The sequence below is a fragment of the Nocardioides sp. GY 10113 genome (genome assembly GCF_004919105.1).
In the GTDB taxonomy this organism is placed as follows: Bacteria; Actinomycetota; Actinomycetes; order Propionibacteriales; family Nocardioidaceae; genus Nocardioides.
The window spans coordinates 1-56,940 of sequence record NZ_STGK01000018.1; the positions used below are offsets into that span (position 1 = coordinate 1).

Sequence of the window (56,940 nt, forward strand, 5' to 3'; positions counted from 1 at the left end):
GAGCCTCGAAACCCCGGACCGGGGCGAGGTGAGGGCGTCGAGGTAGGTCGCCAACCTGGTCGCCGTCGCGTCCGGCAGGGTCATCGTGATCCGGGTGGCGCCGTCGCCCAGCGGCTTCATCCGCAGTGAGAGCGCTGTCTGGGCGTGGGTCTCCTCCTCGTGCAGTCGGCGGGCCTCCTCGTCCTCGGCCACCGCGGGGGCGACCACGTCCAGCACCCGCCGGCCGAGGACGCGGAGGTGTTGGGGCAGCATCCCCAACCCGCCACATTCGGGTGCCTCGCCGGTGCCGAGCGCGACCAGGCGAGCCTCGGCGTCGGACCGGACGTCGGCGCCGACCCGGTCGGGGAGCGCGTCCAGGGCGTGCACGATCACCTTGGCCTGGTCCAGCGACAACCGCCCGCGGGGCCATCGCCTCACCAACCTTCGGCCAGCGTTGGTCGATCGCCTCGGCCAACCGACCTTCCGACCGGAGCCGGGCGACCTCGACGTTGGTGCGGTGGGCCAGCCAGCCGGCCACGTCCCGCGCCCCGTGCGCATCGGCCACGTCCCCGGCGGCGGCCATGGTCCGCAGCCGGAGCTCGGCGACCTGGGCCTCCAACGCGACCAGCTCCGCCAGCAGGTCCTCCTTCTCGCCCGTGGCCAGGTAGGCCGCCTGCGCGTCGGTGACCTCGCCCAGCGCCGACCGCGCCAGGGCCACCGCGCGGGTGATCCGGTGCGGGACGGGACCGGGGAGCAGGGTCATCGCGTGCCTTCGGGGGAGCCTGGGGAGCGGTTCGGCTTACGCCGATTCTACGCGGGAATCGAACTGGAGTCCGATAGCCAGAATCGGTGAAACCGCAGTTCATAGACCCGCGACGACCCGGTCAGCTGGCGCGGCGGCGCATCCCGAAGACGTCGAACTCCCGGACGGTGCCGGTCTCCGCGCCGCTCATCAGGCCGGCGTCGACCTCGTCCAGGGTGGCGTCGATCAGCAGCTGGAACTCCGGTGAGGGGCTGGTCACCCGCATCGGCGTGGTCTCGATCCGCCAGCCGGCGCGGCCCAGGTCGTTCAGCACCGCCATCAGGGTGGTGTTCTTCTCCGCGACCACGCCCTCGAAGCCGTCATCGGCCTCGATCAGGTAGACGGGGCGGGTCACGGCGAGCGTCGAGGGGTGGAAGAGCGGCACCCACAGACGGGCGTACTCGTAGCTCCGGCTCGTGCTCATCCCGCCATCCTAGGTCGATCGGACCCGCCGCGGGAACGACGTTTGCGGCGCCGCAGCCGGCCGGCGGCCCCGGACCTGCCCCGGAGCGTGCGGCCGTTCAGGCCGTCCGCAGCGGCCGGACCGCCGTCGGGTCGACCACGTTGGCCAGGTCGCGCGCCGCGCCGAGCGGCACACCGGTGCCGACCACGGCCGGCGCGTCGACCACGTCCGCCACCACCACGGTCACGTTGTCGCGCGACCCGGCGTCGAGCGCGGCCCGGGTCAGGTGCGCGGCCGCGGTGGCCCGGTGCTCGATGCCCAGGAGCGTGGCGAGGGTGGCGTCGGGGAGGACGTCGGTGAGGCCGTCGCTGCACAGCAGGAGCCGGTCGCCGGCCTCCAGGTCGAGCAGCACCACCTCGGGGGAGGGCTCGTGGTCGGCGCCCACGGCCTGCATCACCACGTGGCGGTACGGCGAGGTCGCGGCCTCGGCCGGCGTGATCCGGCCGGCGTCGACCATCTCCTGGACCAGCGTCTGGTCGTGGGTCAGCCGGGTCAGCCGACCGTCGCGGAGGAGGTAGGCGCGGGAGTCGCCGACCTGGGCGAGCGCGACCTCGCGACCGTTGGTCAGCACGGCCGTGAGGGTGGTCGCCATCCCGACCCGGCGGGGGTCGGCCCGCACGCCCGCCGCCAGCTGCTCGTGGGCCTCCTGGGCGGCGTGGGTCAGCAGGCGGCGCGGGTCGAGGCCCGGGTGCGCCAGCGCTCGGGCGCTGAGCACGTAGGCGGTCGTCGCCGACGCCACCTCGCCGGCCGCCGCGCCGCCGACCCCGTCCGCCACGCACAGCAGGTACGGCGAGGCGAAGCCGCCGTCCTCGTTGTTCTCCCGGACCCGGCCGGTGTCACTGACGGCTTCGTAGCGGAACTGGAGCATCGTCGGCTCCTCTCACGTGCGGCTGTCCCTCCCAGTCTCGCAAGAGAACCTGGGAGTCGGCTGTGAGGAGGCTGACCGCGAGCCGGCAGAGTGCCTCTGCCGACCCGCGGGCGGTCCTGGGCGAGCGCCCGGGGTCAGGAGCGGAAGCCGACCTGACCACTGACGCTGCGACCGATCTCGACGTACGCGAGCTTGGCCACCGGCACCAGGGTCACCTTGCCCTTGGCGTCGGTCAGCGAGAACACGCCGGAGTCCGCGGCGAGCGCCTCGCTGAGGGCCGCGGACACGGCCTCGCTGCTCTCCTCGGTCTCGACGTGGAGCTCGCGGGCGGCGTTCTGGACGCCGATCTTGACCTCAACGGTCATCTGTTCTCTCCTCGGTTCAACGCTGATCCGCCGCAGCGGCGGACCAAGCCCAACGGTAATGGCTCAGTGGTCGTCGGTGAGCGGGTAGCCGCGGATGCCGCGCCAGGCCAGCGCCGAGACCAGCGCGACGGCCTGGTCCCGGTCGATCCGCCCCTGGTCGGTGAGCCAGAACCGCGCGCTCACCTGGGCCATGCCGACCATCGCCACCGCGAGCAGCCGCGCCTGGTCGACCGGCAGGCCGGTGTCGTCGTGGATCACCTCGCCGATCATGTCGGCGCACTCCACGGTGACCCGCTCGATGTGCTCGCGCACCGACGGCTCGTTGTTCAGGTCGGACTCGAAGACCAGGCGGAACGCCCCGGCGTCGTGGTCGACGTAGACGAAGAAGGCGTCGATCGCCGCCTGGACCCGCTGCTTGTTGTCCGGCGTGGAGTCGAGTGCGGCCCGGCAGTTGGCGATCATCCGGTCGCAGGAGGCGTCCAGCAGGGCCAGGTAGAGCTCGAACTTGCCCGGGAAGTGCTGGTAGAGCACGGGCTTGGAGACACCGGCCCGCTCGGCGATGTCGTCCATCGCGGCGGCGTGGTAGCCATTGGCCACGAAGACCTCGAGGGCAGCGTCGAGCAGCTGGGCGCGGCGCTCGGAGCGCGGCAGACGCAATCCCCTCGGACGTGCGCCTTCGACGTCGTACGACTCGCGAACCACGCTCGCCTCCCTCGTGTCGTTCCTCGGTGTCGGTGTCCCTGCCGGCCGGGTCCGCTCCCGGGGCGCGGAGGTGACCGGCCAGTAGCCGAGCAGCCTACTCCCGGGTCCGGATGACGGGACGTGTCCGTCTCGTCGGCGTGGCGGCGGGACCATGGAGCCCGGGCCGGAGCGTGGGCCGGTGGGTCGGTGACCGGACCCCGGCAGCGCCCGGCGACCAAGGTGGAGACGAAGGTGGGGCCGGACACATGCCGTCCCGATCGGGAACACCCGGCCCCGCGCCGACGTTCCACCCAGACCGCACGCACATCATCGAGCAGGAGAACCCCGTGAGCTTTCCCGCGCTGGTCGAGCCCGCCGACGCACTGACCGTCGACGAGGTCCGCCGCTACAGCCGCCACCTGATCATCCCCGACGTGGGGATGACCGGGCAGAAGCGGCTGAAGAACGCGAAGGTGCTGGTGATCGGCGCCGGTGGCCTCGGCAGCCCCGCCCTGATGTACCTGGCCGCGGCCGGCGTCGGCACGCTGGGCATCGTCGAGTTCGACGAGGTCGACGAGTCGAACCTGCAGCGCCAGATCATCCACGGCCAGTCCGACGTGGGCCGCCCCAAGGCGGTCTCGGCCCAGGAGTCGGTGGCCGAGGTCAACCCGCTGGTCAACGTGGTGGTCCACGCCGAGCGGCTGGACAACGACAACGTCTACGAGATCTTCGAGGGCTACGACCTCATCGTCGACGGCACCGACAACTTCGCGACCCGCTACCTGGTCAACGACGCGGCGTACTTCCTGGGCATCCCGTACGTGTGGGGCTCGATCTACCGCTTCGACGGCCAGGCCTCGCTGTTCGCGCCCAAGCAGGTCGAGGGTGCTCCCTGCTACCGCTGCCTCTACCCCGAGCCGCCGCCGCCGGGCATGGTCCCCTCCTGCGCCGAGGGCGGCGTGCTGGGCGTGCTCTGCGCCAGCATCGGCTCGATCCAGGTCAACGAGGCGATCAAGGCCCTCACCGGCATCGGCGACCCGCTGGTCGGCAAGCTGATGATCTACGACGCCCTGGAGATGGAGTACCGCAAGCTCAAGGTCCGCAAGGACCCCAACTGCGCGCTGTGCGGTGAGAACCCGACCGTCACCGAGCTGATCGACTACGAGTACTTCTGCGGCGCGGTCTCCGACGAGGCCGCCGACGCCGCCGCGGACGCCACCATCTCGGTCGCCACCCTCGAGGGCATGCTCAAGGAGCGCGAGGAGGGCACCCGCGACTTCGTCCTGATCGACGTGCGCGAGCCCAACGAGTACGAGATCAACCAGATCCCCGGCTCGGTGCTGATCCCCAAGGGCGAGTTCCTCAACGGCAACGCCCTCGCCCAGCTCCCCTCGGTCGACTCGGGCACCCAGGTGGTCCTGCACTGCAAGTCCGGCGTGCGGTCGGCCGAGTGCCTCGCGGTGATCAAGGGCGCCGGGTACGACGACGCGATCCACGTGGGCGGCGGCGTCGTCGCCTGGGTCAACCAGATCGACCCCTCGCAGCCGGCGTACTGAGCCGACGTGCCGGGCAGACCCGCTCGGCCGCGGTGTGACAGCCGGCACATGTCTATGACAGAGTGTCGCGCGATGTTGTGACGGTCGTCGACCGGCAGCGTCCCGCGAACGTTGTGGCGCAGAGGGAGCACCCGAGAGCCCCGCCCGGAACCCGGGCGGGGCTCTCGGCGTCTCCGGGATCGGGCAGGATCGAGCCCATGGTGGCGGCGGGGTGAGGGCAGGGTGAGCGTTCGGGACCCCGAGTACGTCGAGCGCGTGCTGTCGCTGGTCGAGACGGTCCCGCCCGGCCGGGTCACCACCTACGGCGCGATCGCCGCGGTGGTCGGCGGCGGGCCGCGCCAGGTCGGATCGGTGATGGCACAGCACGGCGGTGGGGTGCCCTGGTGGCGCGTGATCCGCGCCGACGGCTCGCTGCCGCCGAGCCATCTCGACGCCGCCGGTGCCCACTACGACGACGAGCGCACGCCGACCCTCCCCTCGGGGAAGGTCGACATGCGCTCGGCGTACTGGGAGCCGGTCGGCTGACTCAGGACAGGGCGGCGACCGCGGCGTCGTAGTCGGGCTCGGTGCCGATCTCCGGCACCAGCTGGGTGTAGGAGACGGTGCCGTCGGCGTCGACGACGACCACGGAGCGGGCGAACAGGCCCTCGAACTTGCCGTCCACCAGGCGCACGCCGTAGTCGTCGCCGAAGGAGGAGCGGAAGCCGGAGGCGCTGACCACGTTCTCGATGCCCTCGGCGCCGCAGAACCGGGCCTGCGCGAACGGGAGGTCCGCGGAGACGTTGATGATGGTGGTGTTCTCCAGGCCGGCGGCCAGCTCGTTGAACTTGCGCACGCTCGCGGCGCAGACGCCGGTGTCGACGCTCGGGAAGATGTTGAGGACGGTCCGGGTGCCCGTGGGCAGGGTGACCGTGCTGAAGTCGGACCCGACCAGCTCGAACGCCGGGGCCGCGGAGCCGACGGCGGGGAGCTCGCCGATCGTGGTGACGGGGTTGCCGCCGAGTGCAGTGGTAGCCATGGCCCCTTTACTAGCAGGTCGACCCACGCGCCCGCCGACCAGTCTCAGGTCCGGGGCCGGCCGATCCGCGCTCTCGGCCCGGATCGCGGTCAGCGCAGCCGTCCCAGGACGCCGAACGCCGCGCGCGCCTGCGCGAGCCGCCGCTCCCAGGTGATGCCGACCAAGGTCAGCGTGAGACCGGCCAGACCGATCCACGCCCACTGCGGCACCGTCACCGCGTAGGGGACCGCCTCCCGCAGCACCAGGGCCGCGCCGACGGCGCCGCCGACCACCAGCGGGGCCGCCCAGCGCAGCGCGGCGCCCGCGGCCACCAGCAGCAGGCAGCCGACCCCGAGCAGCACGGCACGCGCCGAGACCGGGTCGGCCAGGGTCGCGAGCAGCGAGGGCACCGTCGCGAGCAGCAGGCCGGGCGCCAGGTCGGGCCCGGTGCCCGCCTCCGGCACCCGACGCAGCCGGACGAGGCCGATCGCCAGCAGCAGGCACGCGGCCGGCAGGGTGTAGGCCTCCGGGGTCTCGACGCCCGCCTCGACCAGCCAGACCCAGGAGGCGAGCAGCCACAGCGGCGGGGTGGCCGCCGCGACGAGGCGGCGCCGGTGGACGGCACCGGAGACCGCGGTGACCGCTCCCGCGACCACCAGCCACAGGGTCAGCAGGTCCGCCTGCTGCGCCGTGGCGCCGAGGGAGCCGACGAGTGTGGCCAGCGCGGTCAGCGCGGCCGGCACCTCCACCTCGATCCGCGGGAGCAGCACGGCGGCGGCGCCGACGGTGACCAGCACCGGTACCGCGACCCAGGCGGGCCCGCCGTCGAGCACGGAGACGCCCGCGGTCACCGAGGCGGCGAGCGCCGGGGCGAGCGCGACGCCGCCGCCGACGCGTGCCGGTGCGGTGCGGCCGAGCGCCGCCGCCGCGGCGGCCAGGAGGGTGGCGACCGCGGCCGCGCAGAGCGTCAACAGGTCGCTGGGGAGTGCCGCGACGACCGCGGCCCCGGCGACCGCCAGCGCGGCGACGGTCGACCACGGCTCCCCGGGGCCGGGGCGGAGGTGGCCGAGCGCGGTCGTCGCGGCGGCGGTGGCCGCGAGGGCCGCGACCACGGCGGCCAGCGGCACGTCGTACGAGGCGAGCGCCGCGGTCCCGGCCAGGGCGGTCGCCAGCAGCAGGCTCGGCAGCCACGCGGCCAGCCAGGCGCCGAACCGACCCGGGTCGCGATCGGTCAGCAGCAGGCCGAGGAGCGCCAGCAGCACCAGTGCCGCCGGCAGCACCACCATCGGCTCCACCACCGGTGGCGGGCCCGCCAGCGAGACGGTGGCCGGTTGGTCGAACGAGGTGCCGGTGATCCGGCCCCAGCGGCCGAGGTCGCCGGCGACCGCCGCCGCCACCTGTGCGAGCACGACCAGCCCACCGGCCGCCGCCGGTGCCAGCGCGACGGCCGCCCCGCCCGCGGGGGCCAGGCCGAGGACCAGGGTCCAGGCCACGGTCGCGGCGAGTGAGACCGCCGCGACCGACACGGGTCCCTGGTCCAGCGCCGGCAGCACCGCGACGACCGTGGCGATCAGCGCGGCGCCGCTGGCGCCGGCGAGCAGGACCCCGCGGCGGGACAGGAGGGCGCCGGGAAGCAACAGCGCGGCGGCGGAGACCAGCAGTGACCATCCGGCGGCTCCTCCCCACATGTCGGCGAGCGTCGGCTGGTCCGCTGCGTCCCCGAGGCCGACCAGCAGCGTCACGCTCCAGGTCACGGCGCCGGCGGTGGCGGCGCTCCAGGCCAGGGGGGAGAGCCGGACCCGCAGCGCCAGGTACGCGACAGCCGCGGCGAGCAGCACGGTCAGGTGGCCGACCAGCAGCGGACGGCCGGTGGCCGCGGCGCCGCCGCCCAGTGCCAGCAGCAGGGCGAAGCCGACGGCGATCTGCGGGGCGACCAGATGCGGGCGGCCCGGGAACCGCACCGCGGCGAGGCCGATCGCGCCGGCGCCGACCAGCAGCCCGGTGACCAGCACCGAGCCACCGCCGTTGCCGGTGGCCCCGAGCCAGCCGGCGTGCGCGGCGCCGGCCACGTCGAGGGCGAGCATCCCGAGCGCCACCGGTGCGAGGGCCTCGCCCGCGATCCGCAGCCCGGCCCGGTGCAGCAGCAGCGAGGCGGCTGCGGCGGCCAGGGTGATCCCGACGAGCACGGCGGTGCGGCCGTCGACGCCGAGGTAGGACCAGGAGACGGCCAGGAAGATCAGCGCCGCGGCCAGGAGGCAGAGTGCGCCGAGTCCGAGCAGGACGGCCGGCACCGAGGCCGCGGGGAGGCCCCGGCGTGCCGGCGGCGCCGGGAGCGGGGGGTACGCCGCACCGGGGTGCGGCGGCAGCGCTGTGCCAGCGGTGGCCGCACCCGTTGCCGGAGCCGTTGCCGGAGCCGTTGCCGGAGCCGCTGAGGTCGTCGCGTCGGTCGACGGGGTCCGCGAGGCCGCGCGCAGCTCGCCCAGCAGGGCGTCCGCCCGGCCGAGCGTGGTCAGCAGCTCGACCGCGCTCGGGTGCTGCAGCAGCAGCCCGCAGTGCGGGCAGCGGGTCGGGGAGGTCGTCAGCGCTGCCGCGCAATCGGGGCAGCGGGTGGGGTCGGCGTAGCGCATGGTCCTCGATTCGGTCGGTCGCGTCCTGCTCGGGCGCTCGACGGATCGAGGCCGGATCGACGCCAGTGTGAGGCCAAGGTCGCAGGAAGTCCGGGATTTTCGGCCCGGTTATCCACAGGCGTACTCACAGTTTGTGGATGCGGTGGGGGGTTGCCTGTGGATGAGTGGCCCGCCGGTGTGGAATGACGGGTGGACGGAGGGATCTGCGTCCCGACCGCGGGGGCCGCCCAAAACTGGTGGCGATCGTCGGACCAGAGATGGCGGGAGCGACGGAAGGCGCTAGGTTCGGGCACCGTGATGTATCGGGCACTGCACGCCGTCGTACCGCCGTTGGCCAAGGCCATCTGGCGACCGCAGGTGCGCGGGCTGCACCACGTCCCGGACTCCGGCCCGGTGATCCTGGCCAGCAACCACCTCAGCTTCGCCGACTCGATGGTGATCCCGATCGTCGTGCCCCGGAAGGTGGTCTTCCTGGCGAAGTCGGACTACTTCACCGGCAGCGGCGTCAAGGGCCGGCTCTCCAAGGCCTGGTTCGAGGGCCTGGGCATGCTGCCCGTCGACCGGGACGACCACGCGGCCGCGCTGGACTCGCTGCAGACCGCGCTCGGCGTCCTCGGTCGCGGCGAGGCGTTCGGCATCTACCCCGAGGGCACGCGCTCGCGGGACGGGCGCCTCTACCGGGGCCGCACCGGCGTCGCGCACCTGGCGCTCACCTCCGGGGCGCCTGTGGTCCCGGTCGGGCTGGTCGGCACGGAGAAGGTGCAGCCGATCGGCGCGCGGTTCCCGCGGGTGGTCAAGGTGTCGGTCTCGTTCGGCGAGCCGATCCGCGTCGCCGGCGAGTACGACGGCGTGCCGAGCGGTCGGGCGCGGCGGGACCTCACCGACCGGATCATGACCGCGATCGCCGAGCTCAGCGGGCAGGAGCAGGCGGGGGTCTACAACGACCGGGCGCCCGACGCCTGAGCCCTCGCAGGGCCAATCCCTGGTCGATCCCTGGTCGATCCCTGGTCGATCCCCGGCCGCCGTCGGTTGCGTCGGGCCCGGGTGGTTGGCTGGCGCCGTGAGCTTCCGGATCGTGCCGCCCGCGGGCGAGGCCCACGTGCCCGCCCTCGACGAGTTCCAGCGGCAGGTCGTCGAGCACGGCACCGGACCGCTGCTCGTGCTGGCCGGCCCCGGCACGGGCAAGACCACGACGCTGGTCGAGGCGATCGTGGACCGGATCGAGCGCCGCGGCGCCAGCCCCGACCAGGTGCTCGCGCTGACCTTCTCCCGCAAGGCCGCCGAGCAGCTGCGGGACCGGGTCACCGCCCGGCTGGGGCGGACCATGGCGACCCAGCTGAGCTCCACGTTCCACTCGTTCGCCTACTCCCTGGTCCGGGAGTTCGGTGACGCCGACGGCCTGTTCCCCGACCCGACCCGCCCGCCGCTGCGGCTGCTCTCCGCACCCGAGCAGGAGGTCGTCCTCGCCGAGCTGCTGCGCGACCGCCGGCATGCCGTCGACTGGCCGCCGGAGCTGGCGCAGGCCCGGCGCACGCGTGGCTTCGCCCGCGAGCTCGGCGGCCTGCTCGGCCGGGTCACCGAGCGCGGCATCGGCTCGCGCCGCCTACGTCAGATCGGCGCCGCCGCGGGACGGGCCGACCTGGTCGCGGCGGCCGACTTCCTCGACCAGTACGACGACGTCCTCGGCGGCCAGAACGCGCTGGACTACTCGGCCCTGATCGCGACCGCGGTGGCGCTCCTGCAGGACCCCGTCTCGGGGGTGCGCGAGCAGCTGCGCCGCCGCTTCCGGCACGTCTTCGTCGACGAGTACCAGGACACCGACCCCAGTCAGGTGGCCCTGCTGCGCGAGCTCGTCGCTCCGGGTGCGGAGCTGGTCGCCGTGGGCGACCCGCACCAGTCGATCTACGGGTTCCGCGGCGCCGACGTGCGCGGCATCCTGCAGTTCCCGGCCGCCTTCACCCGGACCGACGGCGCGCCCGCCGACGTGGTCGTCCTGCGCACCACCCGCCGGTTCGGTCCGGCGCTGCTGGAGGCGGCCGGCAACGTGGCGGCCCGGCTGCCGCTGCCCGGCGCGATCCCGGGGGCGCAGGCCGACGCGTTCCGCTCGCCGCTGAGCGTCCCGGGCGCCGCGCCGGGGGTGGTCGAGGCGCGGACCTTCGACACCGACCGCGCCGAGGCCGAGCACATCGCCGACCTGCTCCGCCGCGCGCACCTCACCGACGGCGTGCCCTGGTCGGAGATGGCGGTCCTGGTCCGGTCCGGGCGCTCCACGCTGCCGCCGCTGCGCCGGGCGCTGATCGCGGCGGGGGTCCCGGTCGAGGTCACCGCCGACGAGCTCCCGCTGCACCGCGAGGGCGCGGTGCAGCCGCTGCTCGACGCGCTCCAGGCGGTCGCCGACCCCGCGTGGCTCGACCCCGAGCGTGCCCGTGCGCTCCTGCTCTCGCCGCTGGGCGGCCTGGACCCGACCGACCTACGGGCGGTCTCGCGGGCGCTGCGGCAGCGGGTCCGCGACGCCGGCGGTCACCCGGCCGCCTCGCCCGAGCTGCTCCGCGAGGCGCTCTCCGACCCGGTCGCGCTGCAGGGCCTCCAGGCGCCGGGCGTCGAGCGGGTCCGCGCGCTGACCGGCCTGCTCGCCGTCGCCCGGGAGCGGCTCGAGTCCGGCGGCAGCGTCGAGGAGGTGCTCTGGGAGCTGTGGGACGGCACCGGCTGGCCGCAGCGCCTGCGCGCCTCCGCCGAGGGCGGGTCACGCCTGGCGCACCGCGACCTCGACGCCGTCTGCGCGCTCTTCGAGTACGCGGCCAGGGTCGAGGAGCGGGTCGGCCACACCGGCGTCATCGACTTCCTCGAGTCGCTGCGGGCCCAGGAGATCCCCGGCGACTCGCTCGCCGAGCGGGGCGTGCGCGGCGAGGCGGTCCGCCTGATGACCGCGCACCGGTCCAAGGGGCTGGAGTGGCGCGTGGTGGTGATCGCGCACGTGCAGGAGGGGACCTGGCCCGACGTGCGGCTGCGCTCGGGCCTGCTCGGCGCCGACGAGCTCGCCCGCGACGGCCTGGTCCCGCGGGCGAGCACCCGCGAGCTGCTGGCCGAGGAACGGCGACTGTTCTACGTCGCCTGCACGCGCGCCCGCGAGCGGCTCGTGGTCACCGCCGTCGCCAGCGCCGCGGAGGACGGGGAGGAACCCAGCCGGTTCCTGGGCGAGCTCGGGCTGGACGTCGAGCCGGAGCGGATCCACACCGTCGGCCGGCCCCAGCGGCCCCTGTCGTGGGCCGGGATCGTCGCCGAGCTGCGGCGTACCGCGGTCGACGACGACCTCCCGCTCGCGGTCCGGGAGGCGGCCGCCCGCCGGCTGCGCCGGTTGCCCGTTCCCGCGGCGGACCCCGGCAGCTGGTGGGGCACCCGTGCGCTCTCGCGCGCCGACGCGCCGGTGCGGCCGACCGGGGAGCCGCTGCGGATGAGCGCCAGCCTGCTCACCGCGTTGGAGCGGTGCCCCACGGCGTGGTTCCTCGAGCGGGAGGCGGGCGGTGGCCAGCCCTCCTCGCAGGCGCAGGGGTTCGGCAACGTGCTGCACGCCCTGGCCGAGCGGGTGGGCACCGGCGAGCTGGTCGCCGAGGACCGCGACGCCCTGGTCGGTGTCCTGATGGACCGGCTGGACGAGGTCTGGGACCGGATCCCGTTCCGCACGCCGTGGTCGGCGGCCAAGGAGCGCGACGAGGCCCGTGCCGCGCTGGAGCGGTTCGTCGACTGGCACCGCGCGGCGGTACGCACGCCGGTCGCGTTCGAGCAGCCGTTCTCGGCCGGCCTGACGCTGGCCGACGGCACCGAGGTGACGCTGGTCGGCTACGCGGACCGGCTCGAGCTCGACGAGGCGGGCCGCATCGTGGTCGTGGACCTCAAGACCTCCAAGACGCCGCCGTCGGACAAGGAGCTGCACGCGGACCCGCAGCTCTCGCTCTACCAGCTGGCCGCCGAGCGGGGCGCCTTCGCCGACCTGGTGCCCGAGGACGGAACCGGCGGGCCGGGCGGTGCCGAGCTGTGGCAGCTGCGCCGCGGGGTGAGGGGCAAGCTGAAGGTGCAGCGCCAGGAGCCGCTGGAGCCCGCGGCCGACGGCGAGGAGCGACCGATCGAGGCCCGGCTGCGCGCGGCCGCCGAGATCATCCGCGCCGAGGAGTTCCCGGCGCACTACGACAAGAGCACCTGCCAGCGGTGCGCGTTCCGGGTGCAGTGCCCCGCCTGGAACTCCGACCCGGTGATCTGAGGAGGCGCCACAGATGCGGATCGACACCCCCGAGGACCTGCGCACGGCGATGGGCACGCCGTACGTCGTCAGCGACGCCCAGTGGGCGGCGATCTCGGCGCCGCTCGAACCGGCCGTCGTGATCGCCGGCGCCGGGTCGGGCAAGACCGAGCTCATGGCCGCCCGGGTGGTCTTCCTCGTCCAGAACGGCCTGGTCCGGCCCGACGAGGTGCTCGGGCTGACCTTCACCACCAAGGCCACCTCGGAGCTGCGCGAGCGGATCCGCCGCTACGTGCCGCCGGGTCCGGACGCGCTCGAGCCGACGATCGCCACCTACAACGCCTACGCCGCCAACCTGCTCACCGAGCAGGGCCTGCGGATCGGCCACGAGCCCGACGTCCGGGTGATGGCCGACGCGTCGCGCTACCAGCTGGCGGCCCGCGCCATCGCGCGGCACCGCGGCCGCGTGCAGACGCTCAGCGACCACCCGCCGACGGTGATCGACAACCTGCTCGCGCTGGAGGGCGCGATCAGCGAGCATCTGCAGACCACCGACGCGGTGCGCGAGCACGACGCCGCGCTGCGCCCGCGGGTCGACGAGGCGTTGGCCGAGGGCCCCAAGGGCGACCTGGGCAAGGTGGTCGCCGCGCTGGACAAGCGCGCGGAGCTGCTCGGGCTGGTCGACGACTACCGCCGGCTCAAGGACGAGCTCGGGCTGATGGACTTCTCCGACCAGGTCGCGCTGACCGCCCGGCTCGTGGCCGAGCACCCGGCCGTGGGGCGCGGGGAGCGGGAGCGGTTCCGGATCGTCCTGCTCGACGAGTACCAGGACACCTCCGTCGCGCAGGCCCAGCTGCTCGCCGGCCTGTTCTCCGGCCCGGCCGGGGACGGGCGTGGCCACGCGGTGACCGCGGTCGGCGACCCGAACCAGGCCATCTACGGCTGGCGCGGGGCCTCGGTCTCCAACATCCTGCGGTTCCCCGAGCAGTTCCGCACCCGCCGCGACACCGAGGCGCGGGTCTTCCCGCTGGTGGTCAACCGCCGCTCGGACCGGCGGATCCTGGAGGTGGCCAACCACGTCGCCGCGCCGCTCTACGCCCGATTCCCCCAGGTGGCGCCCCTGGAGCCGAAGCCCGACGCGGAGCCGGGGACCGTGAACGCGATCGTCCACGAGACCTACGCCGAGGAGCTCGAGTGGCTCACCGCGCAGGTGCTCGCGGCCCACGACGCGGGCACGGCGTGGGGCGAGATCGGCGTGCTGACCCGCGACAACGCCAACGCCGCCGACGTCTTCGACGTGCTCTCCCGGGCCGAGGTCCCGGTCGAGATCGTCGGCCTCAACGGGCTCCTCCGGCTGCCCGAGGTCGCCGAGGTGGTGGCCACGCTGACCGTGCTCGCCGACCCGACCGCCAACGCCGCGCTGCTCCAGGTCCTGGCCGGGCCGCGCTGGGCGATCGGCCCGCGCGACCTCGCGCTGCTCGGCCGCCGCGCGCGGGACCTGGTCGGCGCGGCCGGGCCCCGCGAAGCGGAGCTGAGCCTGAGCGAGACCCTCGAGAAGGCCGTCGAGGGCGCCGACCCGGTCGACCTGGCGGCGCTCGCCGACGCGCTGGCCGACCCGGGCGAGCCCGACGAGTACGCCTACTCCGCCTCGGCGCGGGAGCGGTTCGCGCTCCTCGACGGGGAGCTGCGCCGCCTGCGCCTGCACGTCGGCGAGCCGCTGCTGGACCTGGTCCGGCGGATCATCGACGTGACCGGGATCGACGTCGAGCTGGCCTCCTCGGTCAGCCCGGCAGCCGCGGCGCGTCGGGAGAACCTCGACCACTTCGTCCGCGCGGTCGCCGACTTCACCTCCGTCGACGGCGCCCAGAGCCTGCCCGCGCTGCTGGCCTGGCTGGAGGCCGAGGACGAGATGGGGGAGGGCCTGGACGTGGCCACCCCCTCGGAGAGCGACTCGGTCAAGCTGCTCACGGTGCACCGCGCCAAGGGCCTGGAGTACGACGTGGTCTTCCTGCCCGGCTGGTGCGAGGAGAAGTTCCCCCACAAGACGCTGCGGACCCAGTGGACCACGGGTCACGCCGTGCTGCCGATCGCGCTGCGCGGCGACTGGGCCGACCTGCCCTCCTGGCGCGACCTGACCGCCGCCGGGCTCAAGGCCTTCACCGAGGAGGCGCGCAGGCACCAGCACGAGGAGGAGCTGCGCCTGGCCTACGTGGCCCTCACCCGGGCTCGCCACGTCCTCCACGTCTCGTCGTACCTGTGGATCGAGAGCCGCAAGACCGCCGTCGGGCCCTCGCCCTTCCAGGGGGAGGTGCGCGACGCGATGGCCGCCTGGGGCGGCGAGCCGGAGGTGTGGCTCGAGAAGCCGCCGAAGGACGCGGTCAATCCGACCGTCGGCACCCGGGAGACCGTGGTCTGGCCGGTCACCGAGCGCTCCGCCGAGGCGCAGCGACGGCTGCGCGCCGCGGAGCTGGTGACCGCGGTCGACCCGGCGGCGCCGGACGGCGACCTGGGGGAGCACGCGGCGCTGGTCGCCGGGTGGGACGAGGAGATCGACCGGCTGATGGCCGAGCACGCCGCGCGCGACGCCGCCGCCGAGGTCGTGGTGCCGCTGCCGCCGGCGCTGTCGGCGACGGCGTTGTCGCGGCTGCGCGCCGACCCCGACGGCTTCGCCCGCGAGCTGGTCCGGCCGATGCCACGCCGCCCCTCGCCCGCGGCCCGCTTCGGCAGCAGGTTCCACGCCTGGGTGGAGGCCCGGTTCGGGCAGCAGAGCCTGCTGGAGGTCGACCGGCTGTCCGGGCGCGGGGACGCCGACGTCTCCCGCGAGGACGAGGCGGACCTGGAGGAGCTGATCGCGCGGTTCACCGAGGGGCCGTTCGGCGACCGGGCTCCGGCGGCGGTCGAGGCGCCGTTCGCGCTGGTGCTGGCCGGCCAGGTGGTCCGCGGCCGGATCGACGCGGTCTACGCCGAGCACCGGCCGGGGGCCGAACCCGGCTTCCTGGTGGTCGACTGGAAGACCAACGCCCGGGCCAACGCCGACCCGCTGCAGCTGGCCGTCTACCGGGTCGCGTGGGCCGACCTGCACGGCATCCCGGTGGAGCGGGTGCGGGCGGGCTTCTACTACGTGCGCACCGGCGAGCTGGTGGAGCCGCCGGACCTGCCGGGGCGGGCCGCGCTCGAGCGGCTGCTGGTGGGCGCTCCGGTCAGCGCCGGGGGCCGCTGAGGATCCGCTGCCGAGCCGCTGTGGGGCGTTGGTGGTGCGTGCCGTTCCTGGGAGGCGGCTCGTGTGCCTGGGGCCCCGCTATGCCGCTGTGTGGGGCACGCGAGCCGATGGCGCTGCGGAGCCGGGCAGCGTCGTGTGCCCAGGGCCCCGCTATTCCGATGCCTCAGGCACACGACCCGAGTCCGATGCCTCAGGCACACGACCGGCTCGACGACGCGACCACCGCCCGGGCGCACCGCCCGCCCGGGACCGCCAGCCGCGCTACGTCCCGAAGATCTCTAGGGCCGGTGCGGGCGGCGCAGCAGCGGGGGCAGGTACGCCGCCCCGGGGGCGTCGTCGGAGAGGGCGGCGACGTCGCCCGGGTTGGAGAACGCGCACCGCTGGAGCGAGAGGCACCCGCAGCCGATGCAGCTGTCCAGCCCGTCGCGCAGGCGCCGCAACGCCTCGAGTTGCTCGTCGAGCCGGGTCCGCCAGTGCCGCGAGATGGCGGCCCAGTCCGCCTTCGTCGGCGTGCGGCCCTCCGGCAGCCGGTCGAGCTCGTCGCGGATCTCCTCCAGGGTGAGGCCGACGTTGGCGGCGGCGCGGATGAAGGCCAGCCGCCGCAGGGTGGACCGCTCGAAGCAGCGCCGGCCGCCGGCGGTGCGCTGGGCGCTGATCAGACCCTGTGCCTCGTAGTAGCGCAGGGCGGAGGAGGCGAAGCCGCTGCGCGCCGAGACCTCGCCGATCGTCAGCAGGTCCTCGCTCCGCATCCTCGTGCCCATCCGGCTCCCCGTCCGCGTCGGTTGCTCGTCGCCCCTTGAACTCAAGTTCACTTTAACTTGAAGGATGGTGAGCACAACCCCGCTCCCCATCCAGGAGGACCCCATGCCCGTCGCACTCGTCACCGGAGGATCGGCCGGACTCGGCCGCGAGCTGGTCGCCGACCTGGCCGCCGACGGCTGGACGGTGGTCACGGACGGCCGCCGCCCAGACCGGCTCGCCGACCTCACCGCATCACTGCCCACCCCCGCCACCCCCGGCCCCGGCCGCGTGGTGGCGCTGCCCGGCGACGTCACCGACGCCGACCACCGGACGGCGCTGCGCGACGCCCTCGCCGAGGCGGGCGCGCTCGACCTGCTGGTGCACAACGCCAGCACGCTGGGGCCGACGCCGCTGCCGCCGCTCGCCGAGGTCCGGATCGATGACCTCCAGCGGGTCTGGCGCACCAATGTCGGCGCACCGCTGGTGCTCACCGCCGAGCTGCTGCCGCTCCTGGTGGCCTCCCGCGGGGTGCTGCTCTCGATCTCGTCCGACGCCGCCGTCGAGCACTACCCGGGATGGGGGCTCTACGGCGCCTCCAAGGCGGGGCTGGACCACGTCACGCTGACCTTCGCGGCCGAGAACCCGGCGATCACGGCGTACGCCGTCGATCCGGGGGACATGCGGACGGCGATGCAGCAGGCCGCCTTCCCCGGGGAGGACATCGGCGACCGGCCGCTGCCCGCGACCGTGGTGCCCCGCCTGCGCGCGCTGCTCGCCCAGCGACCGCCCTCGGGGCGCTACCGCGCGGTCGACATCCCCGCCGGCGCGGCGCCGGGGGAGGTCGCGTGAGCATCCTGGACGAGCAGCCCGGCACCACGTTCCCCGCGCCGGCCGGGTCGTTCGCCCCCGCCCCACCCGAACGCCGGGGAGTCGCCCGGGACGGGGTCCGGCTGTTGGTCGCCACCGGCGACGGCATCCGCCACGACCGGTTCCGGGGCCTGCCGGACCACCTGCGTGCGGGCGACGTGGTGGTCGTCAACGACTCGGCGACGCAGCCCCGGCAGCTCGACGCCGAGCTCGTCGGCCGCGGCCCGGTCGTCCTGCACCTCGCCACACCTCTGGACGACGGCTCGTGGGTCGTCGAGCTGCGCACCGCGCCGTACGCCGAACGGGCCGTGCTCGACGCCGCTCCGGACGACCTGGTCCGGACCGGGGGCGCCGCGCTGCGCCTGGTCGAGCCCTACCCGAGCCGGTCCTCGCCGACGGGCCGCGGCAACCGGCTGTGGCGGGCGGCCGTGGACGGCCCGCTGGCCCGCGAGGCGGCGCGGTCCGGCCGGCCGATCGCCTACGGCTACCTGGACCGGCGCTACCCGCTGTCGGCGTACCAGACCGTCTTCGCGCGGCGCCCGGGGAGCGCCGAGATGCCGTCCGCGGGCCGCCCGTTCAGCCACCGGGTGGTCACGGAGCTGGTGGCCCGCGGGCTGGCGATCGCGCCGATCACGCTGCACACCGGCGTCTCCTCGCAGGAGGCGGGCGAGGGACCGCAGCCCGAGCGGTTCGAGGTGCCCGCGGCCACCGCGCGGCTGGTCGCCGCGGCCCGGGCCGGCGGCGGCAGGGTGGTCGCGGTCGGCACCACGGTGACCCGCGCGCTCGAGTCGGCGGTCGACCACCGCGGTCGCCTCGCCCCGGCCCGGGGCTGGACCGAGCGGGTGATCACCCCGGCGGACCCGCCGCGGGTGGTGGACGGGCTGATCTCGGGCTGGCACGACCCGCACGCCTCCCACCTGCTGCTGGTGGAGGCGGTCGCCGGGGCGGAGCTGACCCAGGCCGCGTACGACGCCGCGGTCGGCCACGGCTACCTGTGGCACGAGTTCGGCGACGCCGGGCTGTTGCTGCCCTGAGCCACCGGTGGGCGGTCCCGTGGCTAGGCTCGCCGGCGTGAGCCTCCCGCACCTGGACCTGAGCCGCGCCCCGCACGAGCGTCACGGGCTGCGCCGCACGGACGAGGGGTGGCTGGCCGACCGCTGGGCGGCCCCGGACAGCCGGGTGCTGGTGGTCGCCGGCACCCGGATCCGCCCGGGCGCCACCGGACCGGAGTGGGCGCCGACGTCCCTGGCGCCCGAGGGCACCCGGGTCTTCCTCGGCGAGCGGGCGGGCGTCGCCCACTGGGCGGTGATCGTGCCGGGCGAGGTGGCCAAGGAGGAGCCCGGCGCCTGGGTTCCGCTCCGCGGGCTGTTGCCCTACCTGGCGGCGACCGAGGGCGGGGTGGCGCCGCTGCTCTTCCACGCGATCGGCATCGCCGAGTGGCTGTGGGCGACGCGCTTCTGCCCGCGCTGCGGCGGCCCGCTGGAGGTCCGCGCCGCCGGTCACGAGCTGCACTGCACGGTGTGCGGCAAGCCGCAGTTCCCGCGCTCGGACCCGGCGGTGATCATGCTGGTCACCGACGGTGAGCCCGGCGCTGACGACGAACGCTGCCTGCTCGGGCGCAACCCGGCCTGGCCCGCCGGGCGCTACTCCACCCTGGCGGGCTTCTGCGAGCCCGGTGAGACGCTGGAGGACGCGGTGCGGCGCGAGGTCCAGGAGGAGACCGGCGTGCTGGTCGGCGAGGTGGCCTACTTCGGCAACCAGCCGTGGCCGCTGCCGGCGAGCCTGATGCTCGGCTTCTTCGGCCGCGCCACCGACGCCACGATCACCCTGGAGGACGCCGACGTCGAGGACGCTCGCTGGCTGACCCGCGAGGAGATGCGGGCCGAGGCCGAGGACGGCGGCCTGGTGCTGCCCGGCGGGGTCTCGATCAGCCGGTCGCTGATCGAGCAGTGGTACGGCGGCGCGCTGCCCGGCAGCTGGTAGCGCCACCGCGGGCGGCACCGCGGACGGAGATTCTCCCGGCGCCCGCGCAACCTCCGGCAGGCCCAGGCGTCTGTACGGGTGAAGCCGCAGACGGGAGACGACGATGGGGGAACCGACACGTGGGGCGCCGCCCCTCGACGTCGCCACGCTGTACGCCGACCACCGGGTCGCCCTGACCCGGCTGGCGATCCTGCTGGTCGATGACGAGGCCAGCGCCGAGGACGTGGTCCAGGACGCGTTCGCGGCCCTGGTCCGGCGTGGGGCCGCCTTGCGCGATCCCGGTGCCGCGATGGCGTACCTGCGGACGTCGGTGGTGAACGGCGCCCGCTCCGCGCTGCGTCGCCGGCGCACCTCCCGTGCGTACGCGCCGCCGGTGGAGGTCGGGCCGGCCCGACCCGAGGAGGTGGCCGTGCTCGCCGAGGAGCACCGCGAGGTGCTGGCGGCGCTGGCCCGGCTCGGGCAGCGCCAGCGCGAGGTGCTCGTGCTCCGCTACTGGTCGGGGCTGAGCGAGGCGGAGATCGCCGAGGCGACCGGGATCTCCCGCGGGGCGGTCAAGTCGACCGCCAGCCGCGGGCTGGACGCGCTCGAGCGGGCGCTGGTCGGACAGGAGGCGGCGCGATGAACCCCACCGAGGAGCGGTTGCGCGCGGCGCTGGCCGCGCGGGCCGAGCTCTACGACGGCGGCGCGAGCGCACCGCCGGTGCCGGCCGCCGCCACGGAGGGGTGGTGGGACCGGTGGCGGGCGCCGTTGGCGGTCGCCGCCGCGGTCACCGTGGTGACCGCCGGCGTGGGACTGGGCGTCGCGCTCGGCGGCCCCGACGACGTCGAGCCGGCGCCGGCCCCGACGACGCCGCCGGACGCTCCCTCCGCCACCGCCGCCACGTCCGCGACCGCGTCCAGCTACGAGGTGAGGCTCAGCGGCGACGTCGACGGCGACGGGAGGAGCGACGAGGTCGTCGTCGAGCGCGGCAGGATCCGCGCCGAGCTCACCCGCGGCGGCGAGGCGACCGTCGCGATCCGCCGCGGCGACCCGGAGCCGGTCGGGCTCGCCGACGTGGGCGACGACCGCCTGGTCGTGGTGGCCGGCGGGTCGGCGTACCGGGTCGACGGTGGCGGCAGCTTCGGGACCGTCGCGCTCGGCTGGTTCCCGACGGCCCTGCTGTGGGTCGACGACGCGGGCCGGCTGCTCAGCGGCACCCCGCACCGGGTGGGGGACACGACCTACGTGACCACCTACGCGTGGACCGGGCGCGGCACCGAGCTGACGCCGACCGCGGACCGGATGCACTGCCTCGGCAGCGGCGGCGGCAGCGCCGTCCCGGAGCCCTGCGGCACCGCCGCGACGTTCGTCGGCGAGGTCGGGGACCTCCCCGAGCTGCAGCCGGCCCCGGTGGACACGGTCGGCGTCGGCGACGGTGAGGTGGTCGCCCAGGGCTCGGGCATCGACGGCCTGACCGCGCGGCTCGAGGGCAGCACGGAGCCCGAGGTCGGCGATGGTGCGGTGGAGCTGGTGGTGGGCGCGGCCCGGCTCGGGCTTCCCGGCGGCCCGGCGCCCCGGCTGCTCTTCGCCAGCTTCCCGGCGGGCGATGGGGTGGCCTTCGCCGTGCAACGGTCCGTGGGCGACTCGAGCGAGTACGAGCTCTACCGCTCCGACGGCGTCCTGATCGCGCCGGTGGAGGTCGAGCCGACCGCCGGGCTGACCCTGCAGGGCGGCGGGCCGGCGGCGGGGGGACCGTTCACCGACGTCTTCCTGTCCGGGTCGGGTGGCTTCGTCAGCCTCCGCTCGGAGGCCGGCATCGACCTCTACCAGGACGCGGTGCAGTGGCGCCTCGAGGGCGGCCGCATGGTCGGCACCGATCTCGGCACGGTCTGCCTCGACTCGCTGGTCGACGCGCTCGACGTGCCGGGCGCCTACGGGCGGTGCGACCTGCCCTGAGGGTGGCGGCGGGGCGCCGCTGCGGCGCCCCGCGGTCGCTCAGCCGACCGGGTCGGCGAGGCTCTCGAGCTTCGCCTTGACCTGCGCGATCGAGGGGTTGGTCTGCGCGGTGCCGTCGACGTAGACCAGCGTCGGGACGGTCTGGTTGCCGTTGTTGGCGGACTCCACGATGGAGGCGGCCGCGGGGTCCTGCTCGATGTCCACGACGTCGTACGTGATGCCCTCGCGGTCCAGCTGGGACTTCAGGCGGTGGCAGTAGCCGCACCAGGGGGTGGTGTACATCGTGAAGCTCATCGGCAGTGTCCTCTCGTGGCCGGACCGGGTCCGGTCGTGTCGGTCGTGTCGCCTACGGTGGTCATCGTCCCATCGACGTACGCCGATCCCGGCATCGAGGAGCTTCCGCGCGCCATGTCAACCCCTCCGCTCGGTCGTCGTCCCGAGGAGCTGCTGGACGCCCTGGACCCCGAGCAGCGACAGGTGGCCGAGGCACTGCGCGGCCCGGTGCGCGTGCTCGCGGGTGCCGGCACCGGCAAGACCCGGGCGATCACCCACCGGATCGCGCACGGCGTCGGGACGGGCGTCTACGCGCCCACGGAGGTGCTGGCGCTCACCTTCACCACGCGTGCCGCCGGCGAGCTGCGCCAGCGCCTGCGCCAGCTCGGCGCGCCGGGCGTGCAGGCCCGCACGTTCCACAGCGCCGCGCTGCGCCAGCTGCGTTACTTCTGGCCCCAGGTGCACGGCACCGAGCTGCCCGCGCTGACCGAGTCCAAGCTCGGCCTGCTCGCGGCCGCCTGCCGCAACCTGCGGGTCCAGGCCGACCAGGCGCTGCTGCGCGACGTCGCCTCGGAGATCGAGTGGGCCAAGGTCAGCAACGTCGGGTACGACGACTACCCGGCGCTGGCCGCGAAGGCCGGCCGCTCCGTGGCCGGCCAGACCCCGGAGGTGGTCGCGAAGCTGTTCGCGACCTACGAGGAGGTCAAGCGCGGTCAGGGCCGGATGGACATGGAGGACGTGCTCCTGTTCACCGCCGGCGTGCTGCAGACCGACGAGCGCGTCGCCGCCCAGGTGCGCCGGCAGTACAAGTGGTTCGTCGTCGACGAGTTCCAGGACGTCTCGCCGCTCCAGTTCGCGCTGCTCGGGCTCTGGCTCGGCGGGCGCGACGAGCTCTGCGTGGTCGGCGACCCGGCGCAGACCATCTACTCCTTCGCGGGCGCGGACGCCTCCTACCTGCGTGGCTTCGCCGGCCGCTTCCCGGGGGCGGTCTCGGTGGAGCTGGTCCGCAACTACCGCTCGTCGCCGCAGATCGTCACCGCGGCCAACGGGTTGCTCGCCGGCACGCCCAGCGCGGGGGTGCAGCTGCGCTCGCAGCGGGAGGCCGGACCGGCGGTCCGCTACGCCGGGCACTCCGACGAGGTGGCCGAGGCAGCGGCCGTGGCCGACCAGATCGTCAAGCTCCACCGCGGCGGGACGTCGTACGGCGAGATGGCCGTGCTGTTCCGGATCAACGCCCAGTCCGAGACGTTCGAGGACGCGCTCGCCGACCGCGGCATCCCGTACGTGGTGCGCGGCGCCGCGCGGTTCTTCGACCGCCCCGAGGTGCGCGAGGCCGTGACGCGCCTGCGTGGCGCGGCGCGGTCGGGGGCGGCCGAGTCCACCGACGAACCCTGGGTCGAGGTGGTTCGCGCGGTGCTGGCCGGGATGGGCTGGGCGGCCGAGCCGCCGACCACCCGCGGCCAGGTGCGCGACCGATGGGAGTCCTTCCAGGCGCTCGTCGACCAGGCCGACGAGTTCGCCGCCCAGCACGGCGCCGACCACGGCTCGGCGCAGGGCGGCGGGCAGGTCGGTGGCTCGCTCAACGGTTTCGTCGACGACCTGGACCGGCGCGCCGCCGAGCAGCACGCGCCGTCGGCCGACGGCGTCACGCTGGCCACCTTCCACGCCGCGAAGGGCCTGGAGTGGGATGCGGTCTTCTGCTGCGGCGTCCAGGACGGCACGGTCCCGATCACCTACGCCGAGCAGGCGGCGGAGGCGGGGCGCCCGGAGGCCGTCGAGGAGGAGCGGCGCCTGCTCTACGTCGGCATGAGCCGGGCCCGGGTCCACCTCTGGGTCTCCTGGGCCGCGGCTCGCAACCCCGGGCAGGCGGCCCGCCGGCGGCCCTCGCGGTTCCTGCTGCCGCTGCTGCCGGCCGGTCAGCAGCCCCAGGCGACGCGGGCGAAGACGGTGGCCCGCTGTCGCGAGTGCCACCAGCCGCTCGGCTCGGCGGGGGAGCGCAAGCGCGGTCGCTGCGCCCACCACCCGGTCCACTACGACGAGGCGCTGCTGGAGCGCCTCAAGGAGTGGCGCAAGACGGAGGCCGCGGACCAGGGCAAGCCCGCGTTCGTGATCTTCACCGACGCCACGCTGGAGTTGATCGCCGAGGTCCGCCCGACCGACCTGGGCGGCCTGGGCCGGATCAGCGGCGTGGGGCCCAGCAAGCTCGAGCACTACGGCGACGCGGTGCTGGAGCTGGTCGCCGACGGCGATGGCAGAAAATAGTTCCCGAAAAGGCCGATAAATAGTTTGCGCTCCCCAAATGGGGGGCCGTAGCGTTCCGTCCCAACAGCCCACAGCGCACCACGGTCCTGGCACGACCGGCGCACGATCACCGCAGAGGAGGTGGCCAGCATGGAGAACTTCACGATGACCCCGGCGATGGACCGGCACTTCGTCGTGCCCGCCGTCGGCTGCGCCACCGCTGCCTCCGCCCTCCGGACCGATGTCCAGGGCGTCGTCGCGCGTGACGCGTTCCGTGCCGCCGAGCAGCGCGCCCTCGTGGCCGCCTCGGCGATCAAGCGGGACCGCGCTGCCAGCACTGGCAACGGCTGGACCGGCATCGCCGGTTTCGCCTCGGGTTCTCCCACCTGGAGTCCACCCCTCTGAGCTCACACTCAGTCGGCTGAACCTCCAGGCCGCGGAACCCGAAACCCGGGATCCGCGGCCTTTGTCGTATCTCAGGGCCCCTACCCGAATCCCCCGATGAGATGACCAACGCGATCAGGTCGAACGAGAAGGAGGTGACACAGATGACCATCAGTGTTCTCGAGCCGACGCTGGACGAGCTGCTGCCCTGCCGCATCAACGATGCAGAGCTGTGGTTCGCGGAGTCCCCGTCCGACGTGGAGTCCGCCAAGTCGCTCTGCGGCGACTGCCCGATGCAGGCCCTCTGCCTCGCCGGAGCTCTCGAACGGCGTGAGCCCTGGGGTGTCTGGGGCGGTCAGCTGTTCCTGCAGGGAGCAGTGATCCCCCGCAAGCGGCCCCGCGGCCGTCCCCGCAAGGACGCCAGCGCCGCGTAGCAGGAGGGCTGGCCCTCGCGGCCGGTCCCCTCGCTGCCACCTACCAGCCGACCGATCACCACCACGAAGACCTCACACAAGACCGGAGAAGACGATGAGCAACAACAACGAGTACCTGGTGCGCGCCGAGCGATCCGCGCGCCTGGAAGACGCGCGACAGTGGCGCGAGGCCCGCGCCCACCGCCTCAGCCGCAAGGCCGAGCGGGCCGCGCAGCGGGCACGCGTCGCCCTCGCTCGCTCCCTGTGACCCATCGGGGGGTCAGCGGGCAGCACGCGGGGCGTGCCGGTGAGCACCTGATCGCGGGTGCAGGGAAAGGGGTCGGATCCGCCACGGATCCGGCCCCTTTCGCGCGCGTCGACCTGGCGTCGCCCGGGCGGCTCCTAGGCTGGAGTCGTGACCGTCACCTGTGACTTCTGCGGTACGACGGCGCCCGGCGAGGCGGCGCCGTTGACCTGGACGTTCGCCGTGGAGCAGGGACGCCGGCGCTGGTTCTGCGAGTCCTGCTCGCGCTCCCACCTGCGGTCGATGGAGGCCAAGCTCGACAGCGAGTGGTGGTGACCTGCCGGTCGTCACCGGGCGCGGGCGCCCGGATCGGCTACGCGCCGAACACGGACTGGTCCCACGCGCAGCCGCAGTAGGGATGGCGCAGCCAGCGCCGCCGGCGCGGCGCGACGCTCGGGGCGTCGGGGCCCGGCACGTCGATCGTGGCCGACCAGGTGGCGGGCTCGCGTCCGTCCGCGAACGTGGCCAGGTCGCGGACCGCGAGCAGCAGCGTCAGCTGGTCCAGCAGGGGATCGACCGGCTCGGGGAAGCGTGCGGCCGCCACGGCGGCCTGCTCCACCAGGAGCGGCCGGCGCGGATCGTGCACGGACTCGTGGGCGTCCACGCAGCGCAGGCACGCGGTGCGGCCGGGGACGACGAACGGCCCGACCCGCCGGGTCTCCTCGAGGCCGCTGACCACCAGGTGCGGGGCGCCCGCTCGGACCAGGTCGTCGACCGTCTCCCGACGGGGTGGTCCGGCGGCCAGCACCAGCCAGGCGATCGCCGACCGCTCGCCCAGGGCCAGGCCGGCCTGGGCGAGCAGCGGAGCGATCCGGTCCCGTGAGGCGGGGGTGGCGTCGACCAGGCCGACGACGGCCGGGCGGTCGCGGGGTGCCGCGCCCGAGGTGGTGAGGTGGCCGTGGGCGCTCAGGCGGGACAGAGCGTCCCGCACCGCGGGGTCCGCGGGGTCCGCAAGCTCCGCGGGATCCACGACGCCGGCGCCGGGCACCGGCACGTGCCGGGGGTCGAGGGCGGCGAGCAGCGCGCGGATCGCGGGCGTGTCGGCGAGTCGGACGGCGTACCGGTCGAGGCCGATCTGGAGCGTCGCGGCATCGCGGCGCAGCACCGCTCGTCCCGGCCGCAGTCGGGGGAGGTCACCGTGCGCCCGGCCGGGAGCCCGGTGCGGTGACGTCGGCTCCGCGGTCATGGCGGCAAGGGTGGCACCGTCGGACGAGCGTCGCCCGCGCCTCTCCACAGGTCGGAGAAAGCCCGAGGGCGGTCCACCGTTGCCGGTGGACCGCCCTCGGGTGTGGATCGGTGGTGCTCAGGCCTTGCCGAGGATCCGGTTGAGGTTGGTGCCACACTCGGGGCAGACGGCCTTGGCCATCCGGGTGCCCTTCTCGTTGACCTTGACCTCGCCATCGGCCTGACGCTTGGCCTTGCACTTGACGCAGTAGAACTCGCCGCTCCAGGTCTCCGCCATGACGGCCTCCTTGCTTATGTTCGTTCGTTCGGTCGTCGCGACGGGGGACATGGGGGAAGCCCGCCGGGGTTCAGCACAGTCCTGAACCTCCACGACCCTACGGCACAGTTGTTCAGAGTCGCAGTAGCGTGCCCCGTATGTCGCAAGACTCGTCTTTCGTGTCGTCCTCACCAGCAGTCACGGCCGCCCCGCCTGTCGAGCCCGCTCTGGAGCACCTGCGGCTCGAGCGGCCGGCCCCCGGCGTCGCGCTGCTGGTGCTGGACCTGCCCGACCTGCGCAACGCGATGAGCCAGGAGATGACCGCCTCCTGGGTGCGCGCGATCGACCACCTCGCGGCCGACCCGGACCTGCGGGTCGTCGTCGTCACCGGCGAGGGACGGGCCTTCACCTCCGGCGGCAACACCGCGTGGCTGGCCGAGGGCGCCGAGGGCGGTGTGGACGGCCTGCGAAAGCGGATGCTGCCCTTCTACCGAGCCTGGCTCTCGGTGCGCCGCCTCGAGGTGCCGACGATCGCGGCGATCAACGGCCCGGCGATCGGCGCCGGACTCTGCCTGGCGCTGGCCTGCGACATCCGGTACGCCGCCCGCGGCGCGCGGATGGGCGTGCCGTTCGTGAAGCTCGGGCTCCATCCCGGGATGGCCGGCACCTACTTGCTGCCGGACGTGGTCGGACCGTCGGCTGCCCGTGACCTGATGCTCACCGGCCGGCTGGTCGACGCCGACGAGGCGCTCGGGCTGGGGCTGGTCTCGCGGGTGATCGAGCCGGAGGCCTTCCTGTCGACCGTGCTGGAGACCGCCGCGGAGATCGCTGCCACGGCGCCGATCGCGAGCCGGCTGACCAAGGGCGCGCTGCAGCGGGGCCACGCCGACCTCGAGGCCTGCTTGGCCTGGGAGTCACTGGCGCAGCCGGTCACGCTCGCCACCGAGGATCTCCAGGAGGGGATCCGGGCGGTGCAGGAGAAGCGCGCCCCGGTCTTCCACGGCCGCTGAGCAGCGCGAGTCGGCCGGAGCTGTCGGCGACTCGCGCCCGGAACGAGGAAGAGGCCCCCGGTCTGCCGCCGACGTTTGCCTTCCCCTTGCGAACGTCTGCGGGCCAACCGGGGGCCTCGTCTGTGCAGAACCGTAGGAACACGGCGACGCCGCGTCAATGCCCAACATTTCCCAGCTGTGGACAGACCTGTGGATTTCGCTGTGGACGGTGCGGAAACTCCGTGGATAGGCAGCCGGTGGCCTGGGGGAAGCCGGTGGAGAACCAGTGCCTGTTTCGGCGTACGAGCAGGTGGGGGCCGGGCTGGGCCGGCCCCGTAGGCTTGTATGACCTGCACCGATGCGTCCGGAGCGGGTCGAGGGTGGCGCGGGAGAGTCATCCACCGCCTGTGGATAAGAAAGTGTTCGGGGGTGGTCGGCGTGTCGGGACAGCGGCCGGCCGAGCCCTACGACGGAACCCCCGTCGCCGCGCTGCGCCGGATCGCCTTCCTACTGGAGCGGGGCCGCGCCGACAGCTACAAGGTCAAGGCCTTCCGGCGGGCGGCGTCGGCGATCCTGCCGCTGCCGCCCGAGGAGGTCGCGGCGGCGGCCGCCGCCGGCACGCTGACGGACCTGCCCGGGATCGGCGCCAGCACCGCGAAGGTGATCGCGGCCGCCGTGGCGGGGGAGATGCCCGAGCGGCTGGCCGCCGCCGAGGCGGAGTACGGAGCGCCGCTGACCGCCGGCGGTGCTCACCTGCGCTCGTTGCTCCGCGGCGACCTGCACTCCCACTCCGACTGGTCCGACGGCGGCTCGCCGATCGAGGAGATGGCGATGACCGCGCTGGAGCTCGGCCACGAGTACCTGGTGCTGACCGATCACTCGCCGCGGCTCAAGGTCGCCCGGGGACTCAGCGCGGAACGGCTGGCGCGCCAGCTCGACGTCGTCGACGCCGTCAACGACCACCTGGCCGGGTCGGGCTTCACGCTGCTGAAGGGGATCGAGGTCGACATCCTCGAGGACGGCGGCCTGGATCAGTCCCCGGCGATGCTGGAGCGGCTGGAGGTCCGGGTCGCCAGCGTCCACTCGAAGCTGGCGATGGATCCCGCGGCGATGACCCGACGGATGGTGGCGGCGGTCCGGAACCCCTTCACCAACGTGCTCGGTCACTGCACCGGTCGACTGGTCACCGGCAACCGCGGCACGCGGGCCGAGTCGCGGTTCGATGCGCGAGCCGTCTTCGAGGCGTGCGCGGAGGAGGGGGTGGCGGTCGAGATCAACTCCCGGCCCGAGCGGCGCGACCCGCCGACGAGGCTGCTCGAGCTCGCGCGGGACGTCGGCTGCCTGTTCTCCATCGACAGCGACGCCCACGCACCGGGACAGCTGGACTTCCCGGTGCTGGGCTGCGAGCGCGCCGAGGCCGCCGGCATCGAATCCGAACGAATTGTCAACACCTGGCGAAAGAGCCGCTTGTTGGACTGGGCCAGGCCCTAGGGTCGAACGCATGACCGAAACCCGTCGTCCAGCGCGTCGCGGCCAGCAGGCCGAGGCGGACGAACTGCTGATGCGGCGGGCCGTGGAGCTCAGCGACCTCTACCTGGGCGGTCTGGCTCAGCCGGAGTCGGTGCGCTGGGTCTCCAACCAGCGGACGCGGTGGGGCTCCTGCACGCCGGGGGACCGCAGCATCCGACTCTCCGAGCGCCTCACGCGGATGCCCGACTGGGTGGTGGACTACGTCCTGGTCCACGAGCTGGCCCACCTGCTGGAGCCGCAGCACGACGACAAGTTCTGGGCCTGGGTCAGCCACTACCCGCTGGCGGAGAAGGCGAAGGGCTACCTGATCGGCTGGTCCGACGCCAGCCGCGTCCCGCACCCGCCGGCCGACCACTCCGGCTGAGCCGGCGACCGCGCCGGGGCGGCTGGGCTGAGGTTGGTCGGCCGGGCGCTCAGGTGCCGACCAGCGCGGCGCGCGCCCACCCGATCAGCCGCAGCATGCTCGGCTCCAGGTCGGGCAGGTCGTCGACCGGCCACCAGCGCAGCGCCAGCGACTCCTCGCTGACCGCCTCCTGGGCGCCCGCCGGCGCCAGGGCGGCATAGCGCACGTCGAGGTGGCTGACGCCGCCGCGCGGGTCGCAGAACGGCACCACGTGCACGTCCAGCTGCAGCGGCACCGGGTGCAGGTCCAGGTCGCCGATGCCCGACTCCTCCCGGGCCTCGCGCAGCGCCACCGAGGCCAGCGTCGGATCGCCGACCTCCGCGTGCCCGCCGAAGTGGAACCAGCGGCCGGCCTTGCGGTGCAGGTTGAGCAGCACCCGCTCGCCGGCCTCGTCCAGGACCAGCGTGCCGGCGGTCAGGTGGTCGGGGTACGCCGAGCGCCACATCCCGTCCGGCTCCGCGGCGAGCAGCGCGACGAACCGCTCCCGCAGCGCGTGCTGCTCCTCGGTCGGCGGGGTCCAGGCGCGCAGGGTCGCGAGCGCGTCGGCGTGCAGGTCCGCCCGGTGGTCGGTCACCGGAGGCGGGCTCAGGCGGTCGGCTCGTCGCCGGCGGGGGAGTCGTCCCCGTCGGTCGGGCCGGCCGGGCCGTCGAGGAGCTTGCGCAGCTCGGCGTCGAAGTCCTCGGCCGAGAGCTCCTCGGGTGCGGTGGCCTCGGCGCGGAAGGAGAGCGGGTCGTCGAGGTCCGCGGCGGTCGGCAGCAGGTCGGGGTGCATCCACACGCCGTCGCGGGCCTCCTCGCCGGACCGGGCGCGCAGCCCGCCCCACAGCGTCGAGGCGTCGCGGAGCCGGCGCGGGCGCAGCTCCAGGCCGACCAGCGCGGCGAAGGTCTGCTCGGCCGGACCGCCGGCGGCGCGGCGGCGGCGGACCGCCTCGCGCAGCTGGGCGGCCGTGGGCATCCGCTGGGCGGTGGCCTGGCCGACGACCTCGTCGACCCAGCCCTCGACCAGGGCGAGCGCGATCTCCAGGCGCGACAGCGCGGCCTCCTGGGCCGGGGTCTTCGGCGGGTCGAAGAGCCCGCCCTCGAGCAGCGACTGCATCGACTCGAGGTTGCTCGGGTCGATGCCGCGCAGCTGCTCCTGCATCCGCTCCTGGATCTGCGAGGCGTTCAGCTCCAGGCCGCGGGCGTAGTCGGTGACCGCACCGATCAGGTAGTCGCGCAGCCAGGAGACGTTGGCGAAGAGACGCTGGTGGGCGGCCTCGCGCAGGGCGAGGTAGAGGACCACGTCCTCCTCGCTCACGCCGAGGCCCTCGGCGAACGCGCGCACGTTGGTCAGCACCAGGGCGGCCTTGCCGGGCGCGCCGAGGGGCAGGCCCACGTCGGAGGCGGTGAGCACCTCGCCGGCGAGGGCGCCCAGGCCCTGTCCGACCTGGCTGGCCATCATCGCCCCGACCGCCTGGCCGAGGATGCCGAGGATCGGGCCGGCGGTGGCGCGCATCTCCTCGGGCAGCGCGTTGCCGACGCCGGCCACGGAGGTCGCCGCGATCGGCTCGACCAGCACCTTCCAGACGGGCTGCGTCTCCACCAGCCACTCCGCGCGGCTCCAGGCGGCGGTGGTGGTCACCCCGGACGGGAACGCGGTGGCGGTGTCGAGCCAGTGGTCGGCGAGCTGGACCGCGTCGGCGACCCGGTCGGACTCGCGGCTGGTCGGGAACGGGTCGGGCTCCTGGGCGACCGCCTGGCGCGCGATGTCGCCCGCGGCCTGCCAGTTCAGGGGGCCGTCGTGGGGCTGCATCAGCGACTGCAGTTGCTGGAAGAAGGCCTGGCCGCCTCCCGGGCCGCCGAACGCTCCGCCGAGCGCGCCGAAGAGCTGCTCGAACGGGGTGCCCTTGAACGGGTTCGGCTGGTCGGAATCGCCGGTGCTCATGGCTCGAATCTACGCGGAGTCGCCAACCGGGCGCGAGGCGAGGCGGGGGTCCTCGGGCGTGTCCCCCAGGACCGCGCCTGCTGCGCGACGATGCCGACATGGGAGACACGCCCTAGGCTGCCTCCATGCCGCACCCCGCCGTACGCCTGGCCGCGATCAGTGAGGAGCCGCTGTCGGTGCCCGACGTGCTCGACCACCTGGAGGACCCCACGGCGGGTGGCCTGGTGCTGTTCGTGGGCCGGGTCCGCGACCACGACAACGGCGCGGGCGTGAAGGCCCTCGCCTACTCCGCGCACCCCAGTGCGCTGGAGCGCCTGCGCGACGTCTGCGACCGGGTCGCCGAGGAGTACGACGTGACCGGGCTGGCCGCCGTGCACCGCGTCGGCGACCTCGCCGTGGGCGACCTCGCGGTGGTGGTGGCGGCCGTGGCCGCCCACCGCGGGTCCTCGTTCGACGCCAGCCGGGCGCTGATCGACACCCTCAAGGCCGAGGTCCCGATCTGGAAGCACCAGTCGTTCACCGACGGCACCGAGGAGTGGGTCGGCGCACCCTGACGCGCACCCGGCGCGCCGCGCCTCCAACCTCCCGGCCCGGGCCTACTGTCGTGGCGTGGAGATCCTGCTCTGGCTGGCCCCGGCCGTCGTCGTCACTGCCGTGACGGCGCTGTGGGTGGCATGGTGGGGGCGTCAGGACCGGGTCCATCGGCCCGTCGACGCCGAGACCGCGGCGCGACGCCTCGGCGAGGCGCTGGAGCGCGAGCAGCGGCGCCGGCCGGGGTATGCGGCCGAGCGCCGCTCGCCGGATCGCGTCAGCGGGGTGGCGCTGCGTCCCTCGCGCTCGCGACCGGTGCTGCTCGACGCGGCCGAGCCGCCCCAGCTGCAGGCCCAGCAGCAGGCCCAGCCGGGAGCGGACACCCCGCAGCACCGCTCCGCCGGCGGTCACGGCCGCCGGGCGTCCTGACCGCGCCCCCCGGCTGAGCAGCAAGGATGGGTCTCCGCCCCCTCCCGCGCCGTCTTGGCGCCGGATGAGAGGGTAGGCGCCATGAACCAGCGCACCCTCGCCGCGTTGATCGCCGGGCCGCTGGTGGTCGTTCTCGGCGCGGTCGCGCTCGCGGTGCCGCTGCCGTACGCCAGCTACAGCCCGGGCCCGACGTTCGACATCCTGGGTGAGGACTCCGACCAGGCCGAGATCATCCAGGTCGAGGGCCACAGGTCCTACTACGACGACGGCCAGATCCGGTTCACCACCGTGCTCTCCTCGGCCCGCGGCCGCAAGCTGTCGCTGGGCGAGGCACTGGCCCGGTGGGCCAACCCCGACCAGGCCGTCATCCCCTACGACGTCGTGCACCCGCCGGACCAGACGGCCGAGCAGGAGAAGGTCGAGGGGGAGGTCCAGATGACCACCTCCCAGGACGTGGCGAAGGCGGTCGCCCTCGGCGAGCTCGGCCAGGAGGTCGAGCCCCGGCTCCAGGTCGCCCACGTCGACAAGGAGGGCCCGGCGCACGGCGAGCTCCAGGTCCGCGACGTCTTCGTGAAGGTCGACGGCAAGCCGGTGACCAGCAGCGACCAGGTGGTCGAGCAGGTGCGCAGCCACGACGACGGCAGCCCGGTGACGCTGCAGATGCGTCGCGACGGCAAGGACACGACCGTGCGGATCGTGCCCGAGGTGGTCGACGGCACGGCGCGGATCGGCGTCACCCTCGGCGTGGGCTACGAGTTCCCGTTCGAGATCGACCTCCAGGTGGACCCCGCGGTGGGAGGTCCCAGTGCCGGGCTGATGTTCTCGCTGGCCATCTACGACACGCTGACCCCCGGCTCGCTGACCGGCGGCAGGACCATCGCCGGCACCGGCGAGATCTCGCCCGACGGCAAGGTCGGGGCGATCGGCGGCATCGCCCAGAAGATCGCCGGCGCCGAGGATGCGGGCGCCGACCTGTTCTTCGTGCCCGCCGGCAACTGCAGCGACGTGACCGGACTCGACCCCGACCTCCGTCTGGTCAAGGCGACCACGATGCACCGGGCCCGGCTCTCGTTGGAGACGTGGGTCGAGGATCCGGATGCGGACCTGCCGACCTGCTGAGACGATGCCTGCCGAGACCTGGCCGACACCGGGCCGAGATGCCACCGTGACCCGCGGCACTTTTGGCCACACCCGATCCGTTGACCCCCGTGTGACCCCGTTGAACCTGGAGATGTGCTGATGGACTACGAGCTCGACGTCGACCCGGCCCTGGCCACTGCCGTGCTCGAGATCGAGCAGCACCACGCGGGTGCCGGATGGGACCAGCCCGCGCGGCTGTACGCGCTCGTCGACACCGCGCAGCTGGCCGCGCAGGAGCCGATGCTCGCCGCCCAGCTCGGGCTGGACGCCCCCGCGGAGCGCGGGTCGCTGACGCCGATCGAGCAGGACCAGCTGCCGGCCGAGCAGAGCCTGGAGGAGGTGCTCAGCCAGATCGGCTGGCCGGACGGGGTCACCGGGTGCGCCGCCGTGGTCGAGCGGCTGGTGCTGCCGCCGTCCGCCGACGGGCACATCCCCGAGGACCCGACCGCGGCGGAGGAGTTCGCCCGCGAGCACCCGGACCGCGAGGAGGTCCGCATCGTGGCCGGCGTGACGCGGCACGGGGCGTCGTACTGCGCCCTGCGCCTGCGCAGCCACGACGAGGACATGGCGGTGATGGGCGGGGTCGACCTGGTGCCGAACCTGCTGTCCCTGCTGCGCGGCACGCTCGAGGAGGGCGAGGGCGATGAGTGAGCTCTTCGACGAGGAGCCGACGCAGCCGGCGCCGACCCGCTCCGGCCGTCGCGGCCGGGCGCTGGTCATCACGATCGTCGTCCTGGTCGTCGGCTTCTTCCTGCTGACCGCCTTCGCGTCGCTCTACACCGACCGGCTCTGGTACGCCGACCTCGGCTACGGCAAGGTCTTCACGACGCTGCTGTGGACGCGGATCGCCCTGTTCGCCGTGTTCGGCCTGCTGATGGGCGCGGTGGTGGCGCTCAACATGCACCTGGCCTACCGGTTCCGGCCGCTGTTCCGGATGGCCGGTGGGGACGCCAGCGTGGAGCGCTACCGCGACGCGGTCACCCCGATCCGCGGCTGGCTGCTGACCGGCGTGGCGGTCGTGGTCGGCCTGTTCGCCGGCACCTCGGCGCTCGGCCAGTGGCGCACCTACCTGATGTGGCGCAACGCCCAGCCCTTCGGCAAGGACGACCCCTACTTCAACCGCGACATCGGCTTCTACGTCTTCGAGCTGCCGTGGTGGCACTACGTGGTCGACTTCGTGATGGCCGCCGCGGTGGTCGCGCTGCTGGTGACGGTCCTCGTGCACTACCTGTACGGCGGGATCCGGCTGCAGGTGCGCCACGACCGGGTCTCGTCGGCCGCGCAGCTGCAGATCTCCGTGCTGCTCGGCGTCTTCGTGCTGGCCAAGGCCGCGGACTACTACCTGGACCGCTTCGACCTGGTCACCGACGACCACAGCCTGTTCACCGGCATGAACTACACGGCCCAGAACGCGGTGCTGCCGGCGCGCAACATCCTGCTCGGGGTGGCGCTGATCTGTGCGGTGCTCTTCTTCCTCAACATCTGGCGCCGCACCTGGCAGCTGCCCTCGGTGGGCCTCGCGCTGCTCGCCCTCTCCGCGGTCCTGCTCGGGATGATCTGGCCGGCGATCGTGCAGAGCTTCCAGGTCAGGCCGTCCGAGGCCGACAAGGAGGCGCCGTACATCCAGGCGAACATCGACGCCACCCGTGACGCCTACGGCGTCAGCGACGTGGAGACCGAGTCCTACTCGGGTACGCCGCCCACCGCCGGCGTCTCCGCCGGGGACGTGCTCCCGCAGCTGCAGGAGGTCCCGGTGGTGGACCCCAAGCAGGTGCGCGACACCTTCGAGCAGCTGCAGCAGCCGCGGGTCTACTACTCGGTGGCGCCGGTGCTGGACGTCGACCGCTACACCATCGGCGGGCAGGACCAGCCGCTGGTGCTGGGCGTGCGCGAGATGGACCAGTCCGGCATCAACGCCACCGACCAGAACTGGAACAACCTGCACACGGTCTACACGCACGGCGAGGGGATCATCGCGGCGTACGCCAACAAGGTCTCGCCGTCGGACGCCGACGGCCGGATGGTCTGGGCGGAGGGCATCGCCTCAGAGGAGTCCGGCTCGGAGATCCGCAGCGAGAACGCGTTGGGCGAGTTCGAGGAGCGGATCTACTTCGGTGAGAACTCGCCGTCGTACTCGATCGTCGGCAAGGCCAGCGCGGACGCCCCGGACGTCGAGCTCGGCCTGGCCGACACCGACACCGACGAGGGCGACACCCGCACCACCTACGACGGCCCCGCCGGCGTCTCGGTCGGGTCGACGTTCAACCAGCTGATGTACGCGATCAAGTTCGGCGAGCCGAACTTCCTGCTCTCGGGCCGGGTCAACGGCAACTCCAAGGTGCTCTACGACCGCGAGCCGGTGCAGCGGGTGGAGAAGGTCGCCCCGTGGCTGACCGTCGACAGCGACCCCTACCCGGCCGTCGTCGACGGCAAGGTGGCGTGGATCGTGGACGGCTACACGACCACCGACCGCTACCCGAACTCCGAGCGTGAGTCGTTCGAGTCGATGATCGAGGACTCGCTGCAGGAGAACACCGGGCTGCGGACGATCCCCACCGACGAGATCAACTACCTGCGCTCGGCGGTCAAGGCCACCGTGGACGCCTACGACGGCACGGTGACCCTCTACGAGTGGGACGAGGACGACCCGATCCTGCAGACCTGGATGCGCGCGTTCCCGGGCACGGTGGAGCCGAAGTCGGCGATCCCCGAGGACCTGGCCGAGCACCTGCGCTACCCCGAGGACCTGTTCAAGGTGCAGCGCTACCAGCTCGCCCGCTACCACGTCACCGACGCGGGCGACTTCTACCAGGGCAGCGACCGCTGGGAGGTCCCCCAGGACCCGAACAAGACCAGCAGCTTCCAGCCGCCGTACCGGATGTTCACCGACGTCGGCAACGGCGAGGAGTGGTCGCTGACGTCGGTGTTCGTGCCGCGCGGCAAGAACAACCTGGCCTCCTTCGTGGCGGTCAACTCGGACGCCACCTCGGCCGACTTCGGCAAGATGAAGGTGCTGGAGATGAACTCCTCCAGCGTCCGCGGTCCGGGCCTGGTGGCCAACGAGATGAGCCAGGACGGCGCCGTCCGTGACGAGCTGCGCGAGTACGAGCAGACGTCCTCGCCGCCGGTCTTCGGCAACGTGCTGACGGTGCCGGTCGACGACGGGCTGATCTACGTGCAGCCGGTCTACGCGGTCCGGGCCAGCGGCGGCACCTCGAGCTTCCGGATCCTCCAGTTCGTGATCGTCTCCTACGGCGGCGAGGTCGGCATCGGCCGCAACCTGGATCTCGCCATGGAGGCCGCGCTGGGTGAGGGCGACGGCACCGGGACCTCGGGCGGCACCGGCGGCACCGGCGGGACCGGCGACAAGGGCGGCGGCACCGGCGGCACCGGCGGCAAGAAGGACGGCGGCGACACGAAGCTGACCCTCGAGGAGCGGATCGACAAGCTGATCGCCGAGGCCAACGAAGCCTTCGACAACGCCAGCGCCGCGCAGGCCGACGGCGACACCGTGGAGTGGGCGACCCAGCTCGACATCGCGCAGAAGAAGGTCGAGCAGGCGGCTGAGCTGGCCGGGCAGCGTGACGTGGCCGGCGCCACGGACACCGGCAGCGAGGGGTAAGCACCATGGTGCTGACCCTCGACCTGGTCGGCATCTTCGTCTTCGCGATCTCCGGCGGCCTGGTCGCCGTGCGCAACCACCTCGACATCGTCGGGGTGGTGGTGCTCGCGATGGCGACGGGGCTGGGCGGCGGCCTGATCCGCGACGTGCTGATCGGGGACGTGCCGCCGCCCGCGTTGGTCGACTGGCGCTACCTGGCGGTGCCGGCGACCGCCGGGCTGGTCACCTTCTGGTGGCACCCGGCGGTCGGCCGGTTCGAACGGCAGGTCAACGTCTTCGACGCCGCGGGCCTGGGCCTGTTCTGCGCTTCCGGGGCGCTCAAGGCCGAGGAGTTCGGGCTGCCGCTCGCGGCGTCGGCGGCGCTGGGCCTGATGACCGGGATCGGCGGCGGCGTGATCCGCGACGTGCTGGCCGGCCGGGTGCCGGTGGTGCTGCGCAACACCGAGCTCTACGCGATCCCGGCGCTGGCCGGAGCCACGGTGGCCGCGGTCGGGGTGGAGCTGGGGGTGCGCCCGCTGGTCATCATGTGGCCGGCGATCGCGCTGACCACCGGATGGCGGCTGATCGCGCTGCGCCGCAACTGGACCGCGCCGGCGCCGCGGCTCGGCCCGCCCCGCTGAGCGCCGCTCGCTACTCGTTGCGCATCAGCGCGGCCAGCACCTCGGCCGTGCGGTCCTCGGCCTCGTCCGACGCCAGGGGCCCCGGGCCCTGGCGGAAGGTCACGGTGTGCAGCGTGCCGGTCCACGGGTACGGCGGCGCGTAGTCGTCGCTGACCGGGAACCCGGCGTCGTGGCCCAGTCGCAGGCCGCCGCCGCCGATCTGGATGCCGCTCGCACCCATCCCGTCCGGGAGCGGTCCGCGGCCGACCACGCGGTCGTCGACCAGCAGCACGCCCTCGGCGCTGCCGGGCAGGTAGCGGAACCCGACGCGGTGCCGCCCCGGCGGCAGCGGCACGTCGCTGCGCACCTGGTGGGGGGTGGAGGTGGTGTTGAGCAGCAGGGCCGGGCAGCCGTCGAGGACCACCAGCGCCCAGCCGTTGCTCCAGTCGCCCATCGCGGTGAGCACGCCGGCGGCGCCGTCCGCGGGGACCTCGACGTCCGCCTCGACCAGTGCCCCGCCGGACAGCGAGGGGACCGCCTCGTCCACCAGCGGCGTGCCGCCGGGGTGGACGACGAGCGTGGCCGGCAGTGGCCACAGCGGCGGCTCCATCGCGGTGAGCCGACCCATCAGGCTGTCCTGGAGCGGGAGCACGTGGTTGCGCTCGGCCTCGGTCCACCAGACGGCCTCGAGCTCGCGGACCACCTCCGGGTGCTCGTCGGCGACGTCGTGGGCCTCCGCGAAGTCGTCCCCGAGGCGGAACAGGCTCCACCGGTCGGCCTCGAGGTCGCGGCTGCCGGGCAGCGCCTGCTCGGCGAGGACGCCCTCGGGGACGTGGTCCGTGGTCGCCTTCCAGCCGTCGTGGATGATCGAGCGGGAGCCGAGCATCTCGAAGTACTGGGTGGTCGTGACGTCGGGAGCGTGCGCGTCGGCGAAGGTCGCCGTCATCGACGCGCCGTCGACACGCTGCTGGGCCACGCCGTCGACGGTCTCGGGAGCGGTGACCCCGCAGACGTCGAGCACGGTGGGGAAGATGTCGGCGATGTGGCAGACCTGGCGGCGTACCGCGCCGGGGTCGGGGACGACGGCGCCGCCGGCGGTCGCCGGGGTGCGCACGATCAGCGGGGTGCGGGTGCCGCCGAGCCAGGTGTAGCGCTTCCAGAGCCGGAACGGCGTGTTGCCCGCCCAGGCCCAGCCCCACGGGTAGTGGTTGTAGGAGCGGAACCCGCCGATGTCGTCGATCCCGGCCAGGTTGTCGTCGACGTCGTCGGGGACGCCGAAGCCGAACCGGTGCTCGTTGATGGAGCCGACCGGCCCGCCCTCGGCGCTGGCGCCGTTGTCGGAGGTGAGCACGACCATCGTGTTGTCGAGCTCGCCGAGCGCCTCGAGGCCGTCCAGCAGCCGGCCGAGGTGGTGGTCGAAGTGGGTGAGGAATCCGGCGTACACCTCCTGGAAGCGGGCGTAGAGGCGGCGTTCCTCGTCGCTCAGCGCGTTCCAGTCGGGGATCCACCCGGGCCGCTCGGAGAGCACGGTGCCCTCGGGGACGACGCCGGCGGCGACCTGGCGGTCGAAGACCTCCTGGCGCCACGCCTCCCAGCCCTGGTCGAAGCGGCCCGCGTAGCGGTCCGACCACTCCCGCGGCACCTGGTGCGGCGCGTGGCCGACGCCGGGGGCGAAGTAGAGGAAGAAGGGCTTGTCGGGGGCGGCGTTGTGCTGGTCGGTGACCATCGTCAGCGCCTGGTCGACCAGGTCCTCGGTGAGGTGGTAGCCGTCCTCGGGGCCGGCCGGCGGCTCGACGGGGGAGTTGTCCCGGTAGAGGGTCGGGGTCCACTGGTTGGCGTCGCCGTGGAGGAAGCCGTAGAAGCGCTCGAAGCCCTGGCCCAGCGGCCAGGTGTCGAACGGCCCGGCCGCCGAGCGGTCGTCGCGGGGGGTGAGGTGCCACTTGCCGACGGCCATCGTGTTCCAGCCCTCGTCCTTGAGCACGCGGGCCAGGGAGGCCGCCGAGCGCGGGATCCGGGCGGTGTAGCCGGGGAACCCGGTGGGCAGGTCGACCAGCATGCCCATGCCGACGGCGTGGTGGTTGCGGCCGGTGAGCAGCGAGGCGCGGCTGGGGGAGCAGAGGGCGGTGACGTGGAACCGGTTGTAGCGGAGCCCGCCGCCGGCGAGCCGGTCGATGTTCGGGGTGTCGATGTCCGAGCCGAAGCAGCCGAGCTGGGCGAAGCCGACGTCGTCGAGGAGCACCACCAGCACGTTCGGTCGACCCGCCGGCCGCGGCCGCGGTGCGTGCCAGGGGGTCGAGTCGGCGATCGTGCGGCCGATCACCGGGCCGCGGGCCGCGCCCCCGCTGCGGGTCTGATCGGTCTGGTCGTGCTGGGTCATGTGCGCTCCTTTCGCTCCCGAAGTGTGATCTGGCTCATACGATGCTGGGGTGACGGACGACCGACAGGACTTCGGGGTGCTGCTGTCGCTGGCGAGCGTGACGTTCGCCCAGGAGCTGCGGGACCACATGCACGACGCCGGGTTCATCGGCTTCACCACCCGGACCGGGTTCGTGCTGCGGCTGCTGCTCACCGAGCCGCTCAGCCTGCGTGGCCTGGCGGACCGGCTGCACATGACCCCGCAGGCCACGCTCAAGCTGGTGGACGGGATGGCGCTGGCCGGCTTCGTGGACCGGGCCACGTCGATGCGGGACCGACGACTGCGGATGGTCCAGGTCAACGACCGCGGCCGCGCCGCGCTCGACGCCGCGAAGGGGTTCCACCAGAAGTTCGAGCTGGACCTGGCCGCCGACGTGGGCGAGGCGGCCGCCGCCGACGTACGCCGGGCGCTGGAGCTGCTGGCCAACCGGACGCCGGTCAGCGTGCCCGGCGGCCGGCGCAGCGCCCGCCGCCGCTGAGCGTCGACCCGCCATCGCACCTCCCGCGCTCCTCCGCGGTCGTCGGCGGCCGCGGTGAGCGACACCGTAAACCTAGGTTTACTAACTGTCGAGCAGTTCGCCGGGGCCGTCCGGGGTTGTCTGGACGTCGCCGTGGCGGGTGGGTGGCGGGGTGGGCGACGGGATGGGCGACGGGATGGGCGACGGGGTGAAACGCGGGAAGTGCCCCCCGATTTGGCACTCCATGGCGGGATGGGTAATGTTCTGTTCACCGACGCGGGGTGGAGCAGCTCGGTAGCTCGCTGGGCTCATAACCCAGAGGTCGCAGGTTCAAATCCTGCCCCCGCTACAAAGTGAAGTAGCAGATCAGAGGCGGTTCCCGACAGAGTTCGGGAACCGCCTCTGATTCGTTTTCGGGTCACGATGCCGACCGGTCGTCCGCAGCTGTTGCCGCCCGGCGGCCATCGGATGGCCGGCCCGCCGCACCGATGGGATCTCCCCGGGGAGGGCGGCTCATCGCGCGGTTGTAGATTGCTCCGGATTCTGGGGCAACGGGCAAGGGACGGACGATGGATCAGGACTGGGAGCTGCGCAGCCCCGAGGTGTCGCGGGAGCAGGCGTCGGCGATCGCGGCCGGGGTCTTCGGTGTCGGGGGCGAGCTGTCGCCGCTCGGCAGTCAGCAGGACCGCAACTTCCGGCTGGTCGACGGCGAGGGCGGCTCCTGGCTGCTGAAGATCAGCAACCCGGTCTTCACCGCGGACGAGATCGACGCGCAGAACGCGGTGATGCAGCGGCTGGCGGGCCGCGGGGTCGGCGTCCCGGAGCCGGTGCCGGCCCTCGACGGGGCCCTGCGCTCGACGGTGGACATCGACGGGGTGCCGCACCCGGTCCGCCTGCTCACCTGGGTCGCCGGGCGACCGCTGATCGACCACCCGGGCCTGGACGACGAGCTCCTCGCGGCGGTCGGCGCGCTGGCGGGCGACGTGAGCGTCGCGCTGGCCGGGTTCGCCCACCCAGGGCTCGACCGCGAGCTGCAGTGGGACCTGCGCCGCGCCGCCTCCGTGGTCGGCACGCTGATCGACCACGTCACCGACGCGGGTGAGCGCGAGCGGCTGCGCGACGCGGTCGCCGCCGCCGCGGCCGTCGTCGACGCGCTGGCGCCCCGGCTGCCGGAGCAGGCGGTGCACGGCGACCTGACCGACGACAACCTCCTCGTCGACGATGCCGGCCACCTCGCCGGCATCATCGACTTCGGCGACGTCTCCACGGGATGGCGGATCGCCGAGCTCGTGGTGGCGTGCAGCTTCGTGCTCCACCACGAGCCCTCGAGGCCGCTGGCCGTCCTGCCGCTGATCGCGGCGTTCGACGCCCACGCGCGCCTGAGCGACGACGAGATCGAGGCGATCTGGCCGCTCCTGGTGCTGCGCGGCGCAACCCTGGTCGTCAGCGGCCGTCACCAGGTGGCGATCGATCCGGGCAACGACTACGCGCGCGCCGCCCTCGGGCGGGAGTGGGCGATGTTCGAGGCCGCGGCCGACGCCGATCGCGAGGTGATGACCGGGGCGATCCGGGCCGCGATCCGGGGCGAGGGCGCGCCCGAGGGCTGGCGCGACGCGCGCCCCCTGCTGGTCGACGGGGGCCGGTCGGTCGTCGAGGTGCCGCTCGGCTACGACAGCCGGGCCCTGCTGGACGGCGCCTGGCTCGGTGACGCCGATGCGGTCGAGGCCGCCCTGGCGCTGCAGGTGGCCGGTGACGCGGTCGCGGTGACGCGCTTCGCCGAGCCGCGACTGACCCGTGCGGGCGGACCGTCGGCGTCGGAGCCGTGCAACGTGCCGCTCTTCGTGCAGGTGAGCTCCGCCGACCCGATCGACGTGGTGGCCCCGGTCGCCGGCGAGGTCGCCGTCGACGGGTCGACGGTGGTGCTGCGCTCCGGCGGGCTCGCCCTCGTCCTGGACGGGCCGCTCCGCGCGCCCGCCGCCACGGGGGAGGTCCGCGCCGGCGACCCCGTCGCGACGTTCGACGGCCCGATCCGGGTCTGGCACGTGCGCGCGGACCGCGCCGCGGCCCCCGGCCGGCCCACCGCGTTCGTCCGGCCGAGCGAGGTCGCCGGATGGCGCACCCTCTACCTCGACCCCGCACCGCTGCTGCGTCACCCGGGCGAGCGCCCCACCTCCGAGACCGGGGCGTCGGTGCTCGGGCGGCGCACCGCGGCGTACGCGCCGCTGCAGGGGCACTACTACGCACGACCGCCCCAGATCGAGCGCGGCTGGCGCGAGTACCTGATCGACACCGACGGACGCCACTACCTCGACATGGTCAACAACGTCGCCGCGGTCGGCCACGGCCACCCGCGGCTGGCCGCGGCGGTCGCCGACCAGTGGCGGATGCTCAACACCAACTCGCGGTTCCACTACCGGTCGGTGGTCGAGCTCTCCGAGCGGCTGATCGCCACCGTCCCGGCCCCGTTGGAGACCGTCCTGCTGGTCAACAGCGGCAGTGAGGCCGTCGACCTGGCGCTGCGGCTCGCCCTCGCCCACACCGGGCGCACCCACGTCGCGTGCGTCGGCGAGTCCTACCACGGCTGGACCCTCGCCTCCGACGCCGTCTCCACCAGCACCTCCGACAACCCGCTGGCCGAGGAGACCCGCCCCGACTGGGTCCGGGTGCTGGACACGCCCAACGCCTACCGCGGCACCCACCGCGGCCCCGGTGCGGGGGCGCTCTACACCCGCGACGCGGTGGCGCGGATCCGGCGGTGGGCCGCCGACGGCGACCGCCTCGCCGCCTTCATCGCCGAGCCCCGCAACGGCAACGCCGGCGCCATCGAGGTGCCCGAGGGCTACCTCGCAGCCGTGTACGACGAGGTCCGCGCGCAGGGCGGGCTCTGCATCGCCGACGAGGTGCAGGTCGGCTACGGCCGCCAGGGCGACGTCTTCTGGGGCTACCAGCAGCACCCCGGCGTCGTACCGGACATCCTCACGGCGGCGAAGGCGATGGGCAACGGACACCCGCTCGGCGCGGTGATCACCCGCGCCGACATCGCGCAGTCGCTCGCCGAGCAGGGCGCCTTCTTCTCCTCGGCCGGCGGCAGCACGCTCAGCGCCCGGCTGGGCACGACCGTGCTCGACATCATCAGGGACGAGGGCCTGCAGGAGCACGCGCGCGCGATGGGGGAGCGGCTCGTGGCCGGGTTCGCCGAGCTGGCGCAGCGCCACCCGCTGATCGGCGCGGTGCACGGGCGCGGCCTCTACCTCGGGCTCGAGCTGGTCCGGGATCGGGAGACCCTGGAGCCCGCGGCGGCGGAGACCCGCGAGCTCTGCGACCGGATGCTGCGCCGCGGCGTGATCATCCAGCCGACCGGGGACCGCCAGAACGTCCTCAAGGTGAAGCCGCCGATGTGCATCAGCGCCGAGAGCGTCGACTACTTCCTGGCGGCGCTCGACGCGGTGCTCGGCGAGGGCCTCTAGCCGGTCGGGCACGCACGCAGGCACGTCCTCGGCCGGTGGTGTCCCGCGGCTGCGTGCAGCTGGCCAGGGTCGCTGCGCGACTGGGTCCGATGTTGTAGACAGGCCACGACCCGAGCACGGCAACGAGCACGGCAGGGAGTGATGATGGCTGAGGTGGACCTCCGGGAGGCGCTGGGGCGTCTCGATACGGCGCTGACCCGCGAGCGCCGCGAGCTGGCCGGCCGGCTGCGGCCGGGCCTGGACCCCGCCGCGGTCGCCGCCGCTCTCACGAGCATAGGAGTGTCCCCGCACCCGGACGTGGTCGCCTGGTACGCCTGGCATGACGGGGCTCAGGGGCCAGGGCGGGGCGAGCGGCACTTCCTGCGGCCAAGCGTGAACCACGTGCTCGGTGGGCTGTACCTGTTCTCGATGGAGCAGGCGCTCGCGCTCCGGGAGGATGCGATGTCGTACGAGGAGGACCTGAACGACCCGGTGCACTACCGGCCGGCGTGGTTCCCGATCATGATGTTCCCCGACGGGTGGCTCGTGTGCGTGGACACTGCGGACGCCGCCGGCGGGCTGCACGTGTGGCACATCCACGCCATGCACGACATGCGCACCCGGGTGCCGTGGATCGCCAACGCGGCCACGTTCGCGGAGGCGTTGACCCTGGCGTTGAACTCTGGCCTGACCCGGGCCGACGACTTCGCGATGCCCGAAGGGCTCCCTGCCGGTACCCGGGTCCTCGACTACTGACCGGCCTCGCGTCGACGGCAGGGTTTGGCCGCGTCCACTGCCGGTGGGGTGCGCTTCGATCGGGTCACGGGCAACGGGGCGGGGGCGAGGACGCGTCACCCTGCGGCGCCCAGCACCCGGTCGAGGAACGGGTTGGCGAAGCGGCGCTCCGGGTCCCACCGCTCGACGGCGGCGGCGAAGTCGCCCAACCGTGGGTAGGCCCGTCCGAGGTCCGCGGCGCCCATGGTGAAGATCTTCCCCCAGTGCGGCCGCGCCTCGAGCGCGATCAGGCGGGCCTCGAGGCGTGGCAGGAGTGCCGCGACCTCGCGGGACCGGCTCTGCCAGGTGAAGTGAAGCGCGAGGCTGTCGCGGGCCCCGCTCGGGCTGAGCCAGGCCGTGTCGGGCGCCACGCGGCGGATCTCGGCCGTGTGCAGCAGCGGCGCGATCTCGTCGCCGAGAGCCCGCAGCTCGGCGATCGCGTGCACGCCGTGCTCGACGTCGACGAGGTACTCGCTCTGCAGCTCGTCGCCGCGTCCGGGCCGGAACTCCGGTCGGAAGTGGGGGAGGCGCTCCGACGACGGGCCGGGTCGGTCCAGCTGCTCGGTCACGTTGTCCGGGGGCGTTCCGGGCAGCATGTGGCGTACGGACGTCGCCGCCCGGGCACCCCACTCGGTCAGGTCCGGTGCCGGCGGGTCGGCCATCCGGCGCTTGACCCACACCTGGTCGACGGTCTCGCTGTCGAAGCGGGTGAACAGGCTGACGCTGTACGCCGAGTCCGTCACCGCGCGCAGGTCGGCCAGGAGCGCGTCCCACGGCAGGTCCTCCCAGACCCGCTGGGCCACCTCGAAGGCCGGCACGCACCGCTGCGTCACCCGGTGGACGATGCCGAAGGCACCCAGCCCCACGACGACGGCGCCGAAGTCGGGGGAGTCGTCGCGGACCAGGACGGAGCGCCCGGTCGCGTCCACCAGCTCCACCGCGGACACGGTGCCGGACAGGGCGGGGTTGCCGGCGCCCGAGCCGTGCGTCCCGGTCTGGATCGCTCCGCCGACGGAGATGTGGGGGAGCGAGGCGAGGTTCGGCAGCGCGAGTCCCTGCCCGCGGAGCGCGTCCGAGAGCTGGTCGTAGGTCATGCCGGCGGCGCACGCCACCGCAGGCGCCGCCCCCGAGCGGTCGACGACGACGTGCGCCGGCAGCCGGTCGAGGCTGACCTGCACGCCGTCGGTGTCGGCGACGTCGCTGAAGGAGTGCCGGGAGCCGAGCGCCTTCACCCGGCGGTTCCGCCGGACGAGCTCCGCGAGCTCGGCCACGTCGCGCGGGTGGGCCAGGGTGGCCGAGCGGTACTCCAGGTTGCCGGCCCAGTTGCGCCGACGGGGCGCGGTGGACCCCGGGGACCGTCCGCTCCCGGTCATCGGCTCGACCTGGCGGTGGGCGAGTGCGCGATGGTGGCGCCGAGCTCGACCTGGAGGCGCGCGAGGTCGGTGCGGGTCGGCGCCCGCACCGTCGCGTCCAGGTGGGAGAGCGGCTCGTCCATGGTGAAGACCTGCCACGTGCGCCGCGCGGCCTTCCTGGCTGTGCGGCATCGGTCGCACGTGGCCGACAACAGACAAGAACACGGGCGTGGGGTGCGTGACAAGGGATCACCTCGGTGTCCGTCCAACCCGGCCCTGGGAACTCCGAGCATCTCGATGAACCGCGTCGTGCCCGTGGCTCTGTTCCTTTCGTCGGCGTGGACCATCGCCGTCGGGCCGCGCGGGCTCAGGACGTCTGGCCGTAGAAGTCGCCGTCCACGGTCTGGAGCTCGCCCCCCGTGCAGGTGGTCGAGAGCCTGCGGCTCAGGTCGAAGACGTCGTCCCAGAACCACGGTCCGAACGCCCCGCCGGCGTCGGCACTCGCGCCGAGGGTGGCCGGCTGCTCGAAGATCGCCTCGACCGCCTGATAGGGGGCCACGGTCTGGGTGCCCTGCTCCCACATGATGTAGGGGTTCCACTCCGGCGTCAGCCGGACGCCCTCGATCAGGCGGGTCAGGTTCTGGAGCGGCCAGTACTGTACGCCCTGCCCCAGCCCGAGGGGGAGGCCGCTCCTCGACGCCTCGATGAACGGCGACGTCTGGCCGCTGGAGCTCGTCTGGCACAGGTAGGCCTGGGCGTTGTTGGCTCCGCCCGCGCTGCCGGGGCGGTAGGCGCCGGCCGTCCACAGCTGATGGGCATACCCCTTCCAGATCTGTCCCCGGGTCGCCATGACGAAGACGTTGGTGGCCTTGGCGAGGTCGTCCGACCCGATCGCCCACGCGCCCTGGGAGTTCGTCGTCACGGTGTCCATCCGCCCCCAGTCCGCGACCACCGCGTCGCGGCTGATGCCGAGGCCGACCTGCTGCAGGCTGACCGCGTCCGTCACCGCCACGTCGACCGCGGCGGTGGCGTCCCGCAGCTGCTGGTCGGTGAGCAACCAGGCGTCGATGTCGGTGAACGCCGACGAGTCGGGGCCGTTGACCACCGACTGGAAGCCGGACCCGATGTCCGCGAACAGGCCGGCCGTCGAGAACAGCTGCTCCACCCCGATCTCGTCGGCGGCGAAGAGGCTGGCGACGGTGGCCCCGACGGTCGTGAAGTTGCTGAACATCCCCTGCGCCCAGGCGCCGTAGTCGGTGACGGTCACCGTCTGCTGCTGCTTGAAGTAGGCGTCCTGCACGGTCTGGGCGACCTGGGTCATCTGGGTCGTCATCGCGGCGGACGAGGACGAGATCTCCGACTCGAGCGTGTCGAAGAGGGTCCCCGTGGCCGTCAGGTCGGCCCGCTCGCTCATCAGCTGCGCCTGGGCCTGGGAGAAGTCCGCGGCGTCGAAGACCGTGTTGCCCTGGGGGAAGAGCGTCGTGTACGACAGCGCGCTGATGTCGTTCAGGGTGAGGTCCAGGTTGTCGACGTAGTCGCTGCGCAGCGACAGCGAGACCTGGCGGACCACGGTCGGGGTCGGTGTTCCCGTCACCTCGCTGGCGCCGCTGACGTCCGTCGTGCAGTCCTGTCCCGGCCACAGCTGCGCGCCCGGGACGACCTCGTTGTCCGTGCCGGGGAGCAGCGTGCACTGGGCCAGCCAGGCGAGTGCCGTCTGCGCCCCCGACGGGGTGGCCCCGGCGGTCGGGGTCAGCGGCCACGTCACCGGGGCCTGGTACAGCACCGGGTTGAACTGGGAGGTGTAGGTGGCGGAGGGGTCGGCCCGGCTGGGCAGGAAGCGACCGTCCACGCCGCGACGCAGCTCGCCGGTGAGGTTGCCGTCCGTCACCGGCAGGGGTGTCGTGCCACCCTCCCCGACCCGCACCGGAACGCCGTAGGCCACGACCGAGCTGCTCTCCGAGCCCTGTCCGCCCGACCCGATGAACGAGTACGTGGCGTTGTCGTTGACCGCCCGGGCCAGGAGGTCGGGCTGACCCCCCAGGGCGCGGATGGCTGGCAGCACCGAGCTCGTGAAGCTGGTCGCGTCGGGCTCCTGCTCGAAGCCGCTCATCCGGCCCAGGGAGACGAGCACGACGCCGTCGCCGGCCGTGGCCGCGTCGGAGAGCGCCGTACCGAGCGCGGTCCAGTTGATCCCCTCGTCGGAGCTCCGTGGTGCGTACGTCGCCGTCGACAACGGCTCGAGGGTGAGGGAGTTGAACGTCACCAGACCGAGGCCGCCGCCGCTGGTGTCGAAGACGCCGAGGTCGGTGGGGGTGAACGTCCCCGTCGTCGCGTCGTACCTCGCGATCTCCGCGGTGACGGAGGTGGCGGTGGTGGACCTCGTCTCGAACTGGACGACGTCGGGGAAGGTGAACACGCGCTGCTCGGCCTCCAGGGACGTGCTGCCCGACGGGTAGTAGGCGGAGTCCTTGATGTAGCCGTCGAGGCTGCCGGGCCGGCCGCCGTCGATCGTCGCCCCGAAGTTGTTCCAGGCGTTGCCGGTCGTCATCCCCGGGATGCCGATGATCGAGAACGGCGCGGAGACCGACTGCACCGACGAGGCGTACGCCGGCAGGCCGATGAGCGAGATCGCCTTGTTGAAGTTGGCCATGTCGGTGACCTCGCTCGAGCCGAGCGTCAGGATCGCCATCTTGCCCGTGTCCGGGACGGTCGTGTTCCCGTTCGTCACGACGAGCTTGGCGAGCGCGGCGTACAGCCCGACCAGGTTCCCCGGGTCGTACGGCGCGTTCGACTCGACCGCCAGCGTGTCCCGGTCCAGGACCAGCAGCTGCACCTGGTCGTCGCTGGTGGTGGCTTGGAATCCGCACGGGAGGGTGGTGGTCTCCGGGCACAGCCACGACGAGTCGAGCTGCACCCCGGGAACCTTCGCGCCGGTCGCGGAGTCCGTGGCCTCCGCGAGGGTGCTGACCTGGGCCAGCGGCAGGGCGTCGACCGTCACCTGCGCGGTGTCGCTGGCCGTGGCGCCGTTGCGGGCCGTGGCCGTGACGGTGACCCGGTAGACCCCGGGCAGGTCCGGGCGCAGCTGCGGGCGCAGCGTGTCGGTCCCGGTGAGCTCCGCCGCGCTGCCCGTCGGGCCGGAGACCTCCCATCGATAGGTGACCGAGCGTCGCCGTGCCCCGATCGCGCGGACGGACGCCCGGGCGTCGAACGCCACGCTCGCGTGCACGTGGGCACGTTGGTCCGGGCCGGCCTCCGGCAGTGGCAGCTTCCCCGGCCACGTCAGCCGGCGACGGATCACCGTGGTCCGCCCGTCCCGCGTGGCGGCCCGGACGGTCACGGTGTTCGTCCCGTGGCGCACGCCGGAGCCCGCGGACAGGCGCACCAGGGTCGCCTCGCCGTCGACGCGGAGGTGGTCGCTGGGGACAGCCGTTCTGCCGATGCTGACGTCGACGGTGATCGGGTCCGTCGTCCGGTGCCGTACGACGACGGCTGCGGCGTCCGGCCAGCCGCTCGCGTCGAGCTCGACCAGCGGGGTCGGGCTGTCGACGACCCGGACGAAGTGGGCGACGGCGAAGGACCGTCGTTCGCCTCGTGCGACGCGCACGACCAGGGTGTTCTCGCCGATCCGGACACCGTCATCGACCGTCAGGACCGCCCTCGCAGCGCGGTGGCGCCCCTTCGCGAACCGCGCCGTCACGTCGTGGCCGTTCAGTCGGGCGGCGTCGATGCTCGCGCCCCTCGCGAGCCGGACCGCGACGGGCCAGGACGTGCGGAAGCCGACCGCGTCGGGCGCGGGCCAGACCACGCGGCCGAGCATCTCGACGGTGCCGTCGACGGTGCCGTCGTCGGTGCCGTCGTCGCCGGAAGGTGTCGGCGGCGCACCATCGCCCGAGACGCAGTTCTGAGTGGGGTCGACGTAGACGACGAAGTTCCCGACCCCGTAGCTGTCCCAGGGATCCACCGACGGCGCGCCGGTCGCCTCGCAGGTGCTGGCTGCGGCGAAGCTTCCCCCACCGCCGCCGCCGGCACCGCCCGCGCCGACCGTCTGGATGTACTTGCCCGCGCCGCCCCCGCCGAACCCTCCGCCGCCCCCGCCCCCGCAGGCCTCGTTGACGGACTCGGACAGGTCGAAGGCGCACTCGAGCGGGTTCGTGTCGGCCCGGTGGGCCCCACCGCCACCCATCCCCGGCGTCTGCACCGGCACCTGCTGCCAGGCGTTGCTCCCGTCGCCGTACTGCAGCCCGGGGACGACCGGCTCGCCGTAGAGGCCGGTCGTCGAGATCGTCTGCCCGGTGTCGCCGAACCCGCCGAACCCGCCGACACCGTCGGCGCCGTCGCACCACCCGTCGCCGCACCCGCCGGACCCTCCGGCTCCGGCGCCGTCGGTGTTGCCGCCCTGGCCGCCCTCGCTGCCTCCGCCGCCGCTCTCGCCCTGCGCGGACGCCTGCGCGAGGAACGGCGCTCGCGCCGGATAGCCGCCATCGCCGCCACCGTGCCCGTCGTACCCGGTGGAGCCGCCGCCGCCGCCCCCTCCGCCGCCGCCGACGGCGACGATGTCCCACAGCGGGGGAGCCTGCGCCGGCGACGAGACCACCGGTGGCGACGCCGTGACGACCGAGCCACCCCCTCCGTAGCCGCCGATGGAATGGTCGCCGTCACCTCGCTGACCCGACGACCCGAGGTAGACGTTCATCGCGTCGGTGCCGAAGGTCGACAGGTAGGTCTCCGGGCTGGTCGCGGTCTGCGCCCAGCCGCCCTTGCCGCCGCTTCCGCCGTCCGGGACGCAGCCGGAGCACTTCGTCCCGTTCGACCCGGTCGCGCCCCACACGGTGACCCACATCACCGGGTCGGCCACGCTCACCGAGCCACCGGCGGCCTCGACCGCGGACAGGAGCGAGGCGGTCGTGACCAGCATCCGGCCCACCCCCGGCTCCTGGAGCGAACAGGCGTAGAGGCCGCCGTCCGGCGCGCAGACGAGCGGCGCGGCGGGCACGGTGGGGTCGGTGGGGTCGGTCGCCGCTCGGCTGCTCGCCGTCGCAGCCGAGGGATCGGCGGCCGCCGGGACCGGCGACGCCATCGGGACCGTCAGTGCCAGGGCGGCGCCGGCTGCGACGCCGTACCTCCGCCACGTCGAGCGCACGCTGTGGGTTCGGGGCCGCGTCGTCATGTCGGCCTCCCGGCCGGATCGATGAGAGAGGCGTGGGCACCACGGCCCCTCGTACGACGTTAGTCACAGGCCACCGTGGAGTCCACACCGGTGCGGGGTGGAATGCCGGGGGTGACCCCGTGACCGTCGGGTCAGCGAGCGGCCGCCCACTCGTCCGCGAGGACGGCGTAGGACAGCGAGTCCAGCCAGCGGCCCGAGCGGTGCAGGTCGGCGCGGACGGTGTGCGCCTCGCGGCGCATCCCGACCCGCTCCATGAGCCGCCAGGACGGCTCGTTGTCGAGGAAGCACTGGGCCACGACCCGCCGCACCCCGAGCTCCTCGAAGCAGTAGCGCAGCAGCTCGCGGACGGCCTCGGTGGCGTAGCCGCGTCCGGCGTGCGAGGGGTCGAGCACCCAGCCCAGCTCGGCCTGCGTGCCCCGGGCCCGGTCGACCACCTCCGCCTGGGCCCAGGCGTCCTCGGGACGCAGCAGGAAGTCGCCGACCACCCGGCCCGCGAGGTCGGGGTCGGGGTCCCGCAACTCGGCGACGACCGTCACGGCCAGCCGATCGGGGTCGGCGAAGTGCGCGCCGTACTCGTCGGGGTCGTCGGGGTGGGCCGTGATCCACTCGCCGACCTCGGCGAGGCGCCGGTACCGCCAGGTGTCCGCGGCGTCCCCCGCGGTGGCGGCGCGCAGCAGGAGCCGTTCGGTGGTCAGGGGGCGGCGAAGCGTCGACGGCTGGCTGGGCACGACGCCCATCCTCCCAGCGTGGAACGGGGCGACCGAGACGGGCCGCGGCCGCGCCGGCTGTGGGCGCCGGCTACGGGCGCCGGCTACGGGCGCCGCCGCAGGAGCGCGACCGCCAGCACCGCCATCCACAGCAGCCAGGCGCCGATCCCGGCACGCTCGAGCAGCCCCATCCACGGCGTCGGGTCCCCGGCCTCGATCCGGTCGACCTGGGCGCTGAGCATCCCGAACGTTCCCGCCCAGGCCACGGTCAGCGCCGAGTACGCCCGGAACACCCAGCCGAAGGCGAACGCGGCGGCGACCACCTCCGCGAGCACCAGTACGCCGGTGGCGCCGGCGAGCCACAGGTGCAGCGTGTCCGCCGAGGTCGCCCCGCCCGCGGCGATCACCTCCCGCCGCGACATCGGGCCGAACGCCCACAGCACGCTGAGCACGCCGTGGCCCGTCACGATCGCGCCCGCCACGCGCAGCGAGCGCCGCCGACCGGCGGCCCGCCAGATGCCGACGCCGAACGCCGTCTGCAGCGCGCTCAGGGCCAGCCCGGTGACGGTGAGCAGCGTGTGGGTCGGGGCGCCGGTGGCGGAGAGCTCGCTGACCGCCTGCGAGGTCCGGTCGTAGCCGTCGTACAGCGTGGCCGCGACCGGGTCGTTGAGGACCGGGTAGAGCCCGGCGTACGCGATCCCGCAGGCCAGCAGGACCCGGGTGGCGAGGTTGCCCGCGGGCCCGTCGCCCGTGGCCGAGAGCCGGTGGCCCGTGGCAGAGAGCCGGTGGCGCGCCCGTCCCGGCGCGGCGGATCGCGTGGTGGTGGGCATCTCGCCTCCCGAGGTCCCGTTGCCATCTCCAGCGTCGGGCCTCCACGGAGCGGACGGCCAGGGTCCCAGGCCTCGGCCGGCGGGCCGTTGCGCCCGCGACCTGACGGACTCAGGGGCCCCCAGGGACCCTCAGCGGCCCGGTGGCGGCGGGCTGTACGGCACCTCGCCGCGGAGGTCGCCGAGGCCCCGCGCGACCAGCAGTCGGCCGCCCGTGAGCCGGGACCACCTCCCGTCGGCCCAGGTGCGCAGCGCGCGGGGGTCGAGGGCGACGTCGACGTCGCGGCGCTCGCCGGCGTCGAGGTCGACGGTCGTCCAGCCGACCAGCCGGACCGGCTGGTCGTCGGCGTCCGCCGGGTCCGGCTGGAGGTAGACCTGCACCACCTCGCGCGAGGCCCGCGGCGAGGTGTTCGTCAGGTCGACCGAGAGCAGCCCGTCGTCGAGCGTCACCTCGCCGTACTCCCAGGAGCCGTAGCCGAGACCGTGCCCGAACCAGTACGCCGGCGCGGGCGCCCGCCGGGCGGCGTACCCGCGGTAGCCCACGAAGACGCCCTCGTCGTAGACGAGCCGCCCGTCGGTCGGCACCACCTCCCACGCCGGTGCCGCGCCGTCGGCGGCCGGGAACGAGGTGACCAGCCGCCCGGCCGGCTCGATGGCGCCGAGCAGCGCCGCGGCCACGGCATGCCCGCCCTCCTGCCCGGGCAGCCCGGCCCAGAGGATCGCGTCGACCTCGTCGCGCCACGGCATCAGCACCGGGGTGGCCGCGTTGACCACCACCACGGTGCGGGCGGCCGCGGCGGCGACGGCCGCGACCAGCTCGTCCTGGCGGCCGGGCAGCGCCAGCGTCGACTTGTCGGCCACCTCGGTCTCCTGCTCCTCGGTGAGCCCGACGACCACGACGGCGACGTCCGCCTCCCGGGCCGCGGCCACCGCGGCGGCGATCGCGTCGTCGTCGGTGGGCGGCGTGGGCTCCGCGACCAGGCCGACCGCCACCATCTCGCGGCCGGTCAGCTCGGCGACCAGCTCGGCCGGCTCGGGCAGCACCACGTCGGTCTGCCAACCCGGCGGCCGCAGCACGTCGGCGCCGACGTCGTCCGAGACCGCGTCGAGGGTCACCTCGAACGAGGCGTCGCCGGCGGTGATCCGCGCGTGGGCCACCCCCAGCACGCCGATCCGCAGGCGCCCGGCGGGCAGCGGGGCGGACAGCTCGACCCGGGCGACCGGCTCGGCCAGCGCCTCGCCGTGCATCCCGATGATCGTCCTCGCCTCCTCCGAGTGGCGGTCGTCGAGCAGCGTTCCGGAGGCGCCGTACAGGCGGACCCGCATCCCGTCGCGGCCCGGTCGCGGGCGGCTCCGGACGTCGACGCCGTCGACCACCGCGACGCGGTCGGTGGCACCGGTGAGGCCCTCGGCGATGCTGACCTGGTGCGGTGCGCGGACCGACGCCGAGCCGCCGCCCATGCAGGTGGTCTCCAGCGCCGGGCGCCCGATCAGCGCGATCCGGACGTCTCGCGCGAGGGGCAGCGTGCCGTCGTTGGCGAGCACCGTCATGCCGTCGGCGGCGAGCCGGGTCAGCTGCTCGCGACGCTCCGGTCCGCCGGGGTGGGGCACGTCCTCGCGCCAGGTCCGCGGCTCGTCGAGGGCGCCGACCCGGCCGGCGAGCCGCAACAGCCGGCGCAGGTGGTCGTCGACCACGGACTCCGCGACCTCGCCGGCCTCGACGGCGGCGACCAGGGCAGGACCCCAGGGGCCGGTCGGGCCGGGCATCACCAGGTCGAGGCCGCCGTTCGCGGCCGGCGCGGCCGACGTCGTGGCGAACCAGTCCGACATCACCAGGCCGGTCCAGCCCCACTCGCCCTTGAGGATCCGGTTGACCACGTCGTCCTGCTCGGTCGCGGGCACGCCGTTGACGTCGTTGTAGGCGGCCATCACCGACCACGGGTCGGCGTCCTGCACCGCGATCTCGAAGGGGAGCAGGTACACCTCCCGCAGCGTCCGCTCGTCCACGACGCTGTCCACGGAGGTCCGGTCGGTCTCGGACTCGTTGGCGACCAGGTGCTTCACGCACGCCCCGACGCCCCGCTCCTGCAGCCCGGCGACGTACGCCGCCGCGAGCACGCCGGTGAGCAGCGGGTCCTCGGAGTAGGCCTCGAAGAGGCGGCCGCCGAGCGGGCTGCGGTGCAGGTTGACCGTGGGGCCGAGCACCACGTGGATGCGCTGGCGCTCGGCCTCCTCGGCGAGCAGGCGACCGACCTCGGCGGCGGTCTCGCGGCGCCAGGAGGAGGCCAGCAGGGTCGCGTTCGGGAAGAGGCAGGTCAGCGGGCCGCCGGTGAACTCGAGCCCGCGGACGCCGGTCGGGCCGTCGGAGAACGCCATCGGCGCCAGCCCGACCGCCTCCTCCCCGCGGAGCGTGAACATGCTCGCCCCGGTCAGCAGCCGGACCTTGCGCTCCAGTGGCAGCCGCGCCACCCGTTCGGAGAGGTCGTCGTCGCTCAGCTCGCCCATGGCCCCACCGTGCCACCCCGTGGTTGGTCGGTGGTCGCGCGCGGTCGCGGGTCCGCTCGGACGCGGGCGGCCCGCGCCACCGCCGGGCGCCGACCACCATGGGGGAGAGGTGCAGAGGAAGGGCCTGCCGCCGGAGGGAGAACCCCGTCCCGCACTACCGGGAGCACGTGTTGTGGGTCTGGGGGCTTCGACGGCGTCGGGAAATCCCCTACGCCGAGGTCGTGCGCCTGAACGGCGTGATCGACCCGATCACGCCGTTCCTGATCGTGCACGGGGAGAGCGACCGGCAGATTGCGGTCGACTGCGCGCACCGGCCCCGCGCCGACTCGAGGTGGCGGGCCGGGGCGTCGCGGAGGCCGGCCGCCGCGGGCCCGGACGTGACGACGGCCGGTGTCGCTCGGGTGAGCGGCACCGGCCTTCGGCGTACCCGTCAGTGGGCCGGCCACCTCGCCACGAGGTCGTTGAACGTGAGGCCGAGCCATGTGCCGATCGCGGTGACGGCGCCGACGATGGCGGCGGCGACAAAAGTGACCAACAGTGCGTACTCCACGGCGGTGGCGCCTCGGCCGGCGCACCCCGCCCTGGCCCTGAGGCCGCTGACGAGCGCGAGCGCCATCAGTTGGAGCCTCTCGGTCATCGGTCCGGCCTCCCTTCGCATCGGCGGACCCTGGGCCGGGTCCTCGTTGGCTTGGTCGAGACGGGACCAGGCCGGCACCGATGGGCGCCGACCCGGTCCGTATCGGTTCCTCGCTGGATCAGCTGGGGGCGGTGCCACCGAGCTTGGTCAGGACGCTCGTGAACAGGGTGTTGAGCTGTCCACCGAGCAGTCCGACGGTGACCATGATGGCGGCAGCGATGAGGGCGATCATCAGGCCGTACTCCACGGCGGTGGCGCCGCGCTCGCCACGCTCCGCCCGGGTCTTGAGGTCGCCGACGAACATGATGGCCATGAACTGGAGCTTCTCGAGCATCGGATTGTCCCTTTCGAATGCGAGGCGGTCGCGTCCCCCGCGGCCGCCCCTCGAGCCCCCCACTGGGACCCTTCTGGTCCCATCCTTCGCCCGCCGCGCGGGCGGGGAGTCCACCCCGGGTCTCGATCGGCGTAGCCCGTTCGGACTAGGTCGCGCTGGTCCGCCCGGGGTGTCCGCCATGGGCCCGCGCCGAGGTTCGGACGCCGCCCAGCCGGCACGCCGAAATGCACCCAGCCGCGTGCCCGTCGGCACGCGGCTGCGTCCGTTGATCCGTCTGTCGGTGGGGCCGTCGGAGAGACCGCTCAGCCGCCCGCGGCGTGGTCGAGCAGCAGCCCCAGCCGGACGGCGGCGGCCAGCGCCTGGGTCCGGTTGGCGACCCCGAGCTTGCGGTAGACGCGGTTGAGGTGGGTCTTGACCGTCGACTCGCCCAGGTGGGCGCGGCGGGCGATGTCGGCGGTCCCGAGCCCGTCCGCGACCAGCCTGAGGATCTCCCGCTCGCGGGCGGTGAGGCGGGTCGAGGCGACGGCCTCGCGCCGCAGGACGCTCCGGGTCAGCCCCGGCGAGAGGAAGGCCCGCGGCGCCGTCGCGCTGTGCCGGGCGGTGCTCACCACCTCCGCGCCCCGGCTCTCCTTGCCGAGGAACGCCGACGCGCCCGCCTCCATGGCGGCGAAGACCTGCGCGTCGCCGGTGTGCATGGTGAGGACCACGATCCCGACCCGCTCCGACTCCGCCCGGACGCTGCGCACGACGTCGAGCCCGCTGCCGTCGGGGAGCTGGA

Annotated in this window: 50 protein-coding genes and 1 tRNA gene (1 of these 51 only partly in view); 28 read left to right on the forward strand and 23 right to left on the reverse strand. The window is 74.1% G+C overall.

Annotated elements, in window-relative coordinates:
* The 5 genes from E8D34_RS17850 to E8D34_RS17870 form a co-directional block, all read right to left on the reverse strand.
* A partial coding sequence (locus tag E8D34_RS17850; protein WP_136596023.1) for a DUF222 domain-containing protein occupies positions 1–537 on the reverse strand: 537 nt, incomplete at its 3' end.
* Between the two features lie 326 nt (positions 538–863).
* Positions 864–1,205, reverse strand: coding sequence for a hypothetical protein (locus tag E8D34_RS17855; protein ID WP_136596024.1), 342 nt, complete (start codon positions 1,203–1,205; stop codon positions 864–866).
* A 97-nt stretch (positions 1,206–1,302) separates the two neighbouring features.
* Positions 1,303–2,112, reverse strand: coding sequence for a protein phosphatase 2C domain-containing protein (locus E8D34_RS17860; RefSeq protein ID WP_136596025.1), 810 nt, complete (start codon positions 2,110–2,112; stop codon positions 1,303–1,305).
* Between the two features lie 134 nt (positions 2,113–2,246).
* Positions 2,247–2,477, reverse strand: coding sequence for a DUF3107 domain-containing protein (locus E8D34_RS17865; RefSeq protein WP_136596026.1), 231 nt, complete (start codon positions 2,475–2,477; stop codon positions 2,247–2,249).
* 63 nt (positions 2,478–2,540) lie between these two features.
* Positions 2,541–3,179, reverse strand: a complete 639-nt coding sequence (locus E8D34_RS17870) for a TetR/AcrR family transcriptional regulator (RefSeq protein ID WP_240771438.1) — start codon at positions 3,177–3,179, stop codon at positions 2,541–2,543.
* A gap of 326 nt (positions 3,180–3,505) precedes the next feature.
* Here E8D34_RS17870 and moeZ point away from each other — a divergent pair, with 326 nt between their 5' ends.
* On the forward strand, positions 3,506–4,714 hold the full coding sequence (gene moeZ, locus E8D34_RS17875; protein WP_136596028.1) for an adenylyltransferase/sulfurtransferase MoeZ: 1,209 nt from the start codon (positions 3,506–3,508) through the stop codon (positions 4,712–4,714).
* A gap of 222 nt (positions 4,715–4,936) precedes the next feature.
* Positions 4,937–5,239, forward strand: coding sequence for an MGMT family protein (locus tag E8D34_RS17880; protein ID WP_136596029.1), 303 nt, complete (start codon positions 4,937–4,939; stop codon positions 5,237–5,239).
* 1 nt (position 5,240) lies between these two features.
* On the opposite strand, the gene tpx is transcribed toward E8D34_RS17880, so the two are convergent.
* Both tpx and E8D34_RS17890 read right to left on the reverse strand, forming a co-directional pair.
* Positions 5,241–5,732 carry a thiol peroxidase gene (tpx, locus tag E8D34_RS17885; RefSeq protein WP_136596030.1) on the reverse strand — a complete coding sequence of 164 codons (492 nt, stop codon included), beginning with the start codon at positions 5,730–5,732 and terminating at the stop codon, positions 5,241–5,243.
* A gap of 89 nt (positions 5,733–5,821) precedes the next feature.
* Positions 5,822–8,338, reverse strand: a complete 2,517-nt coding sequence (locus E8D34_RS17890; protein ID WP_136596031.1) for a hypothetical protein — start codon at positions 8,336–8,338, stop codon at positions 5,822–5,824.
* Between the two features lie 297 nt (positions 8,339–8,635).
* Here E8D34_RS17890 and E8D34_RS17895 point away from each other — a divergent pair, with 297 nt between their 5' ends.
* The 3 genes from E8D34_RS17895 to E8D34_RS17905 all read left to right on the forward strand — a co-directional run bounded on the left by E8D34_RS17895 (position 8,636) and on the right by E8D34_RS17905 (position 15,792).
* Positions 8,636–9,301, forward strand: coding sequence for a lysophospholipid acyltransferase family protein (locus tag E8D34_RS17895; RefSeq protein ID WP_136596100.1), 666 nt, complete (start codon positions 8,636–8,638; stop codon positions 9,299–9,301).
* A gap of 97 nt (positions 9,302–9,398) precedes the next feature.
* A complete protein-coding gene (locus tag E8D34_RS17900; RefSeq protein ID WP_136596032.1) occupies positions 9,399–12,593 on the forward strand; it encodes an ATP-dependent DNA helicase in 3,195 nt (1,064 codons plus the stop codon).
* A gap of 13 nt (positions 12,594–12,606) precedes the next feature.
* Positions 12,607–15,792 carry a UvrD-helicase domain-containing protein gene (locus tag E8D34_RS17905; protein WP_136596033.1) on the forward strand — a complete coding sequence of 1,062 codons (3,186 nt, stop codon included), beginning with the start codon at positions 12,607–12,609 and terminating at the stop codon, positions 15,790–15,792.
* A 278-nt stretch (positions 15,793–16,070) separates the two neighbouring features.
* Here E8D34_RS17905 and soxR read toward each other — a convergent pair whose 3' ends face one another.
* Positions 16,071–16,553 (reverse strand): redox-sensitive transcriptional activator SoxR, encoded by a 483-nt coding sequence (gene soxR, locus E8D34_RS17910; RefSeq protein WP_240771439.1) that lies wholly within the window; start codon positions 16,551–16,553, stop codon positions 16,071–16,073.
* A gap of 103 nt (positions 16,554–16,656) precedes the next feature.
* On the opposite strand from soxR, the gene E8D34_RS17915 reads away from it, so the two are divergent.
* The 5 genes from E8D34_RS17915 (at position 16,657) to E8D34_RS17935 (ending at position 21,318) form a co-directional block, all read left to right on the forward strand.
* Positions 16,657–17,382: an SDR family oxidoreductase gene (locus E8D34_RS17915; RefSeq protein WP_136596034.1), complete on the forward strand. Its 726-nt coding sequence runs from the start codon at positions 16,657–16,659 to the stop codon at positions 17,380–17,382.
* Positions 17,379–18,434, forward strand: coding sequence for an S-adenosylmethionine:tRNA ribosyltransferase-isomerase (locus E8D34_RS17920; protein ID WP_136596035.1), 1,056 nt, complete (start codon positions 17,379–17,381; stop codon positions 18,432–18,434). Before E8D34_RS17915 ends, E8D34_RS17920 begins: the two co-directional genes overlap by 4 nt.
* Before the next feature lie 37 nt (positions 18,435–18,471).
* Positions 18,472–19,383, forward strand: a complete 912-nt coding sequence (nudC, locus tag E8D34_RS17925) for an NAD(+) diphosphatase (RefSeq protein ID WP_136596036.1) — start codon at positions 18,472–18,474, stop codon at positions 19,381–19,383.
* 103 nt (positions 19,384–19,486) lie between these two features.
* Complete coding sequence (locus tag E8D34_RS17930; RefSeq protein ID WP_136596037.1) at positions 19,487–20,005, forward strand: SigE family RNA polymerase sigma factor; 519 nt, start codon at positions 19,487–19,489, stop codon at positions 20,003–20,005.
* On the forward strand, positions 20,002–21,318 hold the full coding sequence (locus E8D34_RS17935) for a hypothetical protein (RefSeq protein WP_136596038.1): 1,317 nt from the start codon (positions 20,002–20,004) through the stop codon (positions 21,316–21,318). The genes E8D34_RS17930 and E8D34_RS17935 overlap by 4 nt, the downstream gene beginning before the upstream one ends.
* Before the next feature lie 39 nt (positions 21,319–21,357).
* On the opposite strand, the gene E8D34_RS17940 is transcribed toward E8D34_RS17935, so the two are convergent.
* Entirely contained in the window at positions 21,358–21,612 is a 255-nt protein-coding gene (locus E8D34_RS17940; RefSeq protein WP_136596039.1) for a mycoredoxin, read from the reverse strand.
* Positions 21,613–21,669: 57 nt separating this feature from the next.
* On the opposite strand from E8D34_RS17940, the gene E8D34_RS17945 reads away from it, so the two are divergent.
* The 5 genes from E8D34_RS17945 to E8D34_RS20875 all read left to right on the forward strand — a co-directional run bounded on the left by E8D34_RS17945 (position 21,670) and on the right by E8D34_RS20875 (position 25,209).
* Positions 21,670–23,853: an ATP-dependent DNA helicase UvrD2 gene (locus E8D34_RS17945; protein ID WP_346763615.1), complete on the forward strand. Its 2,184-nt coding sequence runs from the start codon at positions 21,670–21,672 to the stop codon at positions 23,851–23,853.
* A 129-nt stretch (positions 23,854–23,982) separates the two neighbouring features.
* Complete coding sequence (locus tag E8D34_RS17950; RefSeq protein ID WP_136596041.1) at positions 23,983–24,237, forward strand: hypothetical protein; 255 nt, start codon at positions 23,983–23,985, stop codon at positions 24,235–24,237.
* A gap of 143 nt (positions 24,238–24,380) precedes the next feature.
* Positions 24,381–24,650 (forward strand): WhiB family transcriptional regulator, encoded by a 270-nt coding sequence (locus tag E8D34_RS17955; RefSeq protein ID WP_206056789.1) that lies wholly within the window; start codon positions 24,381–24,383, stop codon positions 24,648–24,650.
* A gap of 94 nt (positions 24,651–24,744) precedes the next feature.
* Entirely contained in the window at positions 24,745–24,897 is a 153-nt protein-coding gene (locus E8D34_RS20870; RefSeq protein ID WP_168929511.1) for a hypothetical protein, read from the forward strand.
* 147 nt (positions 24,898–25,044) lie between these two features.
* On the forward strand, positions 25,045–25,209 hold the full coding sequence (locus tag E8D34_RS20875; RefSeq protein ID WP_168929512.1) for a hypothetical protein: 165 nt from the start codon (positions 25,045–25,047) through the stop codon (positions 25,207–25,209).
* A gap of 37 nt (positions 25,210–25,246) precedes the next feature.
* Here the strand turns inward: E8D34_RS20875 and E8D34_RS17960 are convergent, their stop codons facing one another.
* Entirely contained in the window at positions 25,247–26,119 is an 873-nt protein-coding gene (locus E8D34_RS17960; protein ID WP_136596043.1) for a hypothetical protein, read from the reverse strand.
* A 117-nt stretch (positions 26,120–26,236) separates the two neighbouring features.
* Complete coding sequence (locus E8D34_RS20880) at positions 26,237–26,395, reverse strand: DUF5679 domain-containing protein (RefSeq protein WP_168929513.1); 159 nt, start codon at positions 26,393–26,395, stop codon at positions 26,237–26,239.
* Positions 26,396–26,553: 158 nt separating this feature from the next.
* On the opposite strand from E8D34_RS20880, the gene E8D34_RS17965 reads away from it, so the two are divergent.
* The 3 genes from E8D34_RS17965 (at position 26,554) to E8D34_RS17975 (ending at position 29,257) form a co-directional block, all read left to right on the forward strand.
* Positions 26,554–27,384 (forward strand): enoyl-CoA hydratase/isomerase family protein, encoded by an 831-nt coding sequence (locus tag E8D34_RS17965; protein ID WP_240771440.1) that lies wholly within the window; start codon positions 26,554–26,556, stop codon positions 27,382–27,384.
* 417 nt (positions 27,385–27,801) lie between these two features.
* Complete coding sequence (locus tag E8D34_RS17970; RefSeq protein WP_240771441.1) at positions 27,802–28,854, forward strand: PHP domain-containing protein; 1,053 nt, start codon at positions 27,802–27,804, stop codon at positions 28,852–28,854.
* A 10-nt stretch (positions 28,855–28,864) separates the two neighbouring features.
* Positions 28,865–29,257 (forward strand): M48 family metallopeptidase, encoded by a 393-nt coding sequence (locus E8D34_RS17975; protein WP_136596046.1) that lies wholly within the window; start codon positions 28,865–28,867, stop codon positions 29,255–29,257.
* A 49-nt stretch (positions 29,258–29,306) separates the two neighbouring features.
* Here E8D34_RS17975 and E8D34_RS17980 read toward each other — a convergent pair whose 3' ends face one another.
* Together E8D34_RS17980 and E8D34_RS17985 are read right to left on the reverse strand one after the other, a co-directional pair.
* Entirely contained in the window at positions 29,307–29,870 is a 564-nt protein-coding gene (locus E8D34_RS17980) for an NUDIX domain-containing protein (protein WP_136596047.1), read from the reverse strand.
* An 11-nt stretch (positions 29,871–29,881) separates the two neighbouring features.
* Complete coding sequence (locus E8D34_RS17985) at positions 29,882–31,219, reverse strand: zinc-dependent metalloprotease (RefSeq protein WP_136596048.1); 1,338 nt, start codon at positions 31,217–31,219, stop codon at positions 29,882–29,884.
* 125 nt (positions 31,220–31,344) lie between these two features.
* On the opposite strand from E8D34_RS17985, the gene E8D34_RS17990 reads away from it, so the two are divergent.
* From E8D34_RS17990 to E8D34_RS18015, 6 genes are all read left to right on the forward strand, one after another.
* Positions 31,345–31,773, forward strand: a complete 429-nt coding sequence (locus tag E8D34_RS17990; RefSeq protein WP_136596049.1) for a molybdenum cofactor biosynthesis protein MoaE — start codon at positions 31,345–31,347, stop codon at positions 31,771–31,773.
* A gap of 55 nt (positions 31,774–31,828) precedes the next feature.
* Positions 31,829–32,179, forward strand: coding sequence for a hypothetical protein (locus E8D34_RS21150; protein WP_206056790.1), 351 nt, complete (start codon positions 31,829–31,831; stop codon positions 32,177–32,179).
* Between the two features lie 81 nt (positions 32,180–32,260).
* On the forward strand, positions 32,261–33,298 hold the full coding sequence (locus tag E8D34_RS18000) for a PDZ domain-containing protein (RefSeq protein WP_136596050.1): 1,038 nt from the start codon (positions 32,261–32,263) through the stop codon (positions 33,296–33,298).
* A gap of 120 nt (positions 33,299–33,418) precedes the next feature.
* Positions 33,419–33,970, forward strand: a complete 552-nt coding sequence (locus tag E8D34_RS18005) for a PPA1309 family protein (RefSeq protein ID WP_136596051.1) — start codon at positions 33,419–33,421, stop codon at positions 33,968–33,970.
* Positions 33,963–36,941, forward strand: coding sequence for a UPF0182 family protein (locus tag E8D34_RS18010; protein ID WP_240771443.1), 2,979 nt, complete (start codon positions 33,963–33,965; stop codon positions 36,939–36,941). The genes E8D34_RS18005 and E8D34_RS18010 overlap by 8 nt, the downstream gene beginning before the upstream one ends.
* Before the next feature lie 5 nt (positions 36,942–36,946).
* The gene (locus tag E8D34_RS18015; protein WP_136596052.1) at positions 36,947–37,561 is read left to right on the forward strand and encodes a trimeric intracellular cation channel family protein; all 615 of its coding nucleotides are present in this window, start codon (positions 36,947–36,949) and stop codon (positions 37,559–37,561) included.
* A 10-nt stretch (positions 37,562–37,571) separates the two neighbouring features.
* On the opposite strand, the gene E8D34_RS18020 is transcribed toward E8D34_RS18015, so the two are convergent.
* Positions 37,572–39,917 (reverse strand): arylsulfatase, encoded by a 2,346-nt coding sequence (locus E8D34_RS18020; RefSeq protein ID WP_136596053.1) that lies wholly within the window; start codon positions 39,915–39,917, stop codon positions 37,572–37,574.
* A 49-nt stretch (positions 39,918–39,966) separates the two neighbouring features.
* Here E8D34_RS18020 and E8D34_RS18025 point away from each other — a divergent pair, with 49 nt between their 5' ends.
* From E8D34_RS18025 to E8D34_RS18040, 4 genes are all read left to right on the forward strand, one after another.
* A complete protein-coding gene (locus E8D34_RS18025) occupies positions 39,967–40,434 on the forward strand; it encodes a MarR family transcriptional regulator (RefSeq protein ID WP_136596054.1) in 468 nt (155 codons plus the stop codon).
* Between the two features lie 254 nt (positions 40,435–40,688).
* Positions 40,689–40,762, forward strand: a tRNA-Met gene (locus tag E8D34_RS18030).
* A gap of 220 nt (positions 40,763–40,982) precedes the next feature.
* Positions 40,983–43,880, forward strand: coding sequence for an aminotransferase (locus tag E8D34_RS18035; RefSeq protein WP_136596055.1), 2,898 nt, complete (start codon positions 40,983–40,985; stop codon positions 43,878–43,880).
* Positions 43,881–44,024: 144 nt separating this feature from the next.
* Positions 44,025–44,615, forward strand: a complete 591-nt coding sequence (locus E8D34_RS18040; protein WP_168929514.1) for an SMI1/KNR4 family protein — start codon at positions 44,025–44,027, stop codon at positions 44,613–44,615.
* 95 nt (positions 44,616–44,710) lie between these two features.
* On the opposite strand, the gene E8D34_RS18045 is transcribed toward E8D34_RS18040, so the two are convergent.
* The 9 genes from E8D34_RS18045 to E8D34_RS18085 form a co-directional block, all read right to left on the reverse strand.
* Positions 44,711–46,006: a D-arabinono-1,4-lactone oxidase gene (locus E8D34_RS18045; RefSeq protein ID WP_136596057.1), complete on the reverse strand. Its 1,296-nt coding sequence runs from the start codon at positions 46,004–46,006 to the stop codon at positions 44,711–44,713.
* Positions 46,003–46,128: a hypothetical protein gene (locus E8D34_RS21595; protein ID WP_276606606.1), complete on the reverse strand. Its 126-nt coding sequence runs from the start codon at positions 46,126–46,128 to the stop codon at positions 46,003–46,005. Before E8D34_RS21595 ends, E8D34_RS18045 begins: the two co-directional genes overlap by 4 nt.
* Before the next feature lie 224 nt (positions 46,129–46,352).
* Positions 46,353–51,152, reverse strand: a complete 4,800-nt coding sequence (locus E8D34_RS18050; protein ID WP_168929515.1) for a hypothetical protein — start codon at positions 51,150–51,152, stop codon at positions 46,353–46,355.
* A gap of 131 nt (positions 51,153–51,283) precedes the next feature.
* Positions 51,284–51,889 (reverse strand): GNAT family protein, encoded by a 606-nt coding sequence (locus E8D34_RS18060; RefSeq protein WP_136596060.1) that lies wholly within the window; start codon positions 51,887–51,889, stop codon positions 51,284–51,286.
* Positions 51,890–51,963: 74 nt separating this feature from the next.
* A complete protein-coding gene (locus E8D34_RS18065) occupies positions 51,964–52,689 on the reverse strand; it encodes a DUF998 domain-containing protein (RefSeq protein WP_136596061.1) in 726 nt (241 codons plus the stop codon).
* Between the two features lie 129 nt (positions 52,690–52,818).
* Entirely contained in the window at positions 52,819–55,191 is a 2,373-nt protein-coding gene (locus E8D34_RS18070) for a glycoside hydrolase family 3 C-terminal domain-containing protein (protein WP_136596062.1), read from the reverse strand.
* Positions 55,192–55,621: 430 nt separating this feature from the next.
* Positions 55,622–55,807, reverse strand: coding sequence for a Flp family type IVb pilin (locus E8D34_RS18075; protein WP_136596063.1), 186 nt, complete (start codon positions 55,805–55,807; stop codon positions 55,622–55,624).
* Positions 55,808–55,946: 139 nt separating this feature from the next.
* A complete protein-coding gene (locus tag E8D34_RS20890; RefSeq protein WP_168929516.1) occupies positions 55,947–56,162 on the reverse strand; it encodes a Flp family type IVb pilin in 216 nt (71 codons plus the stop codon).
* A gap of 302 nt (positions 56,163–56,464) precedes the next feature.
* Positions 56,465–56,940, reverse strand: partial view of a response regulator transcription factor gene (locus E8D34_RS18085; protein WP_136596065.1) — the 3' portion only. It continues 166 nt past the right edge of the window; only the last 476 of its 642 coding nucleotides appear in the window; the start codon falls outside the window, past its right edge; the stop codon is at positions 56,465–56,467.

Excerpts from the sequence above, each read along its gene's own strand:
- E8D34_RS18010 (WP_240771443.1), top strand. The coding sequence starts at position 33,963 with ATGAGTGAGCTCTTCGACGAGGAGCCGACGCAGCCGGCGCCGACCCGC.
- E8D34_RS18060 (WP_136596060.1), bottom strand. The coding sequence starts at position 51,889 with ATGGGCGTCGTGCCCAGCCAGCCGTCGACGCTTCGCCGCCCCCTGACC.
- E8D34_RS17855 (WP_136596024.1), bottom strand. The coding sequence starts at position 1,205 with ATGAGCACGAGCCGGAGCTACGAGTACGCCCGTCTGTGGGTGCCGCTC.
- E8D34_RS17930 (WP_136596037.1), top strand. The coding sequence starts at position 19,487 with ATGGGGGAACCGACACGTGGGGCGCCGCCCCTCGACGTCGCCACGCTG.
- E8D34_RS20870 (WP_168929511.1), top strand. The coding sequence starts at position 24,745 with ATGAGCAACAACAACGAGTACCTGGTGCGCGCCGAGCGATCCGCGCGC.
- E8D34_RS18070 (WP_136596062.1), bottom strand. The coding sequence starts at position 55,191 with ATGGGCGAGCTGAGCGACGACGACCTCTCCGAACGGGTGGCGCGGCTG.
- E8D34_RS17935 (WP_136596038.1), top strand. The coding sequence starts at position 20,002 with ATGAACCCCACCGAGGAGCGGTTGCGCGCGGCGCTGGCCGCGCGGGCC.
- E8D34_RS17950 (WP_136596041.1), top strand. The coding sequence starts at position 23,983 with ATGGAGAACTTCACGATGACCCCGGCGATGGACCGGCACTTCGTCGTG.
- E8D34_RS18040 (WP_168929514.1), top strand. The coding sequence starts at position 44,025 with ATGGCTGAGGTGGACCTCCGGGAGGCGCTGGGGCGTCTCGATACGGCG.
- E8D34_RS17905 (WP_136596033.1), top strand. The coding sequence starts at position 12,607 with ATGCGGATCGACACCCCCGAGGACCTGCGCACGGCGATGGGCACGCCG.
- E8D34_RS18015 (WP_136596052.1), top strand. The coding sequence starts at position 36,947 with ATGGTGCTGACCCTCGACCTGGTCGGCATCTTCGTCTTCGCGATCTCC.
- E8D34_RS18035 (WP_136596055.1), top strand. The coding sequence starts at position 40,983 with ATGGATCAGGACTGGGAGCTGCGCAGCCCCGAGGTGTCGCGGGAGCAG.
- E8D34_RS17960 (WP_136596043.1), bottom strand. The coding sequence starts at position 26,119 with ATGACCGCGGAGCCGACGTCACCGCACCGGGCTCCCGGCCGGGCGCAC.
- E8D34_RS20890 (WP_168929516.1), bottom strand. The coding sequence starts at position 56,162 with ATGCTCGAGAAGCTCCAGTTCATGGCCATCATGTTCGTCGGCGACCTC.
- E8D34_RS18065 (WP_136596061.1), bottom strand. The coding sequence starts at position 52,689 with ATGCCCACCACCACGCGATCCGCCGCGCCGGGACGGGCGCGCCACCGG.
- E8D34_RS20880 (WP_168929513.1), bottom strand. The coding sequence starts at position 26,395 with ATGGCGGAGACCTGGAGCGGCGAGTTCTACTGCGTCAAGTGCAAGGCC.
- E8D34_RS21595 (WP_276606606.1), bottom strand. The coding sequence starts at position 46,128 with ATGGACGAGCCGCTCTCCCACCTGGACGCGACGGTGCGGGCGCCGACC.
- E8D34_RS18045 (WP_136596057.1), bottom strand. The coding sequence starts at position 46,006 with ATGACCGGGAGCGGACGGTCCCCGGGGTCCACCGCGCCCCGTCGGCGC.
- tpx (WP_136596030.1), bottom strand. The coding sequence starts at position 5,732 with ATGGCTACCACTGCACTCGGCGGCAACCCCGTCACCACGATCGGCGAG.
- E8D34_RS17975 (WP_136596046.1), top strand. The coding sequence starts at position 28,865 with ATGACCGAAACCCGTCGTCCAGCGCGTCGCGGCCAGCAGGCCGAGGCG.
- soxR (WP_240771439.1), bottom strand. The coding sequence starts at position 16,553 with ATGGGCACGAGGATGCGGAGCGAGGACCTGCTGACGATCGGCGAGGTC.
- E8D34_RS17990 (WP_136596049.1), top strand. The coding sequence starts at position 31,345 with ATGCCGCACCCCGCCGTACGCCTGGCCGCGATCAGTGAGGAGCCGCTG.
- E8D34_RS17915 (WP_136596034.1), top strand. The coding sequence starts at position 16,657 with ATGCCCGTCGCACTCGTCACCGGAGGATCGGCCGGACTCGGCCGCGAG.
- E8D34_RS18020 (WP_136596053.1), bottom strand. The coding sequence starts at position 39,917 with ATGACCCAGCACGACCAGACCGATCAGACCCGCAGCGGGGGCGCGGCC.
- E8D34_RS17860 (WP_136596025.1), bottom strand. The coding sequence starts at position 2,112 with ATGCTCCAGTTCCGCTACGAAGCCGTCAGTGACACCGGCCGGGTCCGG.
- E8D34_RS18050 (WP_168929515.1), bottom strand. The coding sequence starts at position 51,152 with ATGACGACGCGGCCCCGAACCCACAGCGTGCGCTCGACGTGGCGGAGG.
- E8D34_RS17890 (WP_136596031.1), bottom strand. The coding sequence starts at position 8,338 with ATGCGCTACGCCGACCCCACCCGCTGCCCCGATTGCGCGGCAGCGCTG.
- E8D34_RS18005 (WP_136596051.1), top strand. The coding sequence starts at position 33,419 with ATGGACTACGAGCTCGACGTCGACCCGGCCCTGGCCACTGCCGTGCTC.
- E8D34_RS17895 (WP_136596100.1), top strand. The coding sequence starts at position 8,636 with ATGTATCGGGCACTGCACGCCGTCGTACCGCCGTTGGCCAAGGCCATC.
- E8D34_RS17955 (WP_206056789.1), top strand. The coding sequence starts at position 24,381 with ATGACCATCAGTGTTCTCGAGCCGACGCTGGACGAGCTGCTGCCCTGC.
- E8D34_RS17985 (WP_136596048.1), bottom strand. The coding sequence starts at position 31,219 with ATGAGCACCGGCGATTCCGACCAGCCGAACCCGTTCAAGGGCACCCCG.
- E8D34_RS17940 (WP_136596039.1), bottom strand. The coding sequence starts at position 21,612 with ATGAGCTTCACGATGTACACCACCCCCTGGTGCGGCTACTGCCACCGC.
- E8D34_RS18075 (WP_136596063.1), bottom strand. The coding sequence starts at position 55,807 with ATGGCGCTCGCGCTCGTCAGCGGCCTCAGGGCCAGGGCGGGGTGCGCC.
- E8D34_RS17865 (WP_136596026.1), bottom strand. The coding sequence starts at position 2,477 with ATGACCGTTGAGGTCAAGATCGGCGTCCAGAACGCCGCCCGCGAGCTC.
- E8D34_RS18000 (WP_136596050.1), top strand. The coding sequence starts at position 32,261 with ATGAACCAGCGCACCCTCGCCGCGTTGATCGCCGGGCCGCTGGTGGTC.